The sequence below is a fragment of the Yoonia sp. SWMV100 genome (genome assembly GCF_056108365.1).
Window position 1 is genome coordinate 1 of sequence record NZ_JBWBAQ010000003.1, and the last position, 57,671, is coordinate 57,671.

Below are 57,671 nucleotides of genomic sequence, written 5' to 3' on the forward strand. Positions count from 1 at the left end.
AAATGTTCTATAACCCGAAACGCAAACATGCCAGAAACGGTATGCTGTCGCCCGTCGACTTTGAAAATAGACAGCATAATGCGAACCAAGAAGGTGTCTAGGAAACTAGGGGCTATTCATTATAACGTTTCCAATCGAGCACCGGACAGACACAAAACCATCCTCGAATGCCCGCTTCGCACCTTTTTTCGGCCTTTGGTGCAGAGTGAAGCATCTTGTATAATGGGCTCTCTCGGTGAATTCGCTGCGGTTTGCTTGGAGGTCGGCTTTCTTAACCGGGGCCCACGGACTGTCGCGAGGTGTTCGCCAAAGACGCCGCAAACGTCTAGCGACCATCTGAGTTGTCGTATGTTTCCGACCCCACTTTTCTGATTAAGCCACGGCTTGCTCCGTTTTGACGCGGTTGAGTGCGGGTTTGGCTACTAAGTCACTGGATTCGCACGCAGTTTGGTTTGTTTTGTTGACCTATTGTTGACCTGGAATTTGGACAGCAAAAAGCTCCGCGGAAGGCGGGGCGTAAAGCATTGTAGTTATTGGTAATTTTGGTTGCGGGAGTAGGATTTGAACCTACGACCTTCAGGTTATGAGCCAAAGCTCCTGCGATTCCAATAACTTAGGGAATTCAATTACTTATGGGTCAAGCCTTTGATTTCGCGCATTTTTCATTCCGGCAAAGCCCGACATTGACCTGTTTTCGTCGTCACCGTCCGCGCCAAAACGGCGTATGCAGGTTGAGGTGGCGTTGAGGTAGGCATCTCAACTGCTTCGATGGATCATGATCGCGACCGGCCCAATGCTGCCGCTCGTCGCTGCCATCAACGCCGCGGCGCGACATTCCCGCAAAGCAGACATTTGCCGAAAATTGCTTGACCAAGAAATTTGTGAGGCAAACGAGCTAAACTGACTTGATCACTTCACGCCACAGCAGGGGTCTGCTAGGATCTGAGCATGGCCTATTTTTACTTGGACGACAGTAAACACCATAACTTTGGGTTTTCTCTGGCGGCCTTTGTCATCTGTGATTCCAACCCAACCGACGAAGTAAGCTCGATATTTCGGAATCATGGGTTTGATCCCGACGTGTTCGAGTTTAAGTCATCTGCGAAGATGAGTGATGACGCCACTCTCCAAAGGCTCCGGGAGGCTTTGAAAGCCTTCATCGGAATCAATTGCAAAATAGCTGTGTGTGTTGTCGACGGTGATAAGCGATTGGGACCTGCGGCTTTGAAGCTTTTGAAAACCGCTCTGACCCATCCCCAGCTCAATGACCGCGAACATCAGGTCTTTTTCGATGAAGGTTTGTTTCGATCGACAAAAGTAGCTGCAACTCTAGTCGAAGGCGTTGAGGCGTTGGACAACTGCGAGTTTCATTTTGAACAGGACTCCCAAAGCATTATAGGGATTCAACTTGCCGATATTGTAGCCCACACATGCAGCATGATGCTGCTAGAGACACTTGGTCACATAAAAAAGAAGATCGTGGCCCAGGCTCCTGGCGACAGTGTGTATGATGGCTTAGAGATAGAGCTGGGTTTCGAAATGTGGGCAGGCATACGTTATGCATTTCTCAGCCAAAACAAGCCGAACCCCAAGGACGCCTTCCAAATCGCAAACGTCGATGTTTACCCTTGGGGTTTGTTTGTCGATGAAAGTGTCGATGAGCGGGTCGCATCCGCAGCAAAGAACCGTTTCGGAGAGAACTATTTGGGCTGTATTCATTGACGGCTCAGAGCATACATACAACGACAGTTTGCAATTCGGCAGCTCATCCCATCAAACCGGCAATTATATTCGACCGCAAAATCACTGGTTACCTCGATCTGATCCGCATACCCTATAGGCAGTTTAACGAAAGAATTGGAAATTAGTCGGTCTAGGCCAGAGGCGATGGCTTTGCCCAACCCAGCAGGACAGAATGCAAAACAATACTTTCGCAATACTTCTCAAAGATCTTCGGGCCGAGTTGGCATCGGCAATAGCAAATTTCAAAGCTTATGATGTCCCTGCGATTTGTGAGCGGATTGGTTTGTCAGAGGGTTCTGAGGAAGAAGCTTTCCAAAGCAAGCACAAGTATACGCAGAAACGGATTGCGGGTCTGACGGCCGATGAACTTCTAAGGGTTGCGCGGTTGTTTCATGCCGAAGAAGGCGGGTACGCATTAGGAGAAGTGCTTGCAAAGGTTGAGGATCTACAAATCCGTCCAATTACAAAATTGACAAGACGGCGGGTTATCAAGCTCTTTGATGGCCAGCCGCTGGCAACTGAGGTTGAACATATGGATTTCATCCGCTCCGTTTGGCCTATAAGAGACATGCCAGCGGTTGACGGCATTCAATATGACAACCTTGAAGCTTTTTTAGTGCAGCACACACTCAGGAATGATGATCTGACGCAGCAAGAGCTGATGGAAAGCCTTGGCCTACTGGAGTGCTCCACATCCCAGTTCTTCAAGTTTCTCGAAGCGGTCACTTTCGCCGAATATCAAACTGTGAAAAGGCAGGTCGAGCTGGCCGAAGCTATCGATCTGCTTTTACGACACGATGGGTATGCGTTGGTCAAATTGGGGATGATATCTGGGTCTCCAGTTTTCAAAGTGCGCGATCTCCCAGATGGAAGCCCGTCTGACAACGAAATATCGATAGCGATAAAGAATTTTGAAACCAGCCAAGTAAGTCCGCGTTGGCAGGCTGCGCTTGAAAGTAGATCTTCTGACCCTGAGCGTTCGATCACGTTGGCGCGGACTTTACTAGAGGACGTCTGTAAATGGATATTGCACGAAGCTGGCGAAGGTTGGGACGAGGCTGCTGACTTACCGGCACTTTATAAGAAAACAGCAAAGATCTTGAACCTTGCTCCAGACGATCATACTGAGCAAATTTTCAAGCAAATACTGAGTAGCTGCCAATCGGTTGTCAGTGCGCTAGGCGCGCTACGCAACAAGCTCAGTGATGCGCACAGTATTGGTCCGAAGCGAGTGCGTCCAGCTGCCCGACATGCTGAGTTGGCTGTGAACCTTGCTGGAACAATGTCAACGTTCCTAATTGCAACGTGGGCCAACAAGAGTGACAAAACCTGAGAAATGAGTGGCCGTGGCTTTATTCATAACTTCGATCTGCGACAGGCCCAGCTCAGGCGCTGGACTTCTGCGCTGTGGGCTTGCAGAGTTTTTGGAAGGACATGTCTTTCTAAGAAGGAAAACGGCTCCAAAATAAATTTTAGAGGGCAAACAATGCAGGTTTCAAAAGACCACTTTTTGCTGGCGGCTAAGGAAATTGGTCAAAGCGGTGAAAACGACACTCTGCCATATGATATAGATGCAGGATTTATTCGAGATAAGGCTGACGAGCTTTCCTCTATCTGTTTCGACTTGTTTCAAAGTATCGACGCACGAAATCAGAAAAACGCTGTTGGATATGTTAATGAACTGACCGTTGCTTCGGAAAGGTTACTGGCCCCTTCAGGGTCTAATGGCTTTAGGATTACAACAAAAATTCAACCTTTCTGGAATTTGTATTTGAACGGCCTTGGTATTGCTATTGCGGAAGCCAACGAAAAGAATCGCAGCGCGAGGGTTCATTCCTATAGGCTCGGCGGTGAAGCTCCTTCCTTCTTCGATCGGTCAAGGTCCTGGCGTACCTATAAGGAGGAAACTCTAAAAGAACCGGTACTAAACGAAGCCGGTTCTGTTGTTGTACAAACAGATATTTCCAGTTTCTATGAGCATATTTACCATCATCGACTTGAGAACGTCATTAGGGATCTCGGCGACACTAATTCAACGGTTGCCTCGCAAATTGATCGCATTTTGAGTAAGCTAGCGGCTGGACGTTCCTTTGGGTTACCAGTTGGCGGCCAGTGCGCGCGCATACTTGCAGAAGTGATGATGACACCCATCGATAGGTCACTATCAGATGCAGGTATCGTATGGCATCGCTTCGTAGATGATTTCACCTTGATTTGTAATTCGCAACAAGAAGCATACAAGGCACTTTCGGTTCTTTCTCACTCACTTGCCGATTATGGTCTGTCTCTCAACCGAACTAAAACAACGACTTTGAGTGCTAAGCACTACATAGACTATGTTGCCGCGCAATTGGGCGACGGTGAAGACGCGAGTATGGCGCTCCGAGAGCTAGATCTGCATTTTGACCCCTATTCTGACGCAGCACATGGTGAATATGAGCAGCTCAAGAAATCATTTGAAGATATAGACGTCCAGTTTCTGTTGGATCTCGAGAAGGAGAAATCGCAGCCTGACAGTTTTGTGCTTGCCCAGATTGGGCGAGCCTTGAAATTTCAAGAGCCAAATGTTGCTGCTCAGTTGTGTGCGACGCTGCTGGAACCAAAGAACCTCAATTCTTTTCGCGCATCTTGGTCCAAAATCATGCGAGGCGTCTATTCAGTAAGGGCCAATAATGAGTTTGAGATCGTTTTCGAGCAAATAGACAACCTACTTGATTTTCTACCAACCTCTGTCCCACACCTTCTATTGCCAGAGGCTAATAACCTGCATTTCCTGCGTGCGATACGGTTCACACGGACCGATTCAAGAGGGGCCTACGTGAGGAGTGTTTTTGACAAGAGTAATTCTTCGACAGTTAGGCGAGCTTGCATCGACTGCTGGAGACACTGGCGCGATCGGGCGAGCTTTACTCGCTTGAGGAACCAATGGGAAACTCTAAGTCCTGACGAGCAAAGGATGCTTTGGGTTGCAGCTGGAGACTTTGGTGATGAAGGTGAAAAATCAAAAAACCAATTGAGACGATCACTTTCGCAGGTTTGGCGCCTTGGATTTGAACCCCCAAAGGGACCAACCTTTGCATCGACTTTCGTAGAATGGACAGAGAATGGCGCTTAAAAGGCTCCCGTTTCGAGATCCAAGGACTGTGGCGAGGGATATCCCCGGCGTCCTAGATATGCTGTTTCCTCGGCTTAGTGGTGGACTGGTTGCTTCGCTAAATCGCAAAGCATTCTCGTTTGACGGCATAGAGCCCATATCGAACGAAATAGTCGATCAAAGTCAGCTTCAGAAGGCTATGCTGTTTGAGCTTGCTGTTGTTCGAGCCGAGCAAATTTTGGCTGGAAAGCTAAACCCTGAATGGGAAATTTGCATCCAAATCGCGGCGAAACGTCAGAGTAGGCATTTCGATGCGAAGGTTCCTGGCGAGATAACGGAGAGCGACAAGTCAGTAGCAGAGCACGCTGCACAAAACCTAATCACTATGCTGCAAAGTGTGCAGGGGCAACATCCCGGAACTCAGTTGGAGGCCAATCCCATAATACCTGGAATGGGATGGATTGCTTCGGGGACCGGGGATTTCTCGCTAGGTAAAATCCTCATTGAGGTGAAGCATACAAGCCGAAACTACGGTGCAGGCGACTTTCGGCAGGTTCTGATGTATTGGATATTGAAATATGCTAGCACAATTGAGCACGACACTGACGTTTGGTCGGATTGCCTCCTTTTAAATCCAAGGCGTAACTCCGCACTTCTTGTAAACTTCGACATGCTGCTGGAGTCAGCTTCTGCCAGTTCCAACCGGGTCGAGCTGTTTGAACTTTTGCGATCAGTCGTAGGATACGATTTGGAGCGAAGATAACAGTTCTAATGGCCGCTGCCGCGGATAATAGGATGGAACTAGCACTTACAGCGAAGGTCTGATTTCCCGCCGTCTCGTTTAGGGTGGCATGCCCTCCGCGACTTGACCGCCACCTTGCGCCACCCCGCCACCCCTCCCGGCATGCTTCGCTTGATAGTGGCGCGAATCTACGCGTCATGGGATGACGACTGGAGGGTGAGTTGCATGGTCAACCGATTGCGATTGAATGAGAAATGCGTCCGCGAGGCTGATCCGGCGGCAGGGCGTGATTACCAGATTTTTGACACGGATGTGCGGGGCTTTGCAGTCTGCATATACCGGTCTGGGAATCGCGCCTTCACCATCGACTATCGCCATGCAGGGCGGCAGCGGCGGATGACTATTGGGCGCTGGCCGGAATGGTCGACGACGTCCGCCCGCGACCGGGCGAAGGAATTGCGACGTGAGATCGACGCTGGTGGCGATCCATTGGGCCAGAAGGAAAGCGGGCGAGAGGCCCCAAGGTTCAAAGATCTGATCGAGCGCTACACCGAAGTTCACCTGCCGCACCTTTCCCCAACCAACGCCTCAGACCAAAAATCGATGCTGGCGAAACTTGTGGCGCCGGAATGGGGCAACAAGCTGGTGATAGAGATCACGCCCTATGATGTGGAAAAGCTGCTGAACAAGGTCGCTGCTGGCCGGGCCCGCCCTTCAAAAGCCAAGCCCAACAACCGGGCGCGGAAGCTGCAGGGGGCCAAGCCCACTCCGGTGCGTGCCAACCGAACCGGCGAGGTGTTGCGCAAGATGTTTACCTATGCCGTGGGTTGGGGTTGGCGCGACGACAATCCCGCCTCGAGTTTCCGCCGCCGGATCGAAAACGCGCGCGAACGCTTCCTATCCCATGAAGAAATCCGCAAACTGGCCGAGGCGCTGGAAGCGGCCGAGGATCGCCGCGCGGCCGACATTATCCGGATGTGCATGCTGACTGGCGCGCGGGTGGGCGAGGTGCGCCAGGCGCAGTTTGTGCACTTCAACCTCGAACATCTCAGTTGGTCGAAACCCGCCAGCATGACCAAGCAGCGCAAGGTCCACCGCTTGCCGATTTCGGATGAGGCGGCGGCGATCGTGCGACAGCGCCAGCTGCTGGTTCCGCGGGGATGCCCATTGCTGTTTCCGGGTGATGTGCCGGGGCAGCCTGTAAAGGAAATCAGGCGCTTCTGGGCCAATATCCAGAAGCAGGTTGGCATACCGGATGTGCGCATCCACGATCTGCGTCATACCTTTGCGTCCCTGCTGGTCAGCGGCGGCGCATCGCTGGAAATGATCGGCAAGCTGTTGGGCCACAGCCAGATGCAGACGACGCAGCGCTATGCCCACCTGATAGACTCGCCGCTGCGCGCGGGCGTCGATGCCGTGGCCAGCGCCTTCAGGCCTCGGCCAAAATTGGTGCATGACGCGGACGAGGCGCAGAAGTTGGCATGAGTTTCTGCGCCTCATCGACACCGTTCGTCAGCACGTTTCTCGCAGCGCTTTCCAGATCGGGGTGAGCCTGCGGCGGATTGTGCGTTCATCGGGCACCTCGCCACTTTCGGATTTTTTGACGAACCATTCCTGCACTTCCCCGACCCATTCGGCCTGCGTCTCAGGAACGCCGTGTTCATGAACGCGGCGAATGAGCGAAATATACATCCCATCCCAATCGTAGCGTGCTGTCGAACCGATGTGTGACGCCGGACGCCGCAGCAGATCGCAATCCGTCTCGAAACGATGAACGTCATCGGCCATGATCAATAGGTCTGCCAGTGTGACCTCAATGCGGTCGGACGGGTCCGCGATCATGATCCAGTCCTCCTGGTCCTTCGGCCTGACACGGCGCAGAAAGCTCTTTGTTGGTCCGGTTCCGCAGCGCCGGAACATCTGCAAGATATCCGTGACCGACACCACAACGTACCCGGACACGATCTGCGATCCGACAATGAGCGGTGCAATCGCCGTCATGATGTCGAAACGCCCGACCGATGCCCAGCCTGCAATATCTGCAAGCGTGCAATCCCAGCGAGCGGCGGCTTCGTGCAGGGTAAAATAAACGCGGGGTGGTAAAGCCATGCCTCAATTCCTTTTCTTGTTGTTCTGGAACAGGCCATCACACCGCGCCCCTGTGGAGGCGGCCTTGGGCCTTGCTAACGGGAAATGGGGATCAACCGCGCGGGAAATCCGCAGCGGCCGCAGGGCAGTGAAAGATCAAACGCAGATCGAAAATAATCTCACTCATGTCTGCCTCCCTCTCCTGCCGATTCTGCAAACTACTCTACCTGTGGATGAAGCACAGAACAAAGGATGAGTGCAATCTGAGTCATTCGCTAACGTTGCGTGTGGGCGCTGAGGCCGAGCGACATCAGAGACGGAAAATCTCGAAACCTCAATAACACAAGGGGTGGCATTGGTATGGGCAAATGACCGCCACCCTGCGCCACGCCGCCACCCCTGTCGATCTGCTCTCGCTGCCTGACGACGTCCGCCCACGACGGGCGGCGAACAGGAGGCAGAAATGATTCAATCACAGACTGAACCGGAAATGACCGGCGCGACCCTGCTGTCGGGCTGGATCAGCCGCAAGGAGCTGGCCGAAGCGCTCGGTGTAACGGTCGACACCCTCGGGCGCTGGGAGGCGCGGCGCATCGGGCCGCCCTGCGTCCGCGCAGGACGCATGGTGCTCTATCGACGCAAGGCGGTGCAAGATTGGCTGGCAGCGCAGGAAATGCCACGGGCCAAGACGGCAGGTGGTCGGAAATGACTACCATGCCATTCGGCCCCGCTTGCAGCACAGCGCCCTACAATTCCGTCACGGGCGATGACAATTGGCCCCAAGACCGCCTCGCCGAGGCCCGCGCCGTCATCGCCGATGTGGCGCATCATTCCGACCACCTGATCTGGCTCGCCTGCAGGATCCTCGCCGCTCATGGAGACACTGCAGCCGAGCGTGAAGACGCCCAGCGGCTGTTGGTGGTGATCGATGCACGGCGGCCGGTGTGGCGTGCCCAGCGCGAAGAGAACGGGAGGGCCGCAGAATGATGCGCCGCGGCACACCCGAAGCTGATCTGCAGCGCGCTGTCGTGCAGGCCCTGCGCCTCACCCTGCCCCGCACCGCAATCATCCATCACTGCGCCAATGAGGTGACCGAGCCCGGACCTCGCGGTGCAAAACGTCAGGCTATCCTGGTCGGGATGGGCGTCCATGCGGGCTTTGCCGATCTGATGGTCCTATGCGATGGCCACGTGCTGTTTCTCGAGCTGAAAGCCCCGAAAGGGCGGCTGCGCCCGACACAGGAGGCCTTCCGCGATGCAATGCTGGCACAGGGCTTTGGCTGGGCGCTGGTGCGCAGTCTCAACGACGCGCTGGGCGCGCTGGCCGATCACGGTTTTACAACCCGCATTGCGCGCCCTGCAAGGAGGTCCGCGCCATGAGTCATGACGCCACCAACTGGGCCATCAAGCAGCGCGGGTTGAAGCCCACCACCAAGATCGTGCTCTGGCATCTTTGCGACCGGTTCAACCCGGACTTTGGCTGCTTCCCCTCACAGGCGCGGCTTGCGCATGATTGCGAGATCAGCCGCTCCACCCTGAACGATCACCTGCGCCAGCTGGAGGCTGGCGGCTTGCTAAGCCGCGTGCCCCGGATTGATCCGGTGACCAAGCGTCAGCTGCCCACTCGCTACATCCTGGGGTTCGAGCGCGGCTTCACACCGGCTGATGTGGTGCCGAGTCCGGAAATCGGACACGGCATCACAGGCTCTGTGGAAATCACCGATGACACAAGCAAATGCAGTCTCGATGAGCCTGGCTCGAATGATCCATGTCCGGATTTCGGACACGGGAGTGACCCAAAAGCCGTGTCCGGATTTTCCCCCGACCCGTGTCCGGAAAATGGCCAAAGCCGTGTCCGGAATCCGGACACTAACCTTGTAAGAGAACCACTAAGTAAATCAGTAAAGGAGGAGGAGGACGCGGCTGCGCGCGAGGCCGATTTTGATCGGTTCTTTGCCGAGTTGCTCTCGGCGCTGGGCTTCGCCGCCAATGCCAACCTGCCCGCGTGGTGGCAGGGCGAGGCGGTCAGAACCCATGTCCGTCGCTGGACTGACGACCTCGGGCTCTCCGAGGATCGGATCCTCCAGACCGCCACAGAAACCCGGCGGGATCACCCCAATCCGCCTGATGGTCCCAAAGCGCTGGATCGGTTCATGGAACGCGCAGCTGGGTGCGATGCGCAGGCGGCTGCTAATGCCGGGAAAGCCAAGCGCAGCAGCAAAGCCCAAAGCAAGCCACGGCCCAGCCACGATGAAACCGCGGCGTTCTATGCGGCCAAGGTGAACTCCGACGAATACTTACCGCCGAACATGATTAGCGCCGCGACATGCGGATTGATGCTGGAACGGGGGCTCGTCACCCCAGAACGCCTTCGGATGCGGGGTGTGCTATGACCTTGCAAAGACCTATCCTCAATCGCGGCGGACGCACAAAACGTGCGCTGGGCGTGCAAGCGGCACTGGAATGGGCATTCCGGATCGAGAAGGCCCAACTGGAACTGCCCGCGCCAAAGTATGTGACCGATGAAGGCTTTGGCTTCGGCTTGGAATACGTCCTGCTGCAGCGCGCGGCGCTGGGCTGCAAGGTGGACGGCGGCCAGTACAAGATGGGCAGCTACACCCATCCTGATGCCGAGGTCATCGCCGCCACCGTCGCTGGGATGCCAGACAGCCTCGGCGGCATCCGCATGGCGATCCGCGTGGCTGAACTGGCGCGCGCCGGGATGACGCCCGACTGGATGCCCGGCGTCGTCCCACGCTGCGTTCCGGTCGAGACCAAGCGCAATCAGCACGGCGAGCGAGCGACCACGGTGGTGGTCAGCACTGAACGGGTGCTGACCCGCGGCAAATTGCGAACGGTGGAAGTTTTAGCCTGTCCGGTCACTTGGAGGCCGCACCCTGAGCAGATTGCGTCCGCACGCAGCGGCTATGAGGATTGGTGGCGGGCGCTGCATTGGGTGCGGGATGGCATAGTGGCAGGAGATATGCTGCGGGACGTCGAAGTGACCGGTGCGATGCCAAAGATGCAGCCTTGGCGTATCCTGTAGTTGACCCGGCGATAAAGCCCTGGTACTGGTGGGCCAAAAAGGAGAACAAAATGCTTGACCAGATGTTGGACGTTGGGGCGTGGGTGCAGGCAAAGCGCGAAGGGTTGGGATTGACCCAGAAAGGTTTTGCGGAATTGTTGGGTATGTCCGAAACCGGTGAGCGCACGATTCGGGGTTGGGAGTTAGGCGAGCATTTTCCTACGCCGGCGAAGCTGGCCCAGATTCATAACCTTCCCGATACAGCGCTTCTACGCAGCCCCTATGCCGCCGCCCCCGATAGCGCTGATTTTTCGTTCATTGACCTCTTTGCTGGTATTGGCGGCATTCGTTATCCTTTCCAGAAACAGGGAGGTCACTGCGTCTTTACATCAGAGTGGGACAAGTTTGCCAAAAAGACATATGCTGCGAACTATGGCGAAGTTCCCCACGGCGACATCACCAAGATTGCAGCCAGCGACATACCAGCTCACGACGTTTTGCTTGCGGGCTTTCCATGCCAGTCGTTTTCGCAGGCAGGATTAAAGCAGGGGTTCAACGATACGCGCGGCACAATGTTCTTCGAGATCCAGCGCATCCTTGCCTATCGCCGCCCCAAAGCTTTCCTGCTGGAAAATGTCAAGCAGCTTAAGGGTCACGATCAGGGCCGCACGCTTAAGACCATTCTTGCGATCCTTGAGGGGCGGGCCGTACCCGAAATCCCTGCATCTGTGCCAATGTCGGAAGAATCGCGGAAATCGCTCGGTGCAAAGCTGAACTACCGCGTCGATTATCGCGTCCTGAAAGCAGCAAACTTCGGAGTCCCACAGAACCGCGAGCGCGTTTACATTATCGGTTTCGACCGGGACCAGGTTGAGGCGGCAGAATTAACTAACATCTGCTCTGAAATTCTCGATCGACTTGCAGCCGTGAAGGGCAAGCCTCGCGTAGGTGACATTCTGGAAGACAACGCTGCGATCGATCCGAAATATACCATTTCAGACCGTTTGCTGGCGGGACATGCCCGGCGCCTGGCAGAACACAAAGAAAAGGGTAACGGCTTCGGCTACAGTATTTTCACGAAGGACAGTCCCTACACCAACACGATCAGCGCCCGCTACTACAAAGACGGAAGCGAGATCCTGATCGATCAGGGCGACATAGGTCGAAATCCCCGCAAACTGACGCCACGGGAGTGTGCAAGACTCCAGGGCTTTCCGGAAGAGTTCAACGTAGATGTAGTCTCGGACTGCCAGAATTATCGCCAGTTTGGGAACTCGGTTTCTGTGCCGGTGATCGAGGCCATTGCTGCCGAAATGAAGCCGTACATTTCGGGATAGCAGGTGACAGACATCGTCTCCCCCGAAAAACGTAGTGACATGATGTCCGGCATTCGGGGGAAGAATACCAAGCCGGAAATCACTGTTCGCCGCCTGCTTCACCGGCTTGGTTACCGGTTCCGTTTGCATCGCAAAGACCTGCCGGGAAAGCCGGACATCGTGTTGCCGAAGTGGCGCACCGTAATTTTTGTGAACGGTTGTTACTGGCATGGGCACGAGGACTGCCACTTATTCCGCCCGCCCAAAACCCGCACGGAGTTCTGGGCCAGCAAGATCAAGAGTAATCAGGAAAGGGACATGCGTAATTATGCCGCTTTGCGAAACGCAGGATGGAAAGTCGTTGTCGTCTGGGAGTGTGGGGTTTCAAAGAAACTGAGACTTTCCGACGCGCAGTTGGAGACGGCGTTGAGCGAGGCGCTGTCATCGCTTGGGACATGGTTTGATATCCGCGGGTAGCTCCCTGCAGAGCAATTCCACCTCCAGATTACTGTGGCTACGTTTTATGCGTTAGACCAACCCGTATGCTCTCAGGAGATCACTTGGACCGAAATCTAGGCCTGCCGTCTCCCAAGCGTCTTTCCGTTGCTCGTAGATCTGCATCAAGAGGACGATCCGGCTGACCTTTTCTTCATGATGAAAGCGGCGGTGACAGTTCGGGCAAAGCGCTACAATGTTTTCCGGCACGTCAAAGTTCTTTCCCGCTCCGAGCGAATGCTGGGCAGAAAGAGGCATCAGATGATGGGCTTCGACATATGGCTTGCCCGTAGCTGAACAAGAAAATGTCTTGTGACCGGAGTCAACCTCACACAGGAAATGGGCGCTTTCGATAGCAGTTACCGCCGCCTTGAGATTACGCGGGATGCGAAGCACAGTGGTTGGCGAAGCTGCCTTTCCGATTTCTGCGAATACCAGCGCCTGGTATTTATCGTCTTCATAGTCCGGCAACGGTGAGGCGCCTGCTTGCCATTCAGCATAAGGCATAAAGCCAACGTGGGGATACTGGTCGGTGCCACGCACGAAAATGTAAAACACATCACCCCTTTGAGCGTCAAAAGAGTTCGCGGAGGACATGTACAGCCTGAGCTCGTTACCCTGCATCTTTGGAAATTTGATGGAGAGCGGCTCGGTAGACGTGCGAGCAGGATCTGTGCGATTATGTACCTCGAACTGGAAGCGCGCGGAGCCTGACCCCCGCGGGAATCCGTTGATCGGGTACAAGAGCTCAAGAACGCGTTTCTCAGCGCGATCAATGGTGACCGAACGGTCATGATCCGCTTCGGTATTAGTCACAACCGAAAAGGCTCCGGCAGTCGCACCGAAACGGGCGCGTTGGGGTGGGGTCATCTCTGGCATTTAGGATTCCTTTGTCTGGCAGAACTTGATTACCGATTCGGAATCGGGTAAATACAGGGTATTAGGCTTGATATCGGCCGTATACCCGAAAAATACCCTGCAAATACCCGCTCCTGCGGTGCTCTTGTCCGAGCGCTCATCCACAGCTTTCTGCGCATTTTGTTCCGTTGGACATTTCAAGCCGCTAAAACCTGACACTTGCGACAATATGCTCGAAGCCATCCCCTTGGGTATCCGGCGACCGGGGGGCAACCACACGGGTGCAGGACTGCCCGGCGAACTGGATGCGGTCATAGGTTGGGGGAGGGACAACAAGTCGGTGACCATCGTTTGGTTCCGCCCCACCGGCTCGGATAGCGGTTCGCTTTCATCGCAAGAACCTGCTTGGGAAACCGGACATCTTATTGCCAAAGTAGCGCACTGCAATTTTCGCGAACGGTTGCCACTCGCTCGGACGCGAGGACTGCCACCTGCTCCGACCACCCAAATCCCGAACGGAGTTCTGGACCAGCAAGATCGAGAGTAATCAGGCAGGGGACATACGTAATTATGCCGCTTTGCGTAACGCAAGATGGAAAGTCATTGTCGTCTGGGGGCGTGGAGTTACAAAGAAACTGAGCATTTCCGAAGAGCAGTTGGAAAAGGTGCTAAGTGAGGCATTGGTACCCGACGGGACGCGATTGGATATTCGTGGATAATCGCCGGTTGGCGAAATGATGGTGTTACGTGTAAGCTATTGATGATTCTTGTTTTAAGGGCATTCAATGGCTGAGCCAGTTATTCCGACCGACCCGAAATCCGCTTTATATACCGTCTGCTTGTTTCTGGCACAGTCAGGGGACCCTCATACGGAGTTAGGCTTCAATTCGCAAAACGCTGCTTTTGAGGCCATTGGTACGAAGTTCGGTGTGCCGAAGAATACTGTGAGAAACGTGCGTGACACGTTTGACCGGTTTACGGATAGCGACCGGGTTGGGTGGGAAAAAGCGGATTTGCCACCTCGTTTAAAAATGATCTTTGATCAGCATTCTGACGTTGCACGAGATGAATTGCGCGATATCTCGTTGAAAATCATGGAAACAGATTGGGAGACAATCAGCCTGACGGACGGAGACGAAATGGACGACGAAGCGAACGTTGAAGTCACCTCCCCGAATTCCTTGCCGTCCATGACCCTGCCTGATCTTGAGGATTGCCAGCGGTTAAGCAAAGAGCGTGCTGCACAGATCCCGATCGACCGTGTTTGCGCACCATCTCCGGAGGTCTGGGAGCAGATTCTTCAACTTTACATAGCAGAAGTACCCAATGACAAAGCCGTCGTTGTCGGTGGATCTGCTATGTCCATCGAGACCGGAAACGACAAAATTCTTACTATCAGTGCGCAAGAGTTCCCTCGTTGTTGGGCGGTGCGGCCTTACGTCCTCGGAATTCTGAAATACGAAGAGCTGGTTGACCAGCTGGCCAAAGAACTGGGCTTTGCAAATCGGAGTTCCGGCCGTGTGAAAGAAGACGTGTTCAAGAAACTCCCCTCCCAGACTTGGAAAAACGACCTTTCAGCAAAGGACGTCGCGAGCATCGAAAACGCAATCGCGAACAAGTTGTCCCTGAGTTCCGAAGAACAGGATCGTTTTCTGAAGTTTCTCGCCGACCACAAATGGTCCGGAGTTTCAAAGACGCTGGAGCGAGGCGATTGGCCCGTCTCAGCCATCGTTGGTGCTGGCGGTTGGTTGGCAAACGCATCCACCAGACGTGGCGAGCTGTCGATTGCACTCGCTAAATCCGACGCCTTTGAGGAGCTGATGCAAGTCGCCGGTTCCGTAAGTGAAACGACACCCTTGGCCTTAAGTAAATCCTCGGTTCCCGCGCTGAAAGGCGGCGAAAACGTGATCTTCTACGGCGCACCTGGAACTGGTAAATCCAGCAGGGTTGATAGGAAAATCAGCGAAAAAGGAAAAAAACCGTTTAGAACCGTCTTTCACCCCGACTTGCAGAACAGCGATTTCTTCGGCTGTCTAAAGCCGCAAATGGATGGCGAAAAAGTCCGGTACGGTTTTGCCCCCGGTCCGTTTATGAAAGCTATTGCCGAGGCTTACCTTTACCCTGCGGAGCCGGTTTTTCTTGTCATTGAGGAGTTGAACCGCGCAGCTGCAGCGGCTGTATTCGGCGATCTTTTTCTTCTACTCGACCGCGATGACGACGGAAAAGGTGAATATGATGTCAGTTTCCCTTCGCCGGAAAGCGAAGAATGGTTCGGCACAATGACGGGGGTAGCTCACAAGGCCCTAAGGCTGCCATCAAACCTGTTTATCTATGCCACCATGAACAGCGCCGATCAGGGTGTTTACCCGATCGATACCGCCTTCCGGAGGCGGTGGCGTCAGGAATATCTTCCGCTGGACTACGAAAAGGGGCCGTCCGGTGACGTTACGTATGTGGATGCAATGGGAAACCATCATACACTGCCGTGGCGCGCCTTTATCAAGATATTGAACGGGCATCTCACTGGCAGCAAAACACTGGGAATTGCTGAAGACCGCCTGCTCGGGCAGTGGTTTGTCAAGCCGAAGGAGCTTGACGGAAAGGTGATCCCCGACAAAGTCCTGCTCTATCTCTGGGATGACCTGTTGCGCCACGATGGCCGCGAGCATGTTTTCCATTCCGGAACCACCGGTGAGGTGCAGACTTATGGCGATCTGGTGATTGAAGCGGGCGCGGGCCGGAGGTTTCTGTCGGACAGCTTTCTGGAAAAGTTGAACGCTGCACTTGACCCGGGATTGACGCGGCCGGACGCGACTGTCGACAATGCGCCCTAGCATTCCCGTGTTCCTTTCGGATCGTGATCCCGTGGCGGCTCTCGACCGCCACGCTGAAACCGTGCTTGTCGCGATGCGCGAACGGGGGATGGGCCGTGTAGATGAGAAGAAGACGGTTCATTTTTGCGGACTGGTTCATCATCCGGAACAGGGTACGATTGTTTTCCTGCCCCGAGAGTCGAAAACCGGTGACCCTGACATTGATCTCGAGACTGCATCGCTGACAATGCGTGCACTTGCGCGGTTCGGCGCAGAAACATCCAAACGGGACTTTGAAGATGATGGCGAAACAGGCAACCCTGGCACGCTTGCAGTCATTAAACGTCTGGCTGACGACTTCAGGGATCATGGCCTTTTCTCCGAACGTCTCCGTCAGCAGACGAGGAACGCCGGAAAGCCTGAATGGTCCAGAACAGTCAAACGGGAGATCGCGCTACCAAACCACAAAGGCCAGCCGGTGTTTACCGATATCCGGACGAGCCGCACGACGCGAAGTACGGACGCTCTGCTTGCCCAGATACAGGCCGCCGTCATACAGGAAATCCGGCTCTCTCATGCTTGGTGGATGACGGGAACGTCCGGCAGAACGCAAGAGCTCCTGTCAACTCCGCGTCCGCAGTTCCCCAGAACAATGTGGGCCAACAAGCTTGATGCACTGCTACCCTCCCTGTATTCGACCAGATCAATGTTTCTCGCGGAATATCTGCGGTTCTACCTGCGCGATGTAAGGGCAACCTCGAGCGGTGCTTTTGTATTCGGTGTCAGCGACTTCCATACGGTCTGGGAGACGGTGCTAAGGGAAACCTTGTTGAGATCCCCGCACGACCGGCGGCGCAACTGGAACAGCTTATTGCCAAAACCGGTTTACATCCTGACGGGTAGCGGGAGATCCGATGCCCGAAGCCGCGGCATGCAAACAGATATCATAATGGAGTATGAGGCGAGCTATGCGATCGTTGACGCAAAGTATTACGCTGCCAAGAGCGCTGAATCAGCTCCGGGCTGGCCAGATATCGCGAAACAGATGTTTTACGAAAAAGCACTGAGGGAGATAGTAGACAGGACAGGTGAGATACCAACTGTGATTCACAACTTTTTCGTATTTCCTTGCCTCGAGGCAGGTGGCCCGCTCAGTCAGGCAGAAATTCGACATGTAAACGGCGGAGCAGTCAGCTCTGCCTTTTCACCTATCACATGTTCCTATGTGTCCGTGCGCGAGGCGCTGAACCACTATGTCTATCGCTCTAATGGGATAAAGTTGACGGCAAATTGATAGACATGCCCCCCACGGCATGGTTCCTCCCCGGCCCCTTTCGTATGCGGGGGGGCGCAGCGCGGCAGTTCGCTAGCGACAGGCACTTTCACCGGGGAATCCAGGCGGAAGCCACCTGCCGGGTGAACTTGGAAAAAGCGAATCATTATCAATGGCTTGCGGAATCGCGGTCTGGCTAGGCTGGCTTCTTTTGTGGAACCCAGGGAATCCAGTTTGTGGAAGCCACCACGCCGGAAGCCAGCCAGCGGAAGTCATCCTCTTGGAAGTCGTTGAATCCAAGCGTGTTTTTCATTTGACAAAGCTGCCCCCCTTGACCTATCCATTGATCATCGAAGAATAGCGCCCGGAGGATACACCTCGCGGGCGCTTTTGTTTTCTCCACATCACGGATCCCGATCCTGCCGCTGGCCCTCGTGGCAGCGCGCATCGGCTTTCCCGCCCAGCTACAAATGAGAGCCGCCCCATGGACCTGGTCTTTGCACCGAGCCAGATTGAAACGTGGCCGATTGACCGCCTGCGCCCTTATGCCCGCAATGCCAAGATCCACGGCACCGATCAGGTGGCGAAGATTGCCGCCAGCATGGCCAAGTTCGGCTGGACCGTGCCTTGCATGGTGGCCGATGATGGCGAACTGATCGCCGGGCATGGCAGGGTGCTGGCCGCCGCGATGCTCGGACTTAAGGACGTGCCTGTGATCCGGCTCAGCCACCTCGACGAAGCCGAGCGCCGGGCTTACCGGATCGCCGACAACAAGCTGACCGAGCTGGGAGAATGGGACGAGGCCATGCTGCGCGATGAGATCGCCGGGCTGCTGGCTGAGGATTTTGACCTATCGCTCTTAGGGATCACCGACGAGGATCTGGATGCCCTGCTGCGTGATCCGGATCAGGTCGAAGGCGAGGCGGTTGAGGGCGAAGATGATATTCCGGAAGCGCCGGTCACGCCGGTGTCGGTTGCGGGCGATCTCTGGCAACTCGGATCACACCGGCTGATCTGCGGCGACAGCACATCCGCCGATGTGGTCGGTCGACTTCTTGGCGATGTGAAGCCGTTGCTGATGGTCACCGATCCGCCCTATGGCGTGGAATATGACCCGTCCTGGCGAAACCAGGCGGGTGCGGCCAAGACCAAGCGCACCGGCAAGGTGTTGAATGACGACCGTGCCGACTGGCGCGAGGCGTGGGAGCTGTTTCCTGGTGACGTCGCCTATGTCTGGCATGGCGCGTTGCATAGCTCGACCGTCGCCGAGAGTTTGATAGCGGCAGGTTTCGCTGTGCGGTCGCAGATCATCTGGGCCAAGGACCGTCTCGTCCTCAGCCGCGGCGACTATCACTGGCAGCATGAACCTTGCTGGTATGCCGTCAAGAAGACCGGCAAGGGCCACTGGGCGGGCGACCGGAAACAGACCACGCTGTGGCATATCTCGGGCAAGGATCAGGATGCCGCGACGGTGCACGGCACCCAGAAGCCGGTGGAATGCATGCGCCGCCCGATCTTGAATAATTCCAGCCCCGGGCAGGCCGTGTTTGAACCCTTCATGGGCTCCGGAACCACGTTGATCGCGGCCGAAACCATCGGGCGGGTGTGCTTCGGGATCGAGTTGAACCCGGCCTATGTTGATGTGGCCATCGAGCGCTGGCAGCAGTTCACCGGTGCCAATGCCGTTCTGGCTGATACTGGTGAGACCTTCTCCGACCTGAAAGCCAAGAGGCTGGCGGCATGAATGCCCCGCGTTGCCTGGCTGGATCGCAAACGTCCGTCTTCCCGGTGTCGCTGGTCGAATCTGTTCCGACGGCGTTCTCGGATCCCGTCGACCTGAATGATGAACCGTTCTGAGGCCCCGGCACCCAGATCGTTGCCGCCGAACACGCTGGGCGGCACTGCTGTGCGAGCGAGCTGTACCCGATCTATTTCGGTGTGGCCGTGTGACGGTAGGAATTGGCCACGGGCGGACGGCCGGTCGCGATTGACCAGTTGGCTCGAACTTGCGAGTGTTCGCGCAGAAGGAGAAAGGGAACTCGGTCTACCGCCTTCAGTACCTGCAAGGCCGCATTGCACCGGAGAAGTTGATGCGTAGTCCGTCCAGTTCATTTCCTCCCAATCGCAAAGCCGAACAGCTGATCGACGTCTTTGAACGCGAAATGGATGTCGAATACCGGGGTGAGCGATATAAGGTTCGCGACAATGGATCTGCGCATCGCCTGCCACAGAAACGGCAGAAGTCCAGGCCGCTTGATGACCAGTGGACCTTTGGAAGGCAAGGATTGTCGACCGGCTACATGTATTTGAGTGGCGTGCCGGTCCACCGGATTGTGTGCGTAGCGTTTCATGGTGAGCCACCGTCAGATCGGCATGTCGTTGATCATATCGACACCAATCGGGCAAACAATCGACCGGAAAACCTGCGCTGGGTCACCCGCTTGGAGAACGTACTGCTCAACGAGATATCCGCTCGGCGCATCGAACTGGTCTATGGCTCAATCGATGCCTTCTTTGCGGATCCAAGCCGGATCCAAAGTGACAAAACGTTCCCCGACATTTCATGGATGAGAACCCTATCGAAGGACGAAGCGACAACCGCAAAGGCCCGACTCGAGGCTTGGGCAAAAAGTGGATCAGTTCCCAGTGGTGGCGCCTTGGGCGAATGGCTGTATGGCACGAGAGAACGCGCAAGTTACGAGCCACCGCCTGAAGAATTCGAGTCGCTCACACCGTCGGTGGTGCAGGTCAAGTGGAAGGTTCCGACTGAGTTTCCTCTGTGCCCTGAAACGGTCACTGACGATGCGCTGGAGCAATATTCAGCAAACCTCAAGTTCGGCCGCGTCTTCGCGCGAAACCACATTTATCAAAGCTTGGTCGTGCAGCATGCCAAAGCTGAGGACGGCCTCGTCGTTCTCACTCATGATCCGAGTGAGAATGCCATCAAGGACTGGGCCGTCGCTCATGTCGGGGTTCGTGGAGAGTTTTTCTACCACCGCAGCGAACACCAGTACTTCAGCCTGCAGGGCGCTCTAAAAACCTTCTGCGAACTGACGGGCGAAAGCTACGACGACTGCATGGACGACTACTGCTAGCACATTACGTTTGGTGCGAAGTCCGGTACACTGTCCCCCTGACCTCGACCTTCGTCGATGTGATTGGCATACCCAGTTTCTTCTTCAGTGCGCCCGAGATGGCTCCGCGGACAGTGTGAGCCTGCCAGCCCGTTGCGGCCATAATCTCCTTGATCGTCGCACCATCCGGCGCGCTGAGCATGGCGACAAGGATAGCCTGCTTGGTCCCAGTTCGCGGCGTTGGCACTTTCGGAACCGGCATCTCGGCGGCGCGTTTGCTAATGACCGCCATAGTCTTCACCACGACCGGCTCAATCCCGATGGCGAGAAGCCCCGCGCCGGTGACCACCAACGTGGTTCCGTGGCCGTCGCCGGTTTCGCGCCAGAGCGGCTCGCCCCGGCGCAGGTTGGCGTCGACTTCCTGCAGCCAGCCGCGTTCGATCATCTTGCCAATGACCATCTTGGCCGCTGCACCGGCCAGCCCTTTGGGCAGCGGCAGGGCGACGTTGTCAGGGCGCTGGGCACCGGCGATGAGGATCGTGGATTGGGTTTCGGTCAGTTTTGTCATCGCGGGCTCCGGTGTGCGGGCGCGCAGTATGCCGCCCTTCTACGCGGCCAAGCCCCGCTATCGCGGGGTTGGTGCGGGGCTGAGCCCTGTCACTTGGAGTGTTCGCCCTCGCCAAAGGCACTGTCGGTGATCTGGCGCAGCAGTCCCGCGTAGTGGGTCAGGGTGCCGACATCGCCCCAGTTGATCTCGTCGGGATGCGCTTCAAAATGATCGTCGCTCAGGGTCTTCAGCCGCTCCAGCATCGCGTCGATCTGGAACTTGGCGGTTATGAAGGCTTCGAGGGCTTTGTCGTTCGAGGCGGTGGCGCGGCGGGTGGTCATAGCGGGGTCTCCGGAGGTGAGTTGCTTCGTTTTCGTGTCATCACAATCGCTCTGACGCCGACCTTAGTGTAGGTAATTCTGATCTATATCAGAGCTTTATGATCTATCTCCGGATACTCAGATCAGCTGCAGCTCGGTCAGAATTGCGCAGGTTGCGGCCAGTTGCGCGGTAGGCAGGTCGATCTTGATGTGCGAGAAGAGGTCTGAGCAGTCGGCCTTGATCCCGCCCTCGCGCAGAGCGGCCTCTATGACCTCTGCCACCAAGCTGAGGCGGCTGCGGTCGAGATGGTCGGGCAGCGTGTCGATGTCGATGCGGATAGTAGTGGTGGCCATATTCATGTTCCTTTCCTCCTTCAGTGCTGGGTCGCGGCGGCGAGACCTGCGGCATAAGCCTCAGTCAAGGCGGCGCGGATCGCCCAGACCGCTACGTCGTGGAAGTCGAGGCGATCACTGTTCTGGGTCTCCATCGTCTGAATGCTGTGGAAATGTTTGGCTGCGATCTCTAGCAGCAGGGCTTCACTTGGGCCTTTGGCAGGGGCGGCGGTCTTGGCGGTCATGAGGTGAGCTCCGTGGCTGAGTTGCATCGTTTTCCTCGACCCAGATTCGCTCTACGCGGGAGTGTAATCAACTGAATTAGGCGATTTAGTTCGTTTATTTACAATCACTTGAGGCTAACACAATCGCCATGGAAGGTATGTCAGAGCGCGCCTATTCCGCCCATTCCGGTCTTTCGCGCGGGGCGATCCAGAAGGCCCGCAAAACCGGACGGTTGGTGGTTTACGGTGATGGGTCGATCAATGCGGCGGCGTCTGATCTGCGTCGCGGCGAGATGACCGATCCGGACCAGCAGCGGCGCAGCACTGGCGGCGATACCGCATTCAGCGGCCCGGCGGACAGCTCGTCCTATCTGAAGGCACGCACCGCGCTGACGGTCTACCAGGCGCAAGAACGCCAGCTGGCGATCCAGAAGAAGAAGGGCACGTTGGTTGACCGCGCCCGCGCGGAAACACTTGTTTTCCGGCTGGCGAGGCAAGAGCGCGACACGTGGGTCACATGGCCATCCCGCGTCGCGGCTCTGATGGCGGCCGAAGTGGCCACGGATGTGGAAAAGCAATCCGGCAAACCGGTGATCATCGAGGCCGCGATCCTGCAGAGGGTGCTGGAAACCCATGTCAGAGCGCAACTCGAAGCCCTTGCTGATCTCAGGGTCAGCCTCGGATAGTGACGACACGGCCACCAACGATCTGACCGCAGACCTCGACCTTGAGTTTGACGGGGCAGAGGATATCCTGCGGGCCTGGCGTCGCGGGATGCGGCCTGATCCGGACCTCACGGTGTCGGAATGGGCAGATCAGCACCGCAAACTGTCGTCGCGGGCCTCGGCCGAACCCGGACAATACCGCACCGCGCGCACACCGTACCTGCGCGAAATCATGGATGCGCTGTCACCCCGCCACCCGGCGCAGCGCGTCAGCTTCATGAAAGCAGCGCAGGTCGGCGCGACCGAGGCGGGCAACAACTGGATTGGCTTTGTCATCCAGCATGCACCGGGTCCAATGCTTGCGGTGCTGCCGACGGTCGAAATGGCCAAGCGCACCTCGCGTGGGAGGCTGGATCCTTTGATTTCTGAGTCCCCGGCCTTGCGCGAACGAGTCAATCCTGCTCGGTCACACGACGCTGGCAACTCGATGTTGTCGAAGGAGTTTCCCGGCGGCATTCTAGTGTTGACTGGCGCGAACTCCGCCACCGGCCTGCGGTCCATGCCCGCGCGCTACATCTTCCTCGACGAGGTCGATGCCTATCCCGCCTCGGCGGACGAGGAAGGCGATCCCGTCACGCTGGCCGAGGCGCGGACCACGACCTTTTCGCATCGGCGCAAGGTGTTCATGGTCTCGACACCGACGATCCGGGGCATCAGCCGCATAGAGCGTGAGTTCGAGGCATCAGACCAGCGGCGCTACTTCGTGCCCTGTCCGCACTGCGCGGCAATGCAATGGCTGCAGTTTGAGCGGCTTCGCTGGGACAAGGGACGTCCAGACACGGCGGCCTATCATTGCGAAGGCTGCGAAAAGCCCATCGCCGAGCATCACAAGACGCAGATGCTGGAGCGGGGCGAATGGCGGGCGACGGCTGTATCGGCCGATCCGCATTCGATCGGCTTCCACCTCTCAGCGCTCTATTCGCCGCTCGGCTGGAAAAGCTGGCAGCAGATCGCGCGCGACTGGCTGGCGGCGCAGGGCTCAGAGGAAATGCTGCGCGCGGCCCGCAACACCCTGCTGGGCGAGACATGGGTCGAAAGTGGAGATGCACCGGAATGGCAGCGGCTGGCAGAACGGCGCGAGGCTTACTCAGGCGCGCAGATCCCCATGGGCGGGTTGTTCCTGACCGCTGGCGTCGATGTGCAGAAAGACCGAATCGAGATCGATGTCTGGGCTTGGGGCCGTGGTTTGGAGTCTTGGCTGGTCGATCACATCGTCATTACCGGTGGCCCGGACGATCCGGCCTGCTGGGACAAGCTGACCGCCCTCTTGGGTCGAACATGGGCTTGCACCAATGGCGCGGTGATGGTGATCGGCAAGCTGGCCATCGACACTGGATACGAGGCCCCAGCAGTCTACGCATGGGCACGCAGGCAAGGCTTCGATCAGGTCTCGCCGATCAAGGGCCTCGAAGGCTTCAACCGGGCGACGCCGGTGTCAGGCCCGACCTTTGTCGACGCCACCATTGGAGGAAAACGTCTGCGCCGCGGCGCGCGGCTGTGGTCCGTGGCCACTGCGACGTTCAAGACCGAAACTTACCGCTTTCTGCGTCTGGAACGGCCCTCGGATGAAGATCGCGCGCAGGGCGTCTGTGACGCGCCCGGCACGGTGCATCTGCCTGACTGGATCGACACTGAATGGCTGAAGCAGCTGGTGGCGGAACAGTTGGTCACAGTGCGCAACAAGCGCGGCTATGCCCACCCTGAATGGCAAAAGATGCGCGAGCGCAACGAGGCACTGGACTGCCGGGTTTATGCCCGCGCGGCTGCTTGGGTCCTTGGGGCGGATCGCTGGGACGAGGCGACATGGCGGCGGCTTGAAGAACAGGCCGGGGTGGAAACGCGCCCAGCACCTCAGCTGGCGGCACCGACCCAACAGACAGCACCCGCTGCGCCCAAGGCCGGAACACCAACTACGCCACGGCGCAAACGCCGGGCTTACACACCGAACCTCATGAGGGACTGAGATGGATCTGGAACGGATGCGCGCCTTGCTGGCAGCGCTACAGGAGGCACGCTACGCAGGCGTCCGCTCGGTCAGCTATGACGGCAAGACCATCGCCTATGGCTCGGACGCGGAACTGGCGAATGCCATTGCCGATCTGGAGCGTCGGATTGCCACGGCTACCTCTGGCACACCGCGTCGTCGGCGCTGGGGCACTGTCGCCTCGAAAGGCCTCTGATCCATGGCGTTCGAGGCCTTCCGCCAGCGCATCGGGTCGATCATCGGTGGCTTCGATGCAGCGCAGGCTCATCGCCGCCTGCGTGGGTTCCGCGCCAGCCGCGCGCATGTGAATACGCTGATCGCCGCCTCGGGTGACACGATCACCGCCCGCGCCCGCTGGCTGGTCAGAAACAACGGCTATGCTGCCAATGCCGTGGAGAGCTTCGCCAGCAATGTTGTTGGTGACGGGATCAAGCCTTCGTCGACCATTGCCGATGCTTCCAAGAAGGAAGAGTTGCAGGCGCTGTGGCTCGCCTGGACCGATGATGCCGACGCCGAGGGTCTGACCGACTTCTACGGGCTGCAGCGCCGCGCGGCGCGCGAGGTGTTCCTGTCGGGCGAGGTATTCATCCGCATCCGGCCCCGGCGCGCCGAGGATGATATGACCGTGCCACTGCAATTGCAGATGCTCCCCGCAGAGATGCTGCCCCTCGACATGAACCGCACCCTGCCCGGTGCCGGTCTGATCCGGCAGGGCATCGAGTTCGATGGCATCGGTCGCCGCGTCGCTTACCACTTCCTGCGCCGCCATCCGGGCGATCTGACCGACCCCGGCCTCGCGGGCGAAACCGTCCGTGTCCCGGCTGGCGACGTCATCCACGTCCTTGACCCAGTCGAAGCGGGCCAATTGCGCGGCGTGTCGCGCTTCGCAGCTGCCATCGTCAAGCTGTTTACGCTGGACCTTTACGACGACGCCGAGCTGGAGCGGAAGAAGATCGCGGCAATGTTCGCGATGTTCATCACCTCGCCCGCGCCGGAAGCCCCGCTGGAACCAACCGAGGAGGATCTGGAAGTTGAGCCCGGCCAGGTGGTACGGCTCGATCCCGGCGAAGATGTTTCCACACCGGCGACCCCTGACTCCGGCGGCACCTATGAGCCATTTCAGTATCGCACTCTGCTGCAGATCGCAGCGGCGCTGGGCATCCCCTACGGCTACCTGACCGGCGACACCGCCAAGGGCAATTTCTCCAACACCCGCATCTCGCTGATCGAATTCCGCCGCCGCATCTCGGCCTGGCAGCATGGCGTGTTGGTGTTCCAACTCTGCCGCGCCGTTTGGGTGCGCTGGATGGATGTGGCGGTGTTGTCAGGCGCATTGGACCTGCCCGGCTACGACAGCCAGCGGCGGCAATATCAGGCTTGCGCCTGGCTGCCGACCAAGTGGGACTGGATCGATCCGATGAAGGACGCCTCGGCAGAGATCCTGCAGATCGAAGCGGGTCTGAAATCCCGCACGCAAGCGTTGGCGGAGCGTGGCTATGACGCCGAACAGGTCGACCGCGAAATCGCTGCCGAGCGCAAACGCGAATTGGCACTGGGCCTCGACTTCCGACGTCCAGGATCCCCGGCGCAGGGGCCGGGTGCGGCCAAGGGCAATGGCGACGACCAACATAACAGCGCCAAAGACGACGAGGCTGATGACAGCGCTGATGAAAAACCCGACGCCAAGGAGGGCGTATGATGCACCACGCCCAGATCGCCCAGCGCGCCTTCAACACGCCGCTGATGGTGGATCCGGCCAAAGCGCTGGCCTTCCTGTCAGGGCTGGGGCCGCGGATCACCGGGCAAGACATCACCTTCCAGGGGTTTGATGTCGAGCAGATCGACCAAGCCAGAACGGCCGTTCCGGCCCGCAATTCTCTGTTTGGCAATGATCTCGCCCAGCGCCACCAGCGGAATGGCAGCCAACCCTACGCGCTGATCGATGGCATTGCCGTGATCGAAATCGCGGGCACACTTGTGCACCGTGGCGCTTGGATCGGCCAATCATCCGGCCTGACGTCCTATGAGGGCATCGCCGCCCAGCTACAGGCGGCATTGGCTGACTCTGCCGTGCGGGGCATTGCGTTGGACATCGACAGCTTCGGCGGCGAGGTCGCTGGCGCTTTTGACTTGGCGGACCGCATCCGGGCTGCCCGAGCGCAAAAGCCGGTGCATGCCTTCATTGCTGAACACGCGCTGTCCGCAGGCTACGTCCTGGCTTCCCAGGCTGACCGGATCATCCTGCCGCGCACCGGTGCTGCCGGCAGCATCGGGGTGGTGGCGCTGCACACCGACATGAGCGGGGCGCTCGACCAGAAGGGTATCGCGGTCACGCTGATCCACGCGGGCGCGCACAAGATCGACGCCAATCCCTACCAGCCCCTGTCCGAACCCGTACACGACCAGATGCAGCACGAGCTTGAAGTCGTGCGCTTCCTCTTCGCGGAAACCGTCGCCGCCGGTCGCGGGGATCGTCTGGTTCATACGGCAGCGCTGGCGACTGAAGCCGCGGTCTTTCGCGGCGCCGATGCCATCGCGGCGGGTCTGGCCGACGAACTGGCAGATCCTGTCACAGCCTTCCGCAACTTCGCCGCCGCACCCCGAGGCATCACCTCACCCAGCAGAAAGGGTCCAACGATGACCACCACACCCACTGACACCCCGAACCCGGCATCGGTTGCTGCCTCTCCCGCCGCAACGGGCCCAGCTGCAGCCGCTCAAATTGTAGCTGAGCCGCCCGCCGCAGCTGTGGGTGCAGCACCTACACCCGACGCAGCCACCATGACCGCAGACGCCGTTCGCGCCGAGGCCGCCGAGGTGGCGCAGGTCTGTGCGCAGGCCGCCCGGCTAGGTGTGAGCATCGATGCCGCCGACGCTGTAACGCGCGGGCTGAAACCCGAGGCTCTGCGCGCCCGCGTGCTGGCCGATCTGGCCGCCCGCAGCGATGCCGCTAGCATCATCGCCACTGCCCCGGCCGCCGCTGCCGCCAAAGACAGCCCGATTATCGCCGCCGCCAAGAAGGCAGCGACTGAAGCCAAACGCTGATCCCGCGCCAATTCCGCCACCCCCACAAAATGGAGACTTACCAATGCCCGTCCTGACGGAACCGCCCAGCATGGGCGATGTCCTCAAATATGAGGTCAACCCGAACTACACCCGTGAGGTGATCACGCTGCTGATCGGCACTTCCTATCCCGCAGGGGCCGTCCTTGGCCGCATCACGGCAAGCGGCAAATACACCCTCTCGCCTGCGACCGGCGCGGACGGATCTCAGACCGCCGTCGCCGTCCTGCTTTATCCGGTGAACACCACGCTGGCGGATGCCGTCGGAATCGTCGTCACGCGCGGGCCCGCCATCGTATCGCGCGCAGGGCTCGCCTACGAGGCGACCGTCAACGACACCACCAAGATCAACGCCAAGATCACCCAGTTGGCCGCCGTGGGCATCATCGCCCGCGACGGCGTCTAAGCCGTTTCCCGCCTTCATATCCGGAGCACCCCATGACCCTCGTTCGCAATCCCTTTGACGCTGGCGGCTATTCGCTGGCCGAGATGACGCAGGCCATCAACATCCTGCCCAACCTCTACACTCGCCTCGGCCAGATCGGCCTCTTCCGCTTCGAGGGCGTCACCCAGCGGTCGGTGATCATCGAGCAATACGAAGGCGTGCTGAACTTGCTGCCCTCGGTGCCTTTGGGCGGCCCTGCCACCGTCGGCACCCGCGAGGGCCGCTCGATGCGGTCCTTCGCCCTGCCATGGATCCCGCATGACGATGTGATCCTGCCGGGTGACATTCAGGGCCAGCCCGCGCTGGGCGTCTTTGATGGTGCCGACCCGCTGGTCGAGGTGATGAACCGCAAGCTGCAGCTGATGCGGCGTAAGCATGCCCAGACCCGCGAATACATGGAGATGAATGCCCTGCGCGGCATCGTGAAGGATGGCGCGGGCACTACGCTCTACAACTACTTCACCGAATTCAGCCTGGCACAAATCTCGGTGGATTTCCTGCTGGGCACGGCAGGCACCAACGTTCAGGGCAAGGTGCGCGAGGTGTTGCGGTCGATGGAAGACAACCTCCTCGGCGAAAGCATGACGGACGTCCATGCCCTCGTCAGCCGGGAATTCTTCGACAAGCTGATCGCACATCCGAAGACCGAGGAGGCCTACAAGTTCTATGCGGCCACTGGTGCCCAGCCGCTGCGCGAGGATATGCGACGCAACTTCCCCTTCGCAGGGATTGTGTTCGAGGAATATTCGGGCACCGTCACCCTCTCGACCAAAGCGACCGAACGGCTGGTCCCCGCAAGTGAGGGGATCGCCTTCCCGCTGGGCACAATGGACACCTTCACCACCTATGGCGGGCCTGCGAACCTGCTGGAGGCGGCAAACACTCTTGGCCTGCCACTCTACGCCCGCCAGCACCTTGATGAGAAAGGCCGCTGGATCGACCTGATGACCGAGGCCTCGATCCTGCCCGTCAACAAGCGGCCGCGCATCGCGATCCGCCTGCACACCTCGAACTGACCGGCGGGGCAATCATCATGACCATCTTTGCTGCCGCCATGGACCGGATCTACGCCAACCCGTCCATGGCGGTGGTCGCGCTCTGGATTTCCGCCACCACTTCGGAGGAACGCCCAATCCGCGTCATCCGCCGCGCCCCGGATCGGATCACCGAATTCGGCGCTGGGCGTTTTGTCAGCGACACGGGTGTCGTGGACGTGCGCATATCCGACCTCTCCGATCCCCGCCCCGGCGATCTGATCGTAATCGGCGCTGATAGCTTCACCATCCAGGGCGAGCCGATGCGGGATCGCGAGCGGCTGATCTGGTCGCTGGACCTGCGACCGTCATGAGGCTGAGGATCGACATACGCCCCGACATCGCCGCGCTGATGCAGGCGGAAATCGCAGCTGGCGAAAAAGCTGTCTCAGCCGCCATGCGCGAAGCGGGCACTTCCCTGAAATCCGCCTGGCGCGGCCAGATCACCGGCGCGGGCCTCGGAATGCGGCTCGGCAACTCCATCCGCATCGCCAGCTTCCCGAAATCCGGCGACAGCCTGAACGCGGCCGCGCTGGTCTGGTCGAACGCTCCAGTGATCATCGGTGCGCATGACACCGGGCCGCTGATCCGGTCCAAGGATGGGTTCTGGTTGGCCATCCCCACCCCTGCCGCCGGGAAAAGCACGAAAGGCGGCCGGATCACCCCCGGCGAATGGGAACGCCGCACCGGGTTGCGCCTGCGGTTCATCTACCGCCGTCGCGGGCCGAGCTTGCTGGTGGCCGAGGGGCGGCTAAATTCGAAAGGCCGGGCCGTGGCGTCGAAGTCAAAAACCGGGCGCGGCGCGGCAACCGTGCCGATCTTCCTGCTGGTGCCGCAGGTTAAGTTGCGAAAGCGGCTGGATCTCGCGCAGGATGCAGAGCGGGCCATCGATGGCGTGCCGGGGCGGATCGTGGCGGAGTGGATTGAACTCAGATGATGCCATCCACCAGCTTGAGGTCCCTGCCGGAATTAGTCTGAATCGTGCATGCGCCGTTGTCAGAATGGCTCCGGTTTTGGGGGTGACAGAGACTTTAGAGATGCGTCAATGTGATCAACGACACGTTCCGCCAGAGCCAAGGCGTCCCGCAGATAGGCCTTGTTGAACATATTTAGGACTTTGTCATCTTTGGTTTTGCCGTTTCGGTGAACGCAGTCGTGACGCAACGCGGCGTAATCTCGAAGTGCCTGCATATCGCCGTCAGTCCCCGTAAGGGAGAAGCCAAACGCCATTGCGTACCAGAGCGGTACTCCCTCAACTTTGGACTTGCCTTTGCTGTCGACCTTGCCACTACCAAACTGGTGATAGAGCCTCGACTTTAGGTTGTGCTCCACAGTCTTCTTGACGTAATCAGGATCCCGCAATATCGCTGAGGCACTGAATGCCGTTTGTGCGATTGAGCCATCACGACCTGCAAAATCTGCAAGTAGATCAGGCCTTTGGCGCAGACCCTGAATGAGCGTGTCGCAAAAATACGCTTCCAGAAAGGTCAGGACCTGCGCGAAAATCATGCGATTGATGAGGCTCGAACCATTGTCTTGCGCCTGGTTTTCAATAAGTTCGCTCAGTTCCGCGATGTTGGCCTTAAAAACGACTACTGGATCATCGGGAATTTCCCAATCGTCATCCCAGTCTTCTGGGGGCCGATCATATCCGGGCGGATCACACGAAACTACAGTTTCCGGATACTCCCTTAGCGTGATGTCGCAGTGGGCTGGACCTGCCCAAACATCGCCCTCAAAAAACTGGCCGCAGTTACTACAAGAAAAATCGACTTCACCTTCGGATACCATCTCACTTGATTTTTCACCGGCGTAGTTTGGCTCAGGCACGTCGACCTCTAAGCGCACTTGGTGTCCACAAGCTGGGCAAATAAATGAGATCTCTGACACCCATCGTTGAGCGTTTCTCATTAGCTCTTCGTGGTAATATTCTTTCACACTTCCCATTACTATGACCCTCGCAGAGCTTCACCCACCATCAACCTAACGATGGTCTCCAGGGATGGCCATCTCGATAAAGAGTGGAAACTTGCTCGGCACACGCCAGCAACGGCAAAAAGCACCACTCGGCACACAATCCCATGCCTGCATCCGGTGATCTTTTGGTCTTATTCACAGCGATCGTGGATCAGCAGCAACTAGGAGTTTTTGATGCCTACCACCCGCGAAGCCGTCCTCGCCGCGCTGCACGCGCGGCTGCAGCCGCTTGCCGCACTTGTTTTGCGCGATGGGGTCCTGCCCGAACGGATCCCAGCAATCGGCTTGATCATCCTGCGCGACGGCCAGCCGGGCGAGCCCGAGGTGACGCTGTCGCCCCTGCGCTACCACTACCAGCACCGGGCCGAGCTGGAGGTCGTCGTCCAGGCCCCGAATGGCAGGGCCAGCGCCTTCGACACCCTGATCGCCGCCATCGGCACGGCGCTGGAAGCCGACCGCACTCTCGGCGGACTTTGCGACTGGGTCGAACCTGAAGCCCCGGCCTCGGTCGACCTGCCCATCGAGGGCGCAGCGGCGCTGAAATCGGCGGTGATCACCGTCGTGTTGCACTACACCACCACCGGCCCCTTGGCCTGACACCCCCAACATCGAGGAGACCCCCATGGCACGTGCGCAAGGCGCGCGGGCGCAGATGGCGCTTGCGTATGAGACGGTTTACGGCACCCCGCCGGTCAGTGGGTTCCGCCTGATGCCCTTCGCCCGGGCAACGCTTGGGTCGGAACAACCCCTGCTGGAATCCGAACTGCTGGGCTATGGCCGCGATCCTTTGGCCCCTATCAAGGATGCGGTCACAGCCGACGGCGAAGTGGTGATCCCCATTGATGTCGAAGCCTTCGGCTATTGGCTGAAGGCGGCGTTTGGCCAACCCACGACCAGCGGCACGACGCCCAAGACCCATACCTTCCAATCGGGCAACTGGACCCTGCCCAGCATGTCGATCGAGACGGCAATGCCAGAAGTCCCGCGTTTCGCGATGTATTCAGGCTGCGTGCTGGATCAGCTGTCCTGGCAGATGCAGCGGTCGGGGCTGCTGACCGCCTCGGCCAAACTGATCGCGCAGGGCGAAACCATCGCCGCGGCAACCGCAGCAGGCACACCGACCACGTTGGGGCTGCAGCGTTTCGGTCACTTCAACGGCACAGTAAAACGCAACGGCACCGCGCTGGGCAACGTGGTCTCCGCCGAGATCACCTATTCCAACAACCTCGACCGGATTGAGACCATCCGGGGCGACGGGCGGATCGACGGAGCTGACCCGACCATGGCCGCGCTGACCGGCCGGATCGAGGTACGGTTTTCCGACGCAACGCTGGTCACGCAAGCCATTGATGGGACGCCCTGCGAGTTGGAGTTCAACTATAGCCTCGGGGCGAATGCGAGTTTCACCTTCACGGCCCATGCCGTCTATCTACCGCGCCCCCGCATCGAAATTGCCGGGCCGCAGGGTGTGCAGGCCAGCTTCGACTGGCAGGCCGCGAAAGCCACCAGCCCGGCCCGCATGTGCACCGCCGTCCTCATCAACACACTCACAGGATACTGATCATGATCCGACTGAACCTGACCGCCACGCCCGAATGGCTTGACCTCGCCCCTGGCCTGCGCCTACTGGTCGGCCCGCTGACTACCGCGCTGATGGTCTCTGCCCGCGCCGATCTAGCTGTGGAAACACTCCCAGAAGGTGCGAGCCAAGAGGAAATGGCGCTGGCTATGGCCAAATCCGTGGCGCGGCGCGCCGTGCTGGATTGGGAGGGTGTGGGAGATGATGCAGGCAATATCGTGCCCGTCAGCCCCGAAGGCATCGACGCCCTTCTGGAAATCTGGCCCATCTTCGAGGCGTTCCAGACCCAATACGTCGCGCGCGGTCTCCTGCTGGACGCCGAAAAAAACGTCTCCGCGCCCTCGCCGACTGGTCCTTCGGCGGGGGCGATCGCTACTGCGCCGCCTGTGAAGCGCGCTGCCCGGACTGCCCCGCAAGACTGAACCGGCCCCAAACGCAAGTCGGCTGGCAGGTCTGGGATCTGGTTGGTCGCCTCGGTGGCCAGATGCGTGTGATTCCCGGCGCGGTGCTTGGCTGGGACATGGGTGCTGCGCTGTCGCTCGCCCGTGCGCTGGGCGTGAACACCCTGATAGCCGCTGAACTTCTGCCCGAGATCGAGGCGGTGATGGTGCGCAAACTGAACGAACAGATGGAAGGTGGCCGCGATGGCTGAGAAACGGGTTAGTGTCCGCCTTGTGGCGGAGGGCGGCCGCCAGGTGCGCGCCGAGCTGGAAGGTGTCGGAGAGGCTGGGGCAAAGGGGTTTGGCCGCCTCAGCCGCGAGATGGAACTGGCCAACACCCGGCTTGCCGGTTTTGCGCGCCGGGCCGGGATCGCCATGTCTGCCGCCGCCGCTGCGGCCACGGCTTCGCTCGGCCTGATCGTCCGCTCCACCGCCGAGAGTGCCGCGCAAATCCGTCAGTTCGCGCAAGTCGCCAATGCGACGCCGGAAGCCTTGCAGCGTTGGTCGGCGGGCGCCCGCACGGTGGGGATCGAACAGGAGAAGCTCGCCGACATCCTGAAGGACGTGAACGACCGGGTCGGGGATTTCTTGCAGACCGGCGGTGGGCCCATGGCGGATTTCTTCGAGAGCGTGGCCCCGCGCGTGGGCGTCACCGCCGACCAGTTCGCGCGGCTGTCGGGGCCCGAGGCGCTGCAGCTTTACGTCGACACGCTGCAACGCGCCGGGCTCAGCCAGCAAGAGATGACGTTTTATCTCGAAGCCATGGCATCTGATGCCACCCGCCTGCTGCCACTCCTGCGCAACGGTGGGGCCGAGATGGCGCGGCTGGGCGACCAGGCGGCTGACCTTGGCGCGGTTCTGGACACCGACGCCATCGAAGCCCTGCGGCGCACGCAAGTCGCCCTTGGCACCCTTTCGCTGGTCTTTGAAGGCCTGCGCAACCGGATCGCGGTTGCCGTGGCACCTTCTCTTGAGGCTTTGGCAAAGGCTTTCGTGGTGCTCGCCTCCGATGGCGGGATTCTGCGGACGGCGATCGACGCGCTGATCGGCAACCTTGGTCGCCTCGCCACCTATGCCGCGACCTTCGCCGCCGTCATGGCCGGGCGATGGGTGGCGGGGCTGGCAGCGGCGGCACTTTCTGTCCGTGGCCTCGCCACAGCACTGGTCTTCCTGCGCGGGGCGCTGATCCGCACCGGGATTGGAGCGCTGATCGTCGGCGCAGGCGAGCTGGTCTATCAGTTCTCGCAGCTTATCTCCAAAGTCAGAAGTGTGGGCGAGGCGTTTGGGCTGCTGGGTGATCTCGCGAAGGAGGTCTGGTCCCGGATGGGGCTGTCGCTCGATGCCGCGTTCGCCAATATGGCAGCCGGATGGGAGGCTCTGAAGGCCGCAGCGTTTTCTGCGCTTGAGGGTAGCATCGCGGGTGTCACCAGTTTCGGCGATCGAACGGTAGCGATCTTCCAAGGAGCCTATGATGCGGCAGTGGCGATCTGGGGCAGTCTCCCCGGTGCCATCGGCGACTTTGCCTTCCAGGCCGCGAACGGACTAATCTCCGGCGTCGAGGCGATGCTGAACGGCTTGGTCACCCGCATCAACACCTTCATCACTGGCCTGAACGCAGCACTGGCGCTGTTGCCGGAATGGGCGGTGGGTGAAGGCGGCGTCCGGATTGGCACGCTTGATCCACTTGACCTCCGGCGGATTGGAAACCCGTTCGAAGGCGCTACCACGACCGCCGGAACTGCCGCCGCAGATGCCTTCTCAGCGGCACTCTCCCGCACCTATCTCGAACCGCCAGACCTTGGCCTTGGCACGATGGCCGAGGATGCGCGCGGCCGCGCCGACGGCTATCGCGAGGCAGCGGGCATGCTCGCAGATGCAGCAGGTCGGCCGCTCGCCAGTTGGCAGGCCTTGCGTGACGCGGTAACTGGGACCGGATCAGAGACGGAAGCCGCACTGGCCGATGCTGCCAGTTCTGCTGATGCGCTGGCGGCCGGGCTGCATGACACGACCACTGCGGCAAACGGCGCAGGCGGTGCTGCCCGCAACGCTGGTGCGGTCGCTGCTGCCGGTGCCGAACAAGCGGCAACAGGCTGGGCCGCGGTGACGGCCGCACTTGCCGACTATGCCACCAAGGCCCGCGATATTGGCGCCGACATCGGCCAGACACTGGTTGGCGCGTTCCAAAGTGCCGAGAATGCTGTGGCTACCTTCGTCAAATCCGGCAAACTGGATTTCCGCGACCTCGTCACGTCGATGATCGCCGATCTGGCCAAGCTGGCCGCGCGGCGGCTCATCCTCGGGCCAATCGCCAATGCACTCTCCGGCGCGCTGGGCGGTGCTGGCGGTTTGTTCGCCGACATCCTGCATGCCGGCGGCACGGTCGGATCATCAGGCCCGGGCCGCATGGTGCCAGCGATGGCGTTCGCCGGTGCCCCACGCATGCATTCCGGCGGCTGGGCCGGGCTGAAGCCGGACGAGGTGCCCGCAATTCTGCAGCGCGGCGAACGAGTGTTGTCGCGCCGCGAAGCCGCTGGCTATGGCCAAGGGCAAAGTGCTGCCCCGAATATCTCGGTGACGATCAACGCCCGCGACGCAGACAGCTTCCGGCAATCCCGCACGCAGGTCGCAGCTGATATCGCCCGCGCCGTTTCTCTCGGGCGGAGGGGCATGTGATGGCGTTCCATGAGGTTCGATTTCCCGACAACATCAGCCGCGGCGCGCGCGGCGGGCCAGAACGCCGCACGCAGGTGGTCGAACTGGCGAGCGGCGATGAAGAGCGCAACGCCAGCTGGGCCAACTCGCGCCGCCGCTATGATGTGGCCTACGGCATCCGCCGTGCTGACGACTTGGCAGCAGTGGTTGCCTTCTTCGAGGCCCGCAACGGTCGCCTGCACGGGTTTCGCTACAAGGATTGGGCCGACTACAAGTCCAGCTTGCCGTCGCAAGCAGTCGCTCCCACCGACCAGCCGATCGGAACCGGCAACGGAGCCGTCACGACCTTCGCACTGCTGAAACGCTACACTTCCGGCGCGCAAAGCTGGACCCGGGCCATCGCAAAGCCTGTCGCGGGCAGCGTTCGCCTCGCCCTGAACGGCGTCGAGCAGATGTCGGGCTGGAGCGCAGACACCGCCACCGGAAGCGTCACTTTCACCACCTCCCCGGGCGCGGGTGTCGCGATCAGCGCTGGCTTCGAATTCGACGTGCCGGTGCGCTTTGACACCGACACGCTCGACGTGACCCTCGACTTTGAGCGGCTGGGGTCGATCACCTCCATCCCCCTCCTGGAGATCCGCAGATGAAATCCCTCTCGCCCGCACTGCAAGCCCATCTCGACGATGGCACCACCACCCTGTCCTGGTGCTGGCGGATTGCGCGGGCAGATGGTGTGGCGCTGGGCTTTACCGATCATGATCGCACGCTGGCATTTGATGGCACCACCTTTGAGCCAGAAAGCGGCTTCGCCGCCTCGGAAATCCGCGCCGGGTCTGATCTGGCCGTCGATGCACAGGATGCCACCGGCGTGCTGACGTCGGACCGGATCACTGAGACTGACATTCTCGACGGGCGCTGGGACAATGCGGCGGTGGAACTCTGGCGAGTGAATTGGGCCGATCCCGGCCAGCGGGTTCTCTTGCGGCGCGGGGCGGTAGGGCAAATCCGGCGCGGCCGCATGGCTTTTGTCGCCGAGGTCCGGTCGCTGGCGCATGTGCTGGGCCAGACGGTGGGGCGGACGTTTCAGGCGGGCTGCGATGCGGCGCTGGGCGATGCGCGCTGTGGGATCGATCTGGAAAGCGCCTCATATCGCGGCACAGGTATGGTCACAGACCTGTTGCGTGACCGGGCGTTTATGGCCTCGGGTCTATCCGAGTTTGATGCGGGCTGGTTTACCTCCGGCACCCTGACTTGGACCAGCGGGGCCAATGCGGGGCGGATCACCGAGGTGCTGTCTCATGGCGTGGCCGATACCATTGCGGCCCTGACTCTGCTGGAAGCGCCGGTGCGCGCCATCGCGGAAGGCGACGGTTTCATTGTTCATGCGGGCTGCGACAAGCGGATCGCCACCTGCAGTACGAAGTTTGTCAATGTCGCGAACTTCCGGGGCTTTCCCAACATCCCCGGCCAGGATGCGGTGCTGCGTTATGCCAGCCAAGACGGCGGCCATGAGGGGAACGTGCTGTGATCAACGTCGACTCCAACGGAAACGACGGGCGGCAGTGCATCGTCATGCGATGCACGAGAGCCACCGCCGATCCCGCCTTCGTCATCGCCACCGCCCGCAGCTGGCTCGGCACACCCTACCACGATCAAGCCAGCTTACGGGGTGTCGGATGTGATTGCCTCGGCCTCGCACGCGGCGCCTGGCGTGAAGTGGTGGGCAATGAGCCGTTTCCGATCTCGCCCTACAGCCGGGATTGGGGCGAGACCGGGCCTCGTGAAGTGTTGGCCGAGGGTGCCCGGGCGATGATGCCAGAAATCGCGCCCGACGAGGCCGGTCCCGGCGCGCTGGTCCTGTTCCGTATGGGTCGGAGCACTGCTCCGACGCGTACCATTGCCAAGCATGTCGGGATCCTGACCGGACCCGACCACTTCATCCACTCCTACGAGCGGCTGGGCGTCATTGAAGAACACCTGACCCCGGCCTGGCGGCGGCGCATCGCCTTCGCCTTTCTGTTCCCTCAAAGCTGAGACTTCACACATGGCAACTTTGGTTCTCGGGGCCGTCGGCTCCGCGATTGGCGGCAGCATTGGCGGGTCCATCCTTGGCTTTTCGGCTGCGGCTATCGGTGGCTTCATCGGATCAAGCATCGGATCGGTGGTCGACAGTTGGATCGTCTCCTCACTGGCCCCGGCACAACGCATCGAGGGTGCGCGGCTGGACAGCTTGCGCATGACCTCATCGACCGAAGGGGCGGTGATCCCGCGCCTCTTTGGCCGGATGCGCATCGGCGGCAATGTGATCTGGGCCACCGACTTCCGCGAGGAAACCAAGACCACGACCCAAGGTGGTGGCAAGGGTGGCGGTGGCGGCAAGGTCAAGAGGACCGAGTATTTGTACTATGCCAGCTTCGCGATAGCGCTCTGCGAAGGGGAGATCACCGGCATCGGTCGCGTCTGGGCCGACGGCAAGGCGATGGACATGACCGGCGTTACCTGGCGCTGGTATCCGGGGGATGAGGCGCAAACTGCTGACCCGTTCATTGCAGCCAAGATGGGCGCGGCCAATACACCGGCCTATCGCGGCACAGCCTATGTGGTCTTTGAAGAACTGGACCTCAGCGCTTTCGGTAACCGCTTGCCCCAGATCAGCTTCGAGGTATTCCGCCCGCTAGCAGATCCCGACACCGCGGAAGGGGTGGTGAAGGCAGTGACCCTGATTCCGGCGTCGGGCGAGTTCAGCTATGCGACGGCCCCGGTCAAGAAATCCTCTGGCGCTGGCGGCGCGACCACTGCGGAAAACCTGAACGCGATCGCTGATACCGCCGACATCATCGTGGCTCTCGACCGGCTGCAAGCGATGGCCCCCGCTGTGGAAAGTGTCAGCTTGGTGGTGGCATGGTTTGGTGACGATCTGCGCGCGGGTAACTGCAAGGTGCGTCCCGGTGTGGAGGTTGCGGCCAAAACCACGACGCCCTCGGCATGGGCCGTGAATGGTGTCAGCCGCGCGGATGCCTTTTTGGTGAGCCGCGACGCCGAAGACCGTCCGGTCTATGGTGGCACGCCAGCTGACTTTGCGGTGGTGCAAGCGATCAAAGAGATGAAAGCGCGGGGCCTGCGCGTCACCTTCTATCCGTTCATCCTCATGGATGTGCCCTCCGGCAATACCAAACCGAACCCCTATAGCGACAATGCCGCCAGTATCGGCCAGCCGACTTTCCCCTGGCGTGGGCGCATCACCTGTTCGCCCGCTGCAGGTTTTGTCGGATCGGCAGACAAGACCGCCACGGCCGCAACACAAGTGTCGGCGCTGTTCGGCACAGCCACGCCCGCGAACTTCAGCGTGTCAGGTACCACTGTCAGCTGGACCGGCTCGGCCGGGGAATGGGGGCTGCGCCGGATGATCCTGCATTATGCGCATCTGTGCAAAGCCGCCGGGGGCGTAGATGCCTTTCTGATTGGATCGGAAATGCCGGGCCTGACCACGATCCGCTCGGGGGCCAGCGCATATCCCGCGGTCACCGCCTTTAAATCGCTCGCCGCTGATGTGCGCACAATCCTCGGCGCTGGGACCAAGATCGGCTATGCGTCCGACTGGTCGGAATACTTCGGGCACCACCCTGCGGATGGCAGCGGCGATGTCTACTTCCACCTCGACCCGCTCTGGTCAGACAGCAACATCGATTTCATCGGCATCGATAACTACATGCCGCTGTCGGATTGGCGCGATGGCTTTGATCATGCTGACGCTGCACTGGCCCCGGCGATCTATGACCGCGCCTATCTGCAATCGAACATCACCGGTGGCGAGGGGTTTGACTGGTTCTATGCCAGCCCGGCTGATCGCGCCGCGCAGGTCCGGACGCCAATTACCGACGGCAGCGCCGGGAAACCTTGGGTCTTCCGCTACAAGGATCTGCGGAAGTGGTGGTCCGAGCCGCATTTCAATCGACCCAGTGGACTGGAAAGCGGAGTTCCAACCGCATGGGTGCCGCAATCCAAACCGATCTGGTTCACGGAATTGGGCTGCGCGGCGATTGATCGCGGCACCAATCAGCCGAACGTCTTCTTCGATCCAAAATCCTCGGAAAGCTTCACGCCCCACTTTTCGCGCGGTTGGCGGGATGATGCGATCCAGCGGGCCTATCTCGAGACGACCTATCTGTTCTGGGGTGCTGCGGCGAACAACCCGGTGTCCTCGGTATATGGCAACCGCATGGTCCATGTGCCCGAGTGCGCCGCCTGGACCTGGGATGCGCGGCCCTATCCGTTCTTTCCCGAACTCACCGATGTCTGGACCGACGGGCCGAATTGGCGGCTGGGGCACTGGCTGACCGGGCGGCTGGGGGCCGTTTCCTTGGCCGCACTCGTGCGGCACCTCTGCCTGCGCGCTGGCATGCCCGAGAACCAAATCGACGTCTCTGGCCTCTGGGGTGCGGTGGAAGGTTATGTGATCTCGGCCTTGGAAGCCCCACGCGCGTCGATTTCCACGTTGGCCCGTCATTTTGGCTTTGATGCCGTCGAGAGTGAGGGCCGCATCAAGTTCCTGATGCGGGGCCGGATTGCCAGCGTCACGGTCACCCCAGACAGCATGGTGGCACCATCGTTCGCGCAAGGCGACGTCATGGAACTCACCCGGGCGCAGGAAACAGAACTGCCGCAGGCCTTGAAGTGGCAGGTCGCCCGCGCCGACGAAGATTATGACGCAGCGCAGGTCGAAGCGCGCCGCATCACCGTCGACACCACGCGCATCGCCTCAGAGGCGTTCCCGATCGCAGTGCCACCCGAAGAGGCCGGACGCCGCTGTCGCCGCGCGCTGATGGAGGCGTGGGTCGGTCGGGAAAGTGCTGTGTTCCGTTTGCCGCCGTCGCGTTTGGCGCTGGATCCCTGCGACGTGATCCTGCTCGATCATGATGGCCGCCTGACCGAGATGCGACTGGTATCCATTGCAGACTCGGACCTGCGCAGCATCGACGCCGTGCGCCAGGACCGGGCGGTTTACGATCTGCCGCCCGGCGAACCGCGTCCTGCCTCGCTGTCGACGCCCACTGTATTCGGTGCGCCCGACGTCGTCCTGTTGGATCTGCCGCAACTGCGCGAGGAGCAATCGGCGCATCGGCCCTTCGTTGCTGCCCACGCCAAACCATGGCCGGGAGAAATCGCGGTTTACCGCAGCGCCGCGACGGATGGTTTTTCCCTGCTGACCACCTTCGGCACGCGGGCGCGCATCGGGGTGTTGGTGGCGGATTTCTATGCGGGGCCAGTGTCGCGCTTTGATCTCGGCAATGCACTGGTGGTTGATCTGTTTTCCGGCACCCTTGAGAGCGTCACGGACATCACGCTGTTGGGTGGAGCCAATGCTCTGGCCGTTGAGACCGGCGCTGGGCAGTGGGAAATCATCCAGGCTGGCGCGGCCGAACTGATCGCGCCGGGTCGCTATCGTTTGACCCGGCTGTTGCGCGGTCAGCGCGGAACTGAATACGCAGTTGCCAGCGTCGTTGCCACAGGCGCGCGGTTGGTGGTGCTGGATACGGCCCTCGCCACCCTGCCGATTTCCCAAGCCGATCTCGGTCTGCCATGGAACTGGCGCATTGGACCTGCGTCGCGCCCTATCAGTGACGAGACCTATGTAGCAACGACGTTCACCCCCGAGGGCGCTGGGCTGCGGCCGTTTTCAGTGAGCCATGTCGAACAGCCGTGGCGGACAGCCCGCAGCCCGGGCGATCTGACCATCCGCTGGACTCGTCGGTCGCGGTCGCTGGCAGCCGATACCTGGGGCGCGGGAGATGTCCCTCTGGCGGAAGACAGCGAGGCCTATGAGGTCGAAATCTGCGATGGCGGCACGGTCAAGCGCAGGCTGAGCACCTCAACGACCAGCGCCCTCTACACCGCCGCGCAGCAGATCACTGATTGGGGCGCACCACTCGGCCCCGGCCAATTCCTCGCAATTAGGATCTACCAGCTCTCCACCCTGATCGGCCGGGGCGCGGCAAAATCCGTCACTCTCACATTCTGAAAGCGCACCCATGTCCAACATCACGACCCATCTCCTCCTGCCTTACATCCTGGCATCGCAGGCCCAGAAGCATGTCACCCATAACGAGGCGGTGCGCCTGCTCGATGCCTTGGTCCAACTTTCTGTGCTGGAGCGCACGCGCACCACGCCGCCTGCCAGTCCGGCTGATGGCGACCGCCATATCGTGGCCTCAGGTGCCACCGGCCTTTGGGCGGGCTGGGATCTGAACGTGGCCTTCTGGGTCGATGGCGTGTGGATGCGACTGGTGCCGCGCCCGGGCTGGCTGGCCTGGATCGCCGCAGAACAAGCCTTTGCCGTCTGGAACGGTACCACCTGGGATTTCGTCGGCGAACCAACGGATGTGTCAGATGCAGTGTTCAGCCTGGTGAATGATGCCGATCCAACCAAGAAGGCGCTATTCTCGCTGTCGGGGATCAACACCGGAACCACCCGGACGTTCACGCTGCCCAATACATCGTCGGAACTGGCAATCCTCGCGGGCACCCAAACGTTCACTGGCAACAAGACCTTTTCGGGCACACTGACGGCTTCGGGAACCGTCACCGTTTCGGCGGCAGCGGCCACGATCGGCACAGCGACAACGACAGCGACATATGGGATCGGCACCGGAGCGACGAGCACCGGCGTCACTAAGACGCTGAACCTTGGAACTGGCGGCGCATCCGGATCCACGACAGTGGTCAACATCGGCTCGACCACGGCAGGCGCTGGCGGCACAACAGTTTTCAACACACCCACGGTCACCTTCGCAAATGCCGTGACACAGGTCGGCATGCCGCAAGCCAACCTGACTGCGCAACTGCTGGGCCTCGGTGGTGCTGTGGCTGACAGCTACAATCGCCTGTCGATCAACGCGCCCGCCATGTTGTTCAATAACGCAGGCGCTGGGATCGAGGCGACGGTCAACAAGAATGCCCCGGCTAATGATGCCGCCTTCGCCTTTAAGACCGGCTTCTCTGCGCGGGCGCTGATCGGGTTGCTGGGCAGTGACGATTTCAGCTTCAAGGTCAGTCCGGACGGCGGAGCGTTTCACGAAGCGATCAAGATCGACCGCAATTCTGGCCGGGTCGAACTACCGGAACCGCTGCACATGCCCAGTCTGCCCGTAGCACCTGACCCGCCACCGGCTGGCAAACTGGCGGTCTATGCCCGGGATCGCGCCGGGGCGGGGTGGCTGGATGTGCAGCGGCCCTCGGGCCGCTTCTTTCCATTGCAGCCGCATTTCGGGGTAAACCGGATCGCCACTTCGGCCCCTTCCACCAGCACCACCGTCAACACCAACGGCATGCCGCGCACCGCCGTTGGCACCGTCGCCACACCGACATTGGCGACCACCAACCTCTCGACGAGCATGCGTCGTTGGCGCGTGACGAGTGCCGCGACAGCGGATGCCGTGGCGGAAGAACGCTCTGCCGGATGGGTCTGCTGGCGGGGCAATGCCGACGGGCTTGGTGGCTGGAGTTACGTCAACCGGCTGTCGATGACGACGCTGCAGGCAACCGGCATGGGGTTCTTTGGACTTTATGGCTCGACTGCCGCGCTGGCCACCACACTGACACTGGCCGCCGCGGTGAGTTGCATCGGCATCGGTTTCCAACGCGGCACGCACACCAATTGGCAGCTGGTGCACAATGACGGCAGCGGCGCGCCGACCCTGACCGATCTGGGAGCCAGCTTTCCGGTGTCCAGCACCACCAACGTCTTGTCGCTCTATATCGCCGCCGCGCCGAACGGATCGGACATAGGCGTCCGCGTCGTCGAGGAGGTCAGTGGCGCTGCTGTCGAGTTCACCATCACCACCGACATGCCTGCGGCGACCCAACTCCTGAGCCCTCGCAACTTCATGAACACCGGTACCACTGCAGCGGCCGTCGCTTACGACTGCTCCGGCGTTTACGTCGAAACTGACTTCTAGGAGACCACCCATGACTGAGAAAACCAGCTTCCTGCAGGAGGTCGCCGAGGCCCTGCGCGACAACGGAATCACGGCCGCCATCACAGCATTGATAGGGGGCACCATCGCACTTCTGGCTTCGGTAACGCGCAAGGCTTTCACCAACGACGCGATGCTGGCCCGCCTTGATCGCGAACTCAGCCAGGAACGGGACCGCGTCGATCGTCAGCGCGCCGAAGATCGCGACGACGACGCCGACCGGCTGGAACGCATCGAAACCGATATCCGAGCCATGCGCGATCTGATGTTCGAAGCCTTCCAGCGCGGCCGCACCGACTGACTACGCCTCAACCATACCGATCCAACCCCACCCGCCCACAAGGCGGGATTTTTTATGCCCGGCGGCGGGCGAAAGGAGCCTCCCCATGCCCACCGATGCCCGCGAACCCATCCGCCTGATCCAGAACGGGCTGGAAGAGCTCGGTCATTCCCCGGGCGCCATCGATGGCCTCTGGGGCCTGCGCACTGCCCGCGCGATGAAAGCACTGCTGGCCGCGAACGGCCGCGCTGCATCTGTCGCGCCGCCAGGGCCCCTCCCTTGGATCACCGAGGCGAAATCCGCACTCGGTCGCCATGAGGCGCGCGACAGGTCGTGGTTGATGGATTGGCTGAAACGCGACGGACGGTCGCTGGGCGACCCGTCCAAGAACCCGTGGTGCGGAGATTTCGTTGAAACCTGCATCCGCATGGGTCTGCCCGACGAACCGCTACTCGGCGCGCTGGGCACTAATCCCTACTGGGCGCGCAACTGGCTGCTGTTTGGGCGAGAGGTGCAGCCGATCACTGGCGCGGTTCTGGTGTTCGAACGCGGATCAGGCGGCCATGTGGGTTTCGCGATGGGACAGGACGATACGCATTTCTATGCCCTCAGCGGCAACCAGTCCGACGCCGTCACCATCGCAAGGATCGCCAAGTCCCGCCTTCTCGGCGCCCGCTGGCCCGCAACTTACCCACCCCGCCTGCAGCGCCTGCCGACCATGAAGCCCGGCAAATTCCTCGCAACCACCAATGAAATCTGAACAGGAGAAAATGATGTTGAAACCTGCAATCCTTGCACTGATCCGCCAAGTTCTGACAGTCGCGGGCACCGCGCTGGTCGCGAAGGGCTATGTCGAGGCATCCGATGTCGAACCGATGATTGGGGCGCTGCTGACCATTGGGTCGATGGTTTGGTCTGTCGCCGACAAGAGGGGAAGATAAGACTTTGCAGGTTAAATATGCTTGAAGCGCATGGCAACCTGCCATTGGCAGGGGTTTCGACTAACCTGCTGGTGGTGGCTTGAAAACTATCCCACTCGTTTTGCGGTTTTTGAACACGGCGATGTTTTCCAGCTCAAAAAATGCGATCGAAGCCTGTGGCTGTCCATGCATGTGGAATATCTGCCGCCTGTAATCCTTAGCATAGGGTGCATAAGCGTTGCTTCCACCATAGTTGCCGTTATTCGCTACCACGACCATTTGGTGCATGTGGTAGTGTAAAGCCAGAGCCATATTGTCGAACGTTTTCACGTCCTTATTTAGGGCTGGAATAGCAAAAATGTCAGACCTATCCTTCAGGTCGGCCGCCAAATGAAGGTCGGTTGCGTCAAAGCAAATGGCGGCAGTCAGCCAAAGCGGATCGCTGTCTGGATCTATGGACCAATCATATCCAATCAGCCACTGACAAGGGCGGAACGACTGAACCAATCCATTGGTCTCAAAGCTTTTCTCGCTCGGCGCCAAGTGTTTTTTGCCCTGTCGCCTAATCAGGATCTGTGCACCGCGCGTGGGATGGTGGGTAGGCAGTATCCAGAGCGCAGAGTTCACCAGCGGCTGACCGGCAAAAAGCTCGTCATAAGTAAGCCCTGCGAGGATGATCGTCTTATGCGCTCGTGCGAAGGGAACAAGGTGCGTCCGCACATCGTCGGGATGGACCGCAAGCTCGGGCAAAATAAGCCAGTCGAGTCTGTGGTCCATGCCCTTGTGCGTTTCGCGGAGGGCCAATGAGCTTTTGACCGCAGCCAAGGCCGCAGAAAGATGGCGGCGATGACGTATTCGAAGATTTGCATCTGACATAGTAAGATCGTTTTCATGAAAGTCGTCCACCGAGGGAAATGCCATCTGGACAACGCACGCCCGCAGGGGCTTGCCCTCCCTCTTAAAAGCACCAGGTACTTTAAGGGGCATCAGGGCAACGCTAGTTCCTTGCATCTCCCGCATGTACTTCAGACGCGCGTCAATGGCTTCCTGAGCTTCTCTCATGGTGCCCGCAACTGGAGTATCCTCCCGTTTTCCGGCACAGCCCGGCCACCACAAGAGGCCGAAGAGCAACCTCTCCACCCAGTCAGAAATGGGCAGCCAATCATCACCGAACGCTGAATAGCCATTAAAGAAACCATGTATCCGCTCATGCCAATGGCCGCCAGGCGACCTGTAGATCTGCTTCTCCTCTTTCCAATGTGGGCTCCGAGCTGGCCTTGTGAAATCCGGCTGGGCGGTCAGGATGAAGCGCAGAAGAAAACCAAGCTGAAATCGCCAGTGATCATCAGCAGGAACCCAGTTCGGCGGGTCATAAAGTGAATCGCCAGCCAAGTTGCGACGGTGGAGCTGAAGCGATCCAACCTCGTTCATCTCCGCATCCAGACCCAGAGTTACCTCGGATGGGGAAATAGGTGCTGCCTCCGCAACGCCGTCAATTGTCAGCAGGAACTTGGAAGCGAAGCTCAGCAAGGCGCGCTCGTTGCGCAGTTTATTTCCCGTCTCAGGTGAGAGTACGATCTTGGCCAGCGTGTTGCTCTTGGCATCGGAATGATCTGAGAGACCGAGATCCGCCTTAGCTCGCGGGGTCAGCGATGATACCCCACCCGTCGCAGCCACAAGCTCAGCAGCAAAATTCGGATCGAGCGACGCAATTCGATTTATTCGAGATGGCGTCAACTGCGGCCCTACTAGCGCCGCTGCTCGTTGTGCGTCCAAATATGAGCGCCGAGCAAGAACGGCATAGGTGGCGAATTCATCAGACAGCCATTTTTGCGCATCGCCCTTCAGAAAGCGCAGCAGCCGGGTATAGGATGAAAGATCGCCACTTCCGTGAGATGGCAGCGCCTGAATATCTGGTGGATCTGTTGCGAGTAGCAGATAAGCTTGCTGTTTGAGATACCATGGAAGGCGCGTTTCCGTGGTGAAAACTATTCTTAGGGCTTCTTCTCGGAGCACCCGTCTATATTCGTCGACTTTGACTGCAGACGGAAGCTGTTCATCATCCTCGACAAAGCCGGTTTCCACGGCACCGGCGCGAAGGATTTCGGACAAGCAGTACCATGCGATCCGCCGCGGTGCATTCCGGGGCCCCCCTTTTTGGGTAAACCGTCGCAATAGATTAAGAACTCTCGTCAGGACGTCAGCATCGGGCCAAAGGTCGAGGGCGATCCGCAGCAAACGGACATTGGAAGGATCGCTGACCCATTTCGAGATCAGTTCCAGTGCAAAGGCTCGCATTTCATCGTCGAGCTCGTTTCGGGTGCGAACCCCTCGAAATTGGCTATATTCTTCGCCGTCACCCTCAGCCTGACTATCCTCGTGGGTTTGCCAAAGCTGAGGGCGAAGAGAGCGATAAGTTGAACGAAACCGACCAGCAACGAAGCGGTCAACGGTTGAATCGCGCACATCAGGAACAGGTCGGAACGGGTCGTGCTCGTTGACCGCTTCGGCCTTCGCCAACCGCTCCTGGGCCCTGACAAGAGCAAGTACGGAATCGAGGATTTCTCCGCCAGCAACGGGGTCAAAACCTCCTGAAATTGCTGTCTGGATCCGCGCCATGCGCTTGCTCTGCTGTACTAGGGGTCTTTCGTCCGCCCGGAAAGCCGTGACCTGTGTCTTCTCTTCTGCCGGACTAAGGCCAGGCGCAGAGTGATCCAGACTGCCTTTGATCCATTTGAAGATATCGGTCTTTACCGCTTCGATGTCCACGTCCAATGGGGCAGACAGCACAAACCGGAGATCATCAACGTAGCGGGCGACGTCGTGCAACTTAATGTTTGGCAGGATTTCTCGGCCGATCTGGTCTCTAAGGTTTTTGTCAAATGTCGCAAGGGCGACGTTGGCGAAGAAGCCAGCCGCAACAAGCCCTTGTGGTAGTACAATTCTGCTGAAATCCGGAATGCCGGATTGCTTGGCGTATATATCAACCTCTTTAAGGTCACTATCTGACCATTTCCACTTCAAGAAGCCTGTTACACGCTCGAAAAACGCGGCCTCACCAGAATCATCCCGAAGGTTTACCATCGCTTTGTGCAAGAGATCGGCTGTGACACGATCATAGAATTGGCGAAGATCAGACTGCACGATCAGCGTCCTTGGATGGCCCTTGTGAATCCGCTCAGCTACGTCTTCTGGCCTGGCTAAGAATGTCTGATAATCCTCGTAAAACCCCCGATAGAGTGTACCTGAACCCCACCGCTGGTGCGCTTTACCGTTCTTGAAATCGCTAAACAACCGATTGCCATACGAGACGACTGTATGCAGTTCAGCACTGTCAAGTGTCATGGCGGGGTCACCTTGGCGCGTCTCGACACGATCGCCCAGACACATCATCATAGCTGTCGCAATCACTTGGTCGCGCAGGCTCACATGAGCGAGCGGGCGGATCTTCGCAGTGTCGCCGTTACCGTTGACCGGTTTCCATTGGCCACCACTTTCGATTCGCCATTGTTGACTTTTTGGCGCCGGAACCATTCGGATCGGGTCAGAAAGGAGTTGGCTATCAGATTTGATCTCGGTCGAAATATTGGCAATGAACTCCCTTAGATTGATAGCTGTACGGTCAAGCTCAAGGGTATCTGAAAACCAGTTGTGGTAGCGAATGTAGCTAGATGTCTTCTTCCATGCCTGAATAAGCACAGTCTCGTCAGCGAGACACTCGATCGTCGGCACCAAAGAAATAAATGTCACTTACGACTCCTAAAATACACGCCTGGTTTCGTCGTCCCAAGAAAATCAATCGAGTTCAGTATCGCGCTGCGTGATCTGCTTAATTAGCACGGCTATATCATTAAGCACTTGCTGATCCGCTCCCGGCTGCGTCCGTAACTCTGCGATGGCGCACGTCGCTGAGGCAATCGTCATCCACTCGGTATCAGGTGCCTCCGGGGCATTCCGACGCTCTCGCAGGAACGCCTTATACTGCTTGGCCTCATCAGCTGTCATGAGCTCGGGCGCGTGGAAGGCGATGAGCCTGCGGCCGAGCTGGCGCAGACGATCATCGGTTAGCTGACCAATGATTTCCTGCCGCCGGGGCCATTCTGCCCGCTGGAATTCGGCAAGCAGATCACGATCAGCCTTTGCATAGAAGCCGCCATATATCTGCTTCTCGATCTGTGGCGGCGGCGCATCTGGAACCTCGAGATAGCGCGCGGTCATGGCCTGCCCGACCCGGGCGCGGAAAGCGGGATTTGCGGAGATCAAGGCTGCCTTATGCAGGTGGTCAGGATCTGGACTGATAATCGGGAAGAGAGATGGCACCTTGTTTGTGGCAATACCGCGGATGATTTGGGGAGTGCCGTGGACGGCTTGGAACAGCGCTGCGTCATCGGCCTGCATCAGGGCCTCCGGATCGCCCGCATCTAGGTCGAAGAAGGCAGCCTGCGTCGGGTTTCCAGCGGCCGTGCCACAGAAGCATCCGACATAAGAGCGGGGAGGGCCACCGCCGAAGCGCAGCACAAGTTCCACTGGGCGAAAGGTTTTCAGCGTCGCCATCACATTCTGCTTGTCACGGTTGTGCAGAATGGCTGACCAGAGTTCAGGATCGCCGTCGGCGATGATGCGGGCGATGTGGATGGTAGCTTCGACATCACCGAGGGCATCATGGGCATTGTGTGTGTTGAAGCCATTGGCTGGGGCCAGACGATCCAGCTTGAAGGTGGTGCGGCCAGTGTCGTCGGTTGGCCATTGCATTAGACCCGGATTGCGGCACCAAACAGCATAGACGGCGGTCAGGATGTCGAGCCGACTATTGCCATTGAACTGCGTGGCGTAAATGTTCGGCTGCAAGTTTTGGTAGAAGGCATGGCGCAGAACCTCTTCATCGAACCGGATTGAGTTGAAGCCCACCCATGTCGCGGGCGCCCAACGTTCGATCAGCTCCATGATCGTCTGGGTAAATTCGAACAACGACGGCAGCGCAGGGTCAACCAGCTGCTCAGGCGTAACACCGGTGACCATCATCGCCTGCGGGGACGGTATGATGTGCGGCGCGATACGGCAGCGAAGGTTAATGCGCTCAATCTCGGCAAAACTGTCATCTGTCCGGATCGCCGCAAATTGCAGCGGCTGGTCAAAGGCGGGCGATATTCCGGTGGTCTCAAGATCGTAAAAGACAAATCCCATCAGAGGACCCTTTCGAACAAACAGTTGGCCCCTGCTCCGTTACAGGCTGCGCGCGTTGCTGCGAATGGCCCCATCAGCACCGCCATAGTGACAGCGTAAACAAACACATCGGTAGATGCAAAGCTATCACCGGTACCAGCCGGTTACTGGCTTTGAGTGACAGTGAGTCGCGCTTCTTTGCACGCGGTTGCATGTCGCTGCATGCTTATGCGTGCTGATGCGGTTTTTCTGGTCCGGTGTTGATGTGGCGTTGATGTAGTTTGCAAACGCAAAAACCCGACTGATTAGGTCGGGTTTTAAGCATTTGATTTTGCGGTGTAATTTTGGTTGCGGGAGTAGGATTTGAACCTACGACCTTCAGGTTATGAGCCTGACGAGCTACCGGGCTGCTCCATCCCGCGCCAATGGTATTGGTATTTTTTTACATCGAAGAGAGAATTGAGTTTCTTATTAGGTTTGGCAGTGACTTACTCTCCCACGACTTAAGCCGCAGTACCATCAGCGCAGCGGCACTTAACTGCCGAGTTCGGGATGGGATCGGGTGTTTTGCTCGCGCTATGACCACCAAACCAAAAAAGAAACTCAGGAGGTTTTTGAAGCCTCCCAACATCAGTACCCTGTTTAGGGCAATGTTTCATGATTATGTATACTGATAGTATATTGTGTGTGTATGTATCTTTGATTCCAGTCTTACTATTACTGGATCAAATCAAGCCTATCGGACCATTAGTACCAGTCAACTGAACGCCTTACAGCGCTTACATCTCTGGCCTATCGACGAGGTGGTCTACCTCGGTCCTCAGGGATACCTTGTTTTGAAGGGGGCTTCCCGCTTAGATGCCTTCAGCGGTTATCCTGTCCGATCATAGCTACCCTGCACTGCCGTTGGCACGACAACAGGTCCACCAGTGGATCGTTCACCCCGGTCCTCTCGTACTAGGGGCAACTCTTCTCAAGTATCCTACACCCACGGAAGATAGGGACCGAACTGTCTCACGACGTTCTAAACCCAGCTCACGTACCTCTTTAAACGGCGAACAGCCGTACCCTTGGGACCTGCTCCAGCCCCAGGATGAGATGAGCCGACATCGAGGTGCCAAACGGTGCCGTCGATATGGACTCTTGGGCACCATCAGCCTGTTATCCCCAGCGTACCTTTTATCCGTTGAGCGATGGCCCTTCCACTCGGGACCACCGGATCACTATGGCCGTCTTTCGACTCTGCTCGACTTGTCAGTCTCGCAGTCAGGCTGGCTTCTGCCATTGCACTCAACGAGCGATTTCCGACCGCTCTGAGCCAACCTTCGCGCGCCTCCGTTACAATTTGGGAGGCGACCGCCCCAGTCAAACTACCCACCACGCAGGGTCCCGGACCCGGATAACGGGCCGCGGTTAGACATCAAGCAGAATAAGGGTGGTATCTCAAGGGAGGCTCCACAAGGACTAGCGTCCCTGCTTCAAAGCCTACCACCTATCCTGCACATATTGTGCCTGATGCCAATGCGAAGCTATAGTAAAGGTGCATGGGGTCTTTCCGTCTAACCGCGGGTAACCGGCATCTTGACCGGTAATTCAATTTCGCTGAGTCCACATTTGAGACAGCGGGGAAGTCGTTACGCCATTCGTGCAGGTCGGAACTTACCCGACAAGGAATTTCGCTACCTTAGGACCGTTATAGTTACGGCCGCCGTTTACCTGGGCTTCAATTCGGAGCTTGCACTCCTCCTTTTAACCTTCAGGCACCGGGCAGGCGTCAGACCCTATACGTCGTCTTACGACTTCGCAGAGCCCTGTGTTTTTAGTAAACAGTCGCCACCCCCTGGTTTGTGCCCCCGCCCAAAACTTGCGTTCTGAACGGGCCTCCTTCTCGCGAACTTACGGAGGTATTTTGCCGAGTTCCTTAAATGTGGTTCTCTCAAGCGCCTTGGTATTCTCTACCAGTCCACCTGTGTCGGTTTAGGGTACGATCTTATAGGAGGGCTATTTCCAGGAACCTCTAAGCAGCCCATTCAATCCGATAAGGATGAACTACCTTCGAGATCCGTCACCACTCCACGGCCCAGGAATATTAACCTGGTTCCCATCGACTACGCCTTTCGGCCTCGCCTTAGGGGTCGGCTTACCCTGCTCAGATTAGCTTTAAGCAGGAACCCTTGGACTTTCGGCGAGGGAGTCTCTCACTCCCTTTGTCGCTACTCATGTCATCATTCTCACTAGTGATCTCTCCACCCCATCCCTCACAGGGGGGCTTCACAGAAAACTCCGCGTCTCCAATCCTTCCGAAGAAGGTAAGGAGACATGGAATTATGTCACACTACGCTCTGCTACCATGCAATAAATTGCATCCTAGACTTCGGCTCATGGCTTGAGCCCCGTTACATCTTCGCCGCAGGACAACTTATTTAGACCAGTGAGCTGTTACGCTATCTTTAAAGGATGGCTGCTTCTAAGCCAACCTCCTGGTTGTTTTGGTCGTCCCACTTGCTTTCCCACTTAGCCATGAATTAGGGGCCTTAGTCGTAGGTCAGGGTTGTTTCCCTCTTCACAACGGACGTTAGCACCCGCTGTGTGTCTGCCGGATATTACTCCTCGGTATTCGGAGTTTGATTAGGATCAGTAAGGCTGTGGGCCCCCATTACCCATTCAGTGCTCTACCCCCGAGGGTATTCGTCCGACGCTCTACCTAAATAGATTTCGCAGAGAACCAGCTATCTCCGAGTTTGATTGGCCTTTCACCCCTAGGCACACCTCATCCCGACCTTTTTCAACAGGTGTGGGTTCGGACCTCCAGTAAGTGTTACCTTACCTTCATCCTGGACATGCCTAGATCACTCGGTTTCGGGTCTGATCCCACAAACTCAATCGCCCTATTAAGACTCGCTTTCGCTGCGCCTACACCTAACGGCTTAAGCTTGCTTGTGAGACCAAGTCGATGACCCATTATACAAAAGGTACGCTGTCAGGCCTCAAGGGCCCTCCAACTGATTGTAGGCGTTCGGTTTCAGGTACTGTTTCACTCCCCTCGTCGGGGTGCTTTTCACCTTTCCCTCACGGTACTGGTTCGCTATCGGTCAGTAAGGAGTACTTAGCCTTCGAAGGTGGTCCTCCGATGTTCAGACAGAATTTCACGTGTTCCGCCCTACTTAATACGTCCTATCATGCTTCTTATACGGGACTGTCACCCACTATGGTTGGCCATTCCAGACCATTCTAATCACACTCAAGGCTCGGCTGGTCCCCGTTCGCTCGCCGCTACTAGGGGAGTATCTATTGATTTCCTTTCCTCCGGGTACTTAGATGTTTCAGTTCCCCGGGTTTGCTTTTGTAAACCTATGTATTCAGTCTACAAATACCTGGTTGACCCTATTGTTAGCCACACACTCCCGAAGGAATGTATAATAACAACAAAGTATCAGGTGGGTTGCCCCATTCAGAAATCCATGGATCAAAGCTTATTCTCAGCTCCCCATGGCTTATCGCAGAGTATCACGTCTTTCATCGCCTCTTACTGCCAAGGCATCCACCAAACGCCCTTTTCGCGCTTGATTTGATCCAGAAAAAGCAAGGCTTTTTCTGTGTCCTCCCCCTCTTGTAAAAAATCAAGGAGGACTAAATCAAAATGCATACATTGCAATGTCAGCCGCTGGTTCGCAACTGACACTGTTCGAATAGCATTACTGCTATTCCGGTTAGTGTACTTGACTTGAAACAAAATAGACTTGCGTGACGGTCATAAAGGCCATGCGGCCCCTCACGTCAGCCAATGTACCCTTACGCGGGTACATCATCTATTCTGATGTTGTTTCTCTCTTTACGATGTAAAATATCGATCCCGTGGGATCAATCGTCCGATTGGACGGCTAAATGCTAACAGCACTTAACGGTCAAATCGTATGTTGGTGGGTCGAGGAGGACTTGAACCTCCGACCTCACGCTTATCAGGCGTGCGCTCTAACCACCTGAGCTACCGACCCAACTAGGTTGAAGTCAGCGACTTCAATGGTGGAGCGTATCGGGATCGAACCGATGACCCCCTGCTTGCAAAGCAGGTGCTCTCCCAGCTGAGCTAACGCCCCAAAAGGTGCGTCCCACTCATAGTGGAACAAAACTGAAGAGATATGAGGACGGCCTGGCTCTAGGTCACTTCCAAGGAATAGGAGGAAGTGCCTGATTTGCCGGCTTTGTTTGCCGACTGCTAAGTGTTTCACGAAGACTGCGAACAGTCTTGACTAGAAACATCCTTAGAAAGGAGGTGATCCAGCCGCAGGTTCCCCTACGGCTACCTTGTTACGACTTCACCCCAGTCGCTGATCCTACCGTGGCCGCCTGCCTCCCCGAAGGGTTAGCGCAGCGTCGTCGGGTAGAACCAACTCCCATGGTGTGACGGGCGGTGTGTACAAGGCCCGGGAACGTATTCACCGCGTCATGCTGTTACGCGATTACTAGCGATTCCGACTTCATGGGGTCGAGTTGCAGACCCCAATCCGAACTGAGACATCTTTTGGAGATTAACTCACTGTAGATGCCATTGTAGCACGTGTGTAGCCCAACCCGTAAGGGCCATGAGGACTTGACGTCATCCACACCTTCCTCCCGCTTATCACGGGCAGTTTCCCTAGAGTGCCCAGCCGAACTGCTGGCAACTAAGGATGTGGGTTGCGCTCGTTGCCGGACTTAACCGAACATCTCACGACACGAGCTGACGACAGCCATGCAGCACCTGTCACTTGGTCTCTTACGAGAAAACCAGATCTCTCTGGCGGTCCAAGGATGTCAAGGGTTGGTAAGGTTCTGCGCGTTGCTTCGAATTAAACCACATGCTCCACCGCTTGTGCGGGCCCCCGTCAATTCCTTTGAGTTTTAATCTTGCGACCGTACTCCCCAGGCGGAATGCTTAATCCGTTAGGTGTGTCACCAAAGGGCAAGCCCCCTGACGACTGGCATTCATCGTTTACGGTGTGGACTACCAGGGTATCTAATCCTGTTTGCTCCCCACACTTTCGCACCTCAGCGTCAGTATCGAGCCAGTGAGTCGCCTTCGCCACTGGTGTTCCTCCAAATATCTACGAATTTCACCTCTACACTTGGAATTCCACTCACCTCTCTCGAACTCTAGACTAGTAGTTTAGGAGGCAGTTCCAGGGTTGAGCCCTGGGATTTCACCCCCTACTTTCTAATCCGCCTACGCGCGCTTTACGCCCAGTAATTCCGAACAACGCTAACCCCCTCCGTATTACCGCGGCTGCTGGCACGGAGTTAGCCGGGGTTTCTTTACCAGATACTGTCATTATCATCTCTGGCGAAAGAGCTTTACGACCCTAAGGCCTTCGTCACTCACGCGGCATGGCTAGATCAGGCTTGCGCCCATTGTCTAAGATTCCCCACTGCTGCCTCCCGTAGGAGTCTGGGCCGTGTCTCAGTCCCAGTGTTGCTGATCATCCTCTCAAACCAGCTACTGATCGTAGACTTGGTAGGCCATTACCCCACCAACTATCTAATCAGACGCGGGCTAATCCTTCACCGATAAATCTTTCCCCCGAAGGGCGTATATGGTATTACTCCCAGTTTCCCGAGGCTATTCCATAGTGAAGGGTATATTCCCACGCGTTACTAACCCGTCCGCCGCTAGACCCGAAGGTCTCGCTCGACTTGCATGTGTTAGGCCTGCCGCCAGCGTTCGTTCTGAGCCAGGATCAAACTCTCAAGTTGAAAGCATCTTGCGATGCTATCCTTGACGTTCGAACCTCTGCACATCACCACTTGGCCTTACTGAAACCAAATGGCGTTTTCTCTGTTTGTTGTGCTTCAGTAACCAAAGTTACCAGAAGCCGCCAAACAGTGAAGCTGACACTCTATCATCGAACCGAAGTCCTAAGAGCGTTGATATACAGACGTCTGATCCATCGAACTGAACCAAACCGCCCACATATCTCTTCAGATATATCAATTTCAAACAGCGTAGAGACAAAAGTGACCAGATGCGCCCTAACTTAGTGGCGCGCCCCGCCTCAGTACCTCAAAATTTTCTTCTCCGCCCCGGTCCGTCTCTCCGCGTTTCCGCTTCCGTCTGGCCCGTCCGGCGCCCCGTTGGAGCGTCTCTGCTCGTCCGGTAAGGGGGGTTCTAAGGTTAGTCGCCGAGACCCGCAACCCCTTTTTTCAGGAAACATGCATTTTTTATGACAAACCCAAATTTTCCAACAATTCGCCATACTTACACATATTCATTACCCAAATCACGCAACAACACGCAACTTTATTAGGCACATCACAAACTCAAAACACCACATTTTGAGTTATCAACAAAACTATCCACAAGGCACATCCGTGTGTCAGGAAACTGACTCGCGGAATCGCCGGTGAATCGCGCCATATTCAGCATTCCGAGTCGTGAGCAGAGATGATTCAGCCCAAACATCCGCTCCTAGAATCAAAAAACCCGGCCTACCGGCCGGGTTTTTTGATTCTGCGCTGTCAGATCCGCGACTTCAGAGGAATCGCTGCTCTTCTAATAGGTCTGGTAGATCATTTTCATAAAGTACCACGTCGGAAGTTTGCACGTCGCGGTCAATCAGGGCGCGTGCCTCGAAGAAGGAGCTGACTTCGATCACGTTTAACGTGGACTTATCTAGCCCATCGGCAAAGCTGCGAATACGGCCAGGGTTTACGACATATATAACGTCACACAGATCGTTACAGATTTTAGCAAGGCGCGCATGCACCGCATCATGTTCCATCCCCAGCTCGGCAATACCTGGTGTCACAAGAATAGCCCGCCCGCCGCGTTCCTTTGCCAGATCATGCATTGTTGCCACCGCCGCCTGAAAGCCAAGTTCATTGGCGTTATACGCATCATCAAGAATCAGGTGGGCACCGGGACTGTCGACTTTTTGCAGGCGGTGCGGAATTTGCGAAACGGTTTTTGTGAAATACGGCACATCTGCTGCGAACGACGGATCCACATGCAGCGTCAACACGACAGCAAGCGCCGCGTTCAGCACGTTATGTTCGCCCAACAACGGCAGATCGAATGTCACATCCGCAATCAGGCCATTTTGCCAGTGTAATGTCATCGTCCATCCACCACCGATCGCAGGCAGTGCAGACACGGTAACATCAGCATCCGCCGTACCGACCGTCACGACCTGATCGCCATACTGTTCTTTTAGGGCTGCAAAAGGTGCGTGGCGCAAGACATCCGCATTAATCACAGCAGTGCCACCTTTGGCGCAAACATATTGCACCAGTTCAGACTTTGCCCGCGCGATCGCGTCCACGCTCCCGAAACGTTCGGTGTGCGCATCGCCCACAGCCGTGACAATCCCAAGGGTCGGCTGCGCAAAATCACACAACCGCTTGATAGACCCTTCACCATAGGCGCCCATCTCGGCGATGAAATAGTGGTGTGACCATTGCAGGCGCTGGCGAATGTGGCGGGTCAGGCCCAACACGGTATTAATACTGCCGCGGCTGT

At 58.4% G+C, this 57,671-nt stretch carries 48 protein-coding genes, 3 tRNA genes and 3 rRNA genes (1 of these 54 running past the window's edge); 38 read left to right on the forward strand and 16 right to left on the reverse strand.

What is annotated here, in order from left to right; all coding sequences use genetic code 11:
- Positions 1–948 precede the first annotated feature (948 nt).
- The 5 genes from ACXJGX_RS04800 (at position 949) to ACXJGX_RS04820 (ending at position 7,064) form a co-directional block, all read left to right on the forward strand.
- Positions 949–1,722, forward strand: coding sequence for a DUF3800 domain-containing protein (locus ACXJGX_RS04800; protein ID WP_474779211.1), 774 nt, complete (start codon positions 949–951; stop codon positions 1,720–1,722).
- Positions 1,723–1,915: 193 nt separating this feature from the next.
- Positions 1,916–3,076: an abortive infection family protein gene (locus tag ACXJGX_RS04805; protein ID WP_474779213.1), complete on the forward strand. Its 1,161-nt coding sequence runs from the start codon at positions 1,916–1,918 to the stop codon at positions 3,074–3,076.
- A gap of 3 nt (positions 3,077–3,079) precedes the next feature.
- Complete coding sequence (locus ACXJGX_RS04810) at positions 3,080–4,858, forward strand: RNA-directed DNA polymerase (protein WP_474779215.1); 1,779 nt, start codon at positions 3,080–3,082, stop codon at positions 4,856–4,858.
- Between the two features lie 178 nt (positions 4,859–5,036).
- Complete coding sequence (locus tag ACXJGX_RS04815) at positions 5,037–5,600, forward strand: hypothetical protein (RefSeq protein ID WP_474779217.1); 564 nt, start codon at positions 5,037–5,039, stop codon at positions 5,598–5,600.
- 204 nt (positions 5,601–5,804) lie between these two features.
- Positions 5,805–7,064, forward strand: a complete 1,260-nt coding sequence (locus ACXJGX_RS04820) for a tyrosine-type recombinase/integrase (RefSeq protein ID WP_474779219.1) — start codon at positions 5,805–5,807, stop codon at positions 7,062–7,064.
- Between the two features lie 27 nt (positions 7,065–7,091).
- Here the strand turns inward: ACXJGX_RS04820 and ACXJGX_RS04825 are convergent, their stop codons facing one another.
- On the reverse strand, positions 7,092–7,688 hold the full coding sequence (locus ACXJGX_RS04825) for a hypothetical protein (RefSeq protein WP_474779221.1): 597 nt from the start codon (positions 7,686–7,688) through the stop codon (positions 7,092–7,094).
- 442 nt (positions 7,689–8,130) lie between these two features.
- Here ACXJGX_RS04825 and ACXJGX_RS04830 point away from each other — a divergent pair, with 442 nt between their 5' ends.
- The 7 genes from ACXJGX_RS04830 to ACXJGX_RS04860 are packed head-to-tail and all read left to right on the forward strand — an operon-like array spanning position 8,131 to position 12,484.
- Positions 8,131–8,376, forward strand: coding sequence for a helix-turn-helix transcriptional regulator (locus ACXJGX_RS04830; protein WP_445802195.1), 246 nt, complete (start codon positions 8,131–8,133; stop codon positions 8,374–8,376).
- Positions 8,377–8,381: 5 nt separating this feature from the next.
- Positions 8,382–8,654: a hypothetical protein gene (locus ACXJGX_RS04835; RefSeq protein WP_474780738.1), complete on the forward strand. Its 273-nt coding sequence runs from the start codon at positions 8,382–8,384 to the stop codon at positions 8,652–8,654.
- The gene (locus tag ACXJGX_RS04840) at positions 8,651–9,046 is read left to right on the forward strand and encodes a VRR-NUC domain-containing protein (RefSeq protein ID WP_474779223.1); all 396 of its coding nucleotides are present in this window, start codon (positions 8,651–8,653) and stop codon (positions 9,044–9,046) included. Before ACXJGX_RS04835 ends, ACXJGX_RS04840 begins: the two co-directional genes overlap by 4 nt.
- Positions 9,043–10,059: a helix-turn-helix domain-containing protein gene (locus ACXJGX_RS04845; protein WP_474779225.1), complete on the forward strand. Its 1,017-nt coding sequence runs from the start codon at positions 9,043–9,045 to the stop codon at positions 10,057–10,059. Before ACXJGX_RS04840 ends, ACXJGX_RS04845 begins: the two co-directional genes overlap by 4 nt.
- Positions 10,056–10,712, forward strand: coding sequence for a hypothetical protein (locus ACXJGX_RS04850; RefSeq protein WP_474779227.1), 657 nt, complete (start codon positions 10,056–10,058; stop codon positions 10,710–10,712). The genes ACXJGX_RS04845 and ACXJGX_RS04850 overlap by 4 nt, the downstream gene beginning before the upstream one ends.
- 50 nt (positions 10,713–10,762) lie before the next feature.
- Positions 10,763–12,028: a DNA (cytosine-5-)-methyltransferase gene (gene dcm / locus ACXJGX_RS04855; RefSeq protein WP_474779229.1), complete on the forward strand. Its 1,266-nt coding sequence runs from the start codon at positions 10,763–10,765 to the stop codon at positions 12,026–12,028.
- 3 nt (positions 12,029–12,031) lie between these two features.
- Entirely contained in the window at positions 12,032–12,484 is a 453-nt protein-coding gene (locus tag ACXJGX_RS04860) for a very short patch repair endonuclease (RefSeq protein WP_474779231.1), read from the forward strand.
- A 51-nt stretch (positions 12,485–12,535) separates the two neighbouring features.
- Here ACXJGX_RS04860 and ACXJGX_RS04865 read toward each other — a convergent pair whose 3' ends face one another.
- Complete coding sequence (locus ACXJGX_RS04865) at positions 12,536–13,381, reverse strand: HNH endonuclease (protein WP_474779233.1); 846 nt, start codon at positions 13,379–13,381, stop codon at positions 12,536–12,538.
- 764 nt (positions 13,382–14,145) lie between these two features.
- Between ACXJGX_RS04865 and ACXJGX_RS04870 the strand changes: the two genes are divergently transcribed.
- The 4 genes from ACXJGX_RS04870 to ACXJGX_RS04885 all read left to right on the forward strand — a co-directional run bounded on the left by ACXJGX_RS04870 (position 14,146) and on the right by ACXJGX_RS04885 (position 20,541).
- Entirely contained in the window at positions 14,146–16,194 is a 2,049-nt protein-coding gene (locus ACXJGX_RS04870) for an AAA family ATPase (protein WP_474779235.1), read from the forward strand.
- Positions 16,184–17,467 carry an LlaJI family restriction endonuclease gene (locus ACXJGX_RS04875; protein WP_474779237.1) on the forward strand — a complete coding sequence of 428 codons (1,284 nt, stop codon included), beginning with the start codon at positions 16,184–16,186 and terminating at the stop codon, positions 17,465–17,467. Before ACXJGX_RS04870 ends, ACXJGX_RS04875 begins: the two co-directional genes overlap by 11 nt.
- A 463-nt stretch (positions 17,468–17,930) precedes the next feature.
- Entirely contained in the window at positions 17,931–19,190 is a 1,260-nt protein-coding gene (locus tag ACXJGX_RS04880) for a site-specific DNA-methyltransferase (RefSeq protein ID WP_474779239.1), read from the forward strand.
- A 268-nt stretch (positions 19,191–19,458) separates the two neighbouring features.
- The gene (locus tag ACXJGX_RS04885) at positions 19,459–20,541 is read left to right on the forward strand and encodes an HNH endonuclease signature motif containing protein (protein ID WP_474779241.1); all 1,083 of its coding nucleotides are present in this window, start codon (positions 19,459–19,461) and stop codon (positions 20,539–20,541) included.
- A gap of 4 nt (positions 20,542–20,545) precedes the next feature.
- Here the strand turns inward: ACXJGX_RS04885 and ACXJGX_RS04890 are convergent, their stop codons facing one another.
- The 4 genes from ACXJGX_RS04890 to ACXJGX_RS04905 all read right to left on the reverse strand — a co-directional run bounded on the left by ACXJGX_RS04890 (position 20,546) and on the right by ACXJGX_RS04905 (position 21,965).
- Entirely contained in the window at positions 20,546–21,088 is a 543-nt protein-coding gene (locus ACXJGX_RS04890; protein WP_474779243.1) for a DUF3489 domain-containing protein, read from the reverse strand.
- A gap of 89 nt (positions 21,089–21,177) precedes the next feature.
- On the reverse strand, positions 21,178–21,408 hold the full coding sequence (locus tag ACXJGX_RS04895) for a hypothetical protein (RefSeq protein WP_474779245.1): 231 nt from the start codon (positions 21,406–21,408) through the stop codon (positions 21,178–21,180).
- Positions 21,409–21,525: 117 nt separating this feature from the next.
- Entirely contained in the window at positions 21,526–21,747 is a 222-nt protein-coding gene (locus ACXJGX_RS04900; RefSeq protein ID WP_474779247.1) for a hypothetical protein, read from the reverse strand.
- Positions 21,748–21,761: 14 nt separating this feature from the next.
- Positions 21,762–21,965 (reverse strand): DUF6900 domain-containing protein, encoded by a 204-nt coding sequence (locus ACXJGX_RS04905; protein WP_474779249.1) that lies wholly within the window; start codon positions 21,963–21,965, stop codon positions 21,762–21,764.
- A gap of 128 nt (positions 21,966–22,093) precedes the next feature.
- Between ACXJGX_RS04905 and ACXJGX_RS04910 the strand changes: the two genes are divergently transcribed.
- From ACXJGX_RS04910 to ACXJGX_RS04950, 9 genes are read left to right on the forward strand one after another with little or no spacing between them, the layout of a single operon-like run.
- A complete protein-coding gene (locus ACXJGX_RS04910) occupies positions 22,094–22,630 on the forward strand; it encodes a hypothetical protein (protein WP_474779251.1) in 537 nt (178 codons plus the stop codon).
- The gene (locus ACXJGX_RS04915) at positions 22,578–24,632 is read left to right on the forward strand and encodes a phage terminase large subunit family protein (RefSeq protein WP_474779253.1); all 2,055 of its coding nucleotides are present in this window, start codon (positions 22,578–22,580) and stop codon (positions 24,630–24,632) included. The genes ACXJGX_RS04910 and ACXJGX_RS04915 overlap by 53 nt, the downstream gene beginning before the upstream one ends.
- Position 24,633: 1 nt before the next feature.
- Positions 24,634–24,849 carry a phage head-tail joining protein gene (locus ACXJGX_RS04920; protein ID WP_474779255.1) on the forward strand — a complete coding sequence of 72 codons (216 nt, stop codon included), beginning with the start codon at positions 24,634–24,636 and terminating at the stop codon, positions 24,847–24,849.
- A 3-nt stretch (positions 24,850–24,852) separates the two neighbouring features.
- Positions 24,853–26,352: a phage portal protein gene (locus tag ACXJGX_RS04925; protein ID WP_474779257.1), complete on the forward strand. Its 1,500-nt coding sequence runs from the start codon at positions 24,853–24,855 to the stop codon at positions 26,350–26,352.
- On the forward strand, positions 26,352–27,698 hold the full coding sequence (locus tag ACXJGX_RS04930) for a S49 family peptidase (RefSeq protein ID WP_474780740.1): 1,347 nt from the start codon (positions 26,352–26,354) through the stop codon (positions 27,696–27,698). Before ACXJGX_RS04925 ends, ACXJGX_RS04930 begins: the two co-directional genes overlap by 1 nt.
- A gap of 43 nt (positions 27,699–27,741) precedes the next feature.
- Positions 27,742–28,122 carry a head decoration protein gene (locus tag ACXJGX_RS04935; RefSeq protein WP_474779259.1) on the forward strand — a complete coding sequence of 127 codons (381 nt, stop codon included), beginning with the start codon at positions 27,742–27,744 and terminating at the stop codon, positions 28,120–28,122.
- A gap of 32 nt (positions 28,123–28,154) precedes the next feature.
- The gene (locus ACXJGX_RS04940) at positions 28,155–29,177 is read left to right on the forward strand and encodes a major capsid protein (RefSeq protein ID WP_474779261.1); all 1,023 of its coding nucleotides are present in this window, start codon (positions 28,155–28,157) and stop codon (positions 29,175–29,177) included.
- A gap of 17 nt (positions 29,178–29,194) precedes the next feature.
- Complete coding sequence (locus tag ACXJGX_RS04945; RefSeq protein WP_474779263.1) at positions 29,195–29,509, forward strand: head-tail joining protein; 315 nt, start codon at positions 29,195–29,197, stop codon at positions 29,507–29,509.
- Positions 29,506–30,132 carry a DUF6441 family protein gene (locus ACXJGX_RS04950; RefSeq protein WP_474779265.1) on the forward strand — a complete coding sequence of 209 codons (627 nt, stop codon included), beginning with the start codon at positions 29,506–29,508 and terminating at the stop codon, positions 30,130–30,132. The genes ACXJGX_RS04945 and ACXJGX_RS04950 overlap by 4 nt, the downstream gene beginning before the upstream one ends.
- A gap of 59 nt (positions 30,133–30,191) precedes the next feature.
- On the opposite strand, the gene ACXJGX_RS04955 is transcribed toward ACXJGX_RS04950, so the two are convergent.
- Positions 30,192–31,142 (reverse strand): hypothetical protein, encoded by a 951-nt coding sequence (locus ACXJGX_RS04955; protein WP_474779267.1) that lies wholly within the window; start codon positions 31,140–31,142, stop codon positions 30,192–30,194.
- A 204-nt stretch (positions 31,143–31,346) separates the two neighbouring features.
- Here ACXJGX_RS04955 and ACXJGX_RS04960 point away from each other — a divergent pair, with 204 nt between their 5' ends.
- From ACXJGX_RS04960 to ACXJGX_RS05020, 13 genes are all read left to right on the forward strand, one after another.
- Positions 31,347–31,769, forward strand: a complete 423-nt coding sequence (locus ACXJGX_RS04960) for an acyl-CoA transferase (protein WP_474779269.1) — start codon at positions 31,347–31,349, stop codon at positions 31,767–31,769.
- A gap of 25 nt (positions 31,770–31,794) precedes the next feature.
- Positions 31,795–32,733 carry a phage tail tube protein gene (locus tag ACXJGX_RS04965; RefSeq protein WP_474779271.1) on the forward strand — a complete coding sequence of 313 codons (939 nt, stop codon included), beginning with the start codon at positions 31,795–31,797 and terminating at the stop codon, positions 32,731–32,733.
- 2 nt (positions 32,734–32,735) lie between these two features.
- Complete coding sequence (locus ACXJGX_RS04970; RefSeq protein WP_474779273.1) at positions 32,736–33,173, forward strand: hypothetical protein; 438 nt, start codon at positions 32,736–32,738, stop codon at positions 33,171–33,173.
- A 62-nt stretch (positions 33,174–33,235) separates the two neighbouring features.
- Positions 33,236–33,403 (forward strand): DUF7697 family protein, encoded by a 168-nt coding sequence (locus tag ACXJGX_RS04975; RefSeq protein ID WP_474779275.1) that lies wholly within the window; start codon positions 33,236–33,238, stop codon positions 33,401–33,403.
- On the forward strand, positions 33,396–35,864 hold the full coding sequence (locus ACXJGX_RS04980) for a phage tail tape measure C-terminal domain-containing protein (protein ID WP_474779277.1): 2,469 nt from the start codon (positions 33,396–33,398) through the stop codon (positions 35,862–35,864). Before ACXJGX_RS04975 ends, ACXJGX_RS04980 begins: the two co-directional genes overlap by 8 nt.
- Positions 35,864–36,490: a phage distal tail protein, Rcc01695 family gene (locus ACXJGX_RS04985; RefSeq protein ID WP_474779279.1), complete on the forward strand. Its 627-nt coding sequence runs from the start codon at positions 35,864–35,866 to the stop codon at positions 36,488–36,490. Before ACXJGX_RS04980 ends, ACXJGX_RS04985 begins: the two co-directional genes overlap by 1 nt.
- Positions 36,487–37,371, forward strand: coding sequence for a DUF2163 domain-containing protein (locus ACXJGX_RS04990; RefSeq protein ID WP_474779281.1), 885 nt, complete (start codon positions 36,487–36,489; stop codon positions 37,369–37,371). Before ACXJGX_RS04985 ends, ACXJGX_RS04990 begins: the two co-directional genes overlap by 4 nt.
- Positions 37,372–37,415: 44 nt before the next feature.
- Positions 37,416–37,877 (forward strand): NlpC/P60 family protein, encoded by a 462-nt coding sequence (locus ACXJGX_RS04995; protein WP_474780742.1) that lies wholly within the window; start codon positions 37,416–37,418, stop codon positions 37,875–37,877.
- Positions 37,878–37,887: 10 nt separating this feature from the next.
- Positions 37,888–41,862 (forward strand): baseplate multidomain protein megatron, encoded by a 3,975-nt coding sequence (locus ACXJGX_RS05000; RefSeq protein WP_474779283.1) that lies wholly within the window; start codon positions 37,888–37,890, stop codon positions 41,860–41,862.
- A gap of 10 nt (positions 41,863–41,872) precedes the next feature.
- Positions 41,873–43,798, forward strand: coding sequence for a DUF2793 domain-containing protein (locus ACXJGX_RS05005; RefSeq protein WP_474779285.1), 1,926 nt, complete (start codon positions 41,873–41,875; stop codon positions 43,796–43,798).
- A gap of 10 nt (positions 43,799–43,808) precedes the next feature.
- Positions 43,809–44,117: a hypothetical protein gene (locus tag ACXJGX_RS05010; RefSeq protein WP_474779287.1), complete on the forward strand. Its 309-nt coding sequence runs from the start codon at positions 43,809–43,811 to the stop codon at positions 44,115–44,117.
- Between the two features lie 85 nt (positions 44,118–44,202).
- The gene (locus ACXJGX_RS05015; RefSeq protein ID WP_474779289.1) at positions 44,203–44,856 is read left to right on the forward strand and encodes a C40 family peptidase; all 654 of its coding nucleotides are present in this window, start codon (positions 44,203–44,205) and stop codon (positions 44,854–44,856) included.
- A complete protein-coding gene (locus tag ACXJGX_RS05020; RefSeq protein ID WP_474779291.1) occupies positions 44,846–45,037 on the forward strand; it encodes a Pam3-gp28 family putative phage holin in 192 nt (63 codons plus the stop codon). Before ACXJGX_RS05015 ends, ACXJGX_RS05020 begins: the two co-directional genes overlap by 11 nt.
- Before the next feature lie 60 nt (positions 45,038–45,097).
- Here ACXJGX_RS05020 and ACXJGX_RS05025 read toward each other — a convergent pair whose 3' ends face one another.
- The 9 genes from ACXJGX_RS05025 to ACXJGX_RS05065 all read right to left on the reverse strand — a co-directional run.
- Entirely contained in the window at positions 45,098–48,766 is a 3,669-nt protein-coding gene (locus tag ACXJGX_RS05025) for an RNA-dependent RNA polymerase family protein (RefSeq protein ID WP_474779293.1), read from the reverse strand.
- 45 nt (positions 48,767–48,811) lie between these two features.
- Positions 48,812–50,200, reverse strand: coding sequence for an exonuclease domain-containing protein (locus ACXJGX_RS05030; RefSeq protein WP_474779295.1), 1,389 nt, complete (start codon positions 50,198–50,200; stop codon positions 48,812–48,814).
- Positions 50,201–50,524: 324 nt separating this feature from the next.
- Positions 50,525–50,601, reverse strand: a tRNA-Met gene (locus tag ACXJGX_RS05035).
- A gap of 53 nt (positions 50,602–50,654) precedes the next feature.
- Positions 50,655–50,769, reverse strand: a 5S ribosomal RNA gene (rrf, locus tag ACXJGX_RS05040).
- Between the two features lie 136 nt (positions 50,770–50,905).
- Positions 50,906–53,748, reverse strand: a 23S ribosomal RNA gene (locus tag ACXJGX_RS05045).
- 349 nt (positions 53,749–54,097) lie between these two features.
- Positions 54,098–54,174 (reverse strand) — tRNA-Ile (locus tag ACXJGX_RS05050).
- 26 nt (positions 54,175–54,200) lie between these two features.
- Positions 54,201–54,276, reverse strand: a tRNA-Ala gene (locus tag ACXJGX_RS05055).
- Between the two features lie 169 nt (positions 54,277–54,445).
- A 16S ribosomal RNA gene (locus ACXJGX_RS05060) occupies positions 54,446–55,909 on the reverse strand.
- Together the 16S, 23S and 5S rRNA genes with 3 tRNA genes alongside form the textbook arrangement of a ribosomal RNA operon.
- 776 nt (positions 55,910–56,685) lie before the next feature.
- Positions 56,686–57,671 carry the 3' portion of a Mur ligase family protein gene (locus ACXJGX_RS05065; protein ID WP_474779297.1) on the reverse strand. The gene runs 595 nt beyond the window's last position, so only the last 986 of its 1,581 coding nucleotides appear in the window; its start codon lies beyond the right edge, outside the window; its stop codon occupies positions 56,686–56,688.

Bases quoted from the DNA above. Each gene is read 5' to 3' on its own strand.
- ACXJGX_RS04920 (WP_474779255.1), top strand. From the start codon at position 24,634: ATGGATCTGGAACGGATGCGCGCCTTGCTGGCAGCGCTACAGGAGGCA.
- ACXJGX_RS05000 (WP_474779283.1), top strand. From the start codon at position 37,888: ATGGCAACTTTGGTTCTCGGGGCCGTCGGCTCCGCGATTGGCGGCAGC.
- ACXJGX_RS04980 (WP_474779277.1), top strand. From the start codon at position 33,396: ATGGCTGAGAAACGGGTTAGTGTCCGCCTTGTGGCGGAGGGCGGCCGC.
- dcm (WP_474779229.1), top strand. From the start codon at position 10,763: ATGCTTGACCAGATGTTGGACGTTGGGGCGTGGGTGCAGGCAAAGCGC.
- ACXJGX_RS04990 (WP_474779281.1), top strand. From the start codon at position 36,487: ATGAAATCCCTCTCGCCCGCACTGCAAGCCCATCTCGACGATGGCACC.
- ACXJGX_RS04865 (WP_474779233.1), bottom strand. From the start codon at position 13,381: ATGCCAGAGATGACCCCACCCCAACGCGCCCGTTTCGGTGCGACTGCC.
- ACXJGX_RS04870 (WP_474779235.1), top strand. From the start codon at position 14,146: ATGGCTGAGCCAGTTATTCCGACCGACCCGAAATCCGCTTTATATACC.
- ACXJGX_RS04935 (WP_474779259.1), top strand. From the start codon at position 27,742: ATGCCCGTCCTGACGGAACCGCCCAGCATGGGCGATGTCCTCAAATAT.
- ACXJGX_RS04895 (WP_474779245.1), bottom strand. From the start codon at position 21,408: ATGACCACCCGCCGCGCCACCGCCTCGAACGACAAAGCCCTCGAAGCC.
- ACXJGX_RS04820 (WP_474779219.1), top strand. From the start codon at position 5,805: ATGGTCAACCGATTGCGATTGAATGAGAAATGCGTCCGCGAGGCTGAT.
- ACXJGX_RS04800 (WP_474779211.1), top strand. From the start codon at position 949: ATGGCCTATTTTTACTTGGACGACAGTAAACACCATAACTTTGGGTTT.
- ACXJGX_RS04910 (WP_474779251.1), top strand. From the start codon at position 22,094: ATGGAAGGTATGTCAGAGCGCGCCTATTCCGCCCATTCCGGTCTTTCG.
- ACXJGX_RS04905 (WP_474779249.1), bottom strand. From the start codon at position 21,965: ATGACCGCCAAGACCGCCGCCCCTGCCAAAGGCCCAAGTGAAGCCCTG.
- ACXJGX_RS04975 (WP_474779275.1), top strand. From the start codon at position 33,236: ATGCGTGTGATTCCCGGCGCGGTGCTTGGCTGGGACATGGGTGCTGCG.
- ACXJGX_RS04955 (WP_474779267.1), bottom strand. From the start codon at position 31,142: ATGGGAAGTGTGAAAGAATATTACCACGAAGAGCTAATGAGAAACGCT.
- ACXJGX_RS04845 (WP_474779225.1), top strand. From the start codon at position 9,043: ATGAGTCATGACGCCACCAACTGGGCCATCAAGCAGCGCGGGTTGAAG.
- ACXJGX_RS05005 (WP_474779285.1), top strand. From the start codon at position 41,873: ATGTCCAACATCACGACCCATCTCCTCCTGCCTTACATCCTGGCATCG.
- ACXJGX_RS04840 (WP_474779223.1), top strand. From the start codon at position 8,651: ATGATGCGCCGCGGCACACCCGAAGCTGATCTGCAGCGCGCTGTCGTG.
- ACXJGX_RS04925 (WP_474779257.1), top strand. From the start codon at position 24,853: ATGGCGTTCGAGGCCTTCCGCCAGCGCATCGGGTCGATCATCGGTGGC.
- ACXJGX_RS04875 (WP_474779237.1), top strand. From the start codon at position 16,184: ATGCGCCCTAGCATTCCCGTGTTCCTTTCGGATCGTGATCCCGTGGCG.
- ACXJGX_RS05020 (WP_474779291.1), top strand. From the start codon at position 44,846: ATGAAATCTGAACAGGAGAAAATGATGTTGAAACCTGCAATCCTTGCA.
- ACXJGX_RS04915 (WP_474779253.1), top strand. From the start codon at position 22,578: ATGTCAGAGCGCAACTCGAAGCCCTTGCTGATCTCAGGGTCAGCCTCG.
- ACXJGX_RS05030 (WP_474779295.1), bottom strand. From the start codon at position 50,200: ATGGGATTTGTCTTTTACGATCTTGAGACCACCGGAATATCGCCCGCC.
- ACXJGX_RS05010 (WP_474779287.1), top strand. From the start codon at position 43,809: ATGACTGAGAAAACCAGCTTCCTGCAGGAGGTCGCCGAGGCCCTGCGC.
- ACXJGX_RS05015 (WP_474779289.1), top strand. From the start codon at position 44,203: ATGCCCACCGATGCCCGCGAACCCATCCGCCTGATCCAGAACGGGCTG.
- ACXJGX_RS04985 (WP_474779279.1), top strand. From the start codon at position 35,864: ATGGCGTTCCATGAGGTTCGATTTCCCGACAACATCAGCCGCGGCGCG.
- ACXJGX_RS04960 (WP_474779269.1), top strand. From the start codon at position 31,347: ATGCCTACCACCCGCGAAGCCGTCCTCGCCGCGCTGCACGCGCGGCTG.
- ACXJGX_RS04810 (WP_474779215.1), top strand. From the start codon at position 3,080: ATGAGTGGCCGTGGCTTTATTCATAACTTCGATCTGCGACAGGCCCAG.
- ACXJGX_RS04880 (WP_474779239.1), top strand. From the start codon at position 17,931: ATGGACCTGGTCTTTGCACCGAGCCAGATTGAAACGTGGCCGATTGAC.
- ACXJGX_RS04830 (WP_445802195.1), top strand. From the start codon at position 8,131: ATGATTCAATCACAGACTGAACCGGAAATGACCGGCGCGACCCTGCTG.
- ACXJGX_RS04850 (WP_474779227.1), top strand. From the start codon at position 10,056: ATGACCTTGCAAAGACCTATCCTCAATCGCGGCGGACGCACAAAACGT.
- ACXJGX_RS04890 (WP_474779243.1), bottom strand. From the start codon at position 21,088: ATGACAAAACTGACCGAAACCCAATCCACGATCCTCATCGCCGGTGCC.
- ACXJGX_RS04930 (WP_474780740.1), top strand. From the start codon at position 26,352: ATGCACCACGCCCAGATCGCCCAGCGCGCCTTCAACACGCCGCTGATG.
- ACXJGX_RS04815 (WP_474779217.1), top strand. From the start codon at position 5,037: ATGCTGTTTGAGCTTGCTGTTGTTCGAGCCGAGCAAATTTTGGCTGGA.
- ACXJGX_RS04805 (WP_474779213.1), top strand. From the start codon at position 1,916: ATGCAAAACAATACTTTCGCAATACTTCTCAAAGATCTTCGGGCCGAG.
- ACXJGX_RS04970 (WP_474779273.1), top strand. From the start codon at position 32,736: ATGATCCGACTGAACCTGACCGCCACGCCCGAATGGCTTGACCTCGCC.
- ACXJGX_RS04965 (WP_474779271.1), top strand. From the start codon at position 31,795: ATGGCACGTGCGCAAGGCGCGCGGGCGCAGATGGCGCTTGCGTATGAG.
- ACXJGX_RS04995 (WP_474780742.1), top strand. From the start codon at position 37,416: ATGCGATGCACGAGAGCCACCGCCGATCCCGCCTTCGTCATCGCCACC.
- ACXJGX_RS04940 (WP_474779261.1), top strand. From the start codon at position 28,155: ATGACCCTCGTTCGCAATCCCTTTGACGCTGGCGGCTATTCGCTGGCC.
- ACXJGX_RS04945 (WP_474779263.1), top strand. From the start codon at position 29,195: ATGACCATCTTTGCTGCCGCCATGGACCGGATCTACGCCAACCCGTCC.
- ACXJGX_RS04950 (WP_474779265.1), top strand. From the start codon at position 29,506: ATGAGGCTGAGGATCGACATACGCCCCGACATCGCCGCGCTGATGCAG.
- ACXJGX_RS04835 (WP_474780738.1), top strand. From the start codon at position 8,382: ATGCCATTCGGCCCCGCTTGCAGCACAGCGCCCTACAATTCCGTCACG.
- ACXJGX_RS04825 (WP_474779221.1), bottom strand. From the start codon at position 7,688: ATGGCTTTACCACCCCGCGTTTATTTTACCCTGCACGAAGCCGCCGCT.
- ACXJGX_RS04900 (WP_474779247.1), bottom strand. From the start codon at position 21,747: ATGAATATGGCCACCACTACTATCCGCATCGACATCGACACGCTGCCC.